This is a genomic window from Shewanella sp. 10N.286.54.B9, from assembly GCF_041468565.1.
GTDB lineage: Bacteria > Pseudomonadota > Gammaproteobacteria > Enterobacterales > Shewanellaceae > Shewanella.
Window position 1 is genome coordinate 1 of sequence record NZ_JBFRIY010000025.1, and the last position, 49,376, is coordinate 49,376.

The window sequence follows — 49,376 nt, forward strand, 5'->3', positions numbered from 1 at the left end:
TAGGTGCTAGGTGCTAGGTAGGATGAATAGCGCCACATAATTTTAATTCAAATTATGAATGCCGTTTTGATGTTTTATATTTTTCTTTTATCAGTTGTTACCCGTCTTAACTCTATACCTGCTTTATTTTTAGCTTTCCTAGGATCTTTGTTAGCTTTTGCTAGAACCTGCTTTTGCCTTCTTAGCTCGTATCATCTCAGCCTTATCTGCTTTTTCCGCTTTAACGGTATCCCTAAACGTCAGCCACAAAAAAGCCCCAAGTTCACAATGAACTTGGGGCTTTAAGTTAGCTACGAGCGTCTCATCCCGCTCGCAGCTAGAAGACGCTGCTTATTACTTACCTTTTGGGTAAACGTGAGCAACACCTTTATGACAGTCGACACAAGTCTTACGCTTGTCTTCGTCTTTCTTGAAGTTGTTAGCGTGCATTCTCTTCGCCATCTTCTTCATTGTGTCAGGTTGGTTCTCGTAAATACGAGTGTGACAGTGCTGACAGTTAGCTGAGTCGTTAGCTTTGAAGTACTTAAGTGCTAGGTCAGCTTGTTCTTTACGGTTCTCATCCAACCACTCTTGAGTGTTGAAACCGTCGATAGTTAAGTAACCGTATAGATCTTTAGATACGATGATCTTCTTAACTAGGTATTTAACTGGGTTGTGCGGTAAGTGACAGTCTTGACACTGAACCGTTACACCTGCGCGGCCTCCGCCATGAGCAGAAGCAAGTACTTCATCTTTCAATGAATGGTTGCTATGACAGCTCATACAGAACTCATCTGTACTTGTTGCATGTAAAGTTTGTTGTGTAGCAAAGTAACCTACTACACCGACTACGATACCGACGACTAATAATGCCAGAATCGAAATTTTTGCGCTGGGTTTAAAAAGTGCTCGCCAGTTCATCACACATCTCCAAAGTTTAATTTTTATATCGATGTAAGTTTTACTTCATCGCTATTTATGCGGTCATTATAAACCAATTATTACTCATTGATCTGGAACTAAAAGCGTAAAATGAGACATGGCTCCAACTCTATTATCAGAATCAAAATTCGCTCAATATATATGCGCTTTTACTAAAGCTAGCTTAAAGCCTTGTTTATCGCAAGGATTACCATGTATCAGATTGATAGTTCGATATTTAAGACTAAATTAATGATTTTTTTTGATATGTTAAATTGTGTCGCTGTTATGACGAATATCTAAAAAAATATTAATTACTTGAAACTAATTGCTTAAAACTTAGGTCTATCTGATCACAACACTTTAATTTGGACGCGTTGAACATGTACAAGCGGTTTGCATATTTAGCATTACTCATCTCACTGGTAGGGCAATTTTTGCTTGCTCCAGCGATGGCGATGCCTAAATTTTTGCATGCCAGTTCTCATGCTCAACACCATGTTCAGCAGCAACCAATAAATCAGTCTGTAGACTCGATACCTTTTCACTCTTCGGAGTATGCAGATCAAGATTCAAGTAGCTGCGCTAGTAGCACAGTTAATATCAACGCCAGCGTGGTTGATTGTGATGCTCTGTGTGAAATCTTAGGTGCTGGAGATTGCGTATCACAGTGCGTTTCTACACCTGCAATTATCGAACAAATGCAAATAAACATTACATCTCCCGCGGTAGCACAGAGCGTGCAAAGCATATTTTGGTCTCCGCAAACGGCAGAGCACTCTTTAGTCAATCCCCCACCAATAGCACTTCAAGCGTAGCCTCAAATACTCGCGTTTTAACAAAATATCACTTTAGTATTTTTTCCATAGGTCCCTATGGTTATTGGATTTGTTTGGAGTTTATTATGAAAAAATTAATCAGCGTTATTGCACTATCTATTGCAAGCTTTAGCAGCGTCGCTGCTTCGGTTTCATTTCCAGAATCACTTGAAGTCATCGGTGTCAACGGCCTAAACAATGTAGACGGTCGCTATCTGCAGCTAGATAACGGTCAGAACTTAATTGAACTGCAGTATCGCGACCTGTTTGAATCCAACGCAGATGACTCTAGTTGGGTGCGTTCTGAGCCCTTATATCTTTACATCGACTTAGAAATGGCGGCGAACTATAAAGCAATCACACCTAAGATCCTTTCAGAAGAGGATGCTTATCAGTTTATCAACTCACCTTTTATCAAACTAACGGATGAAGGCGGCAGCGAAAAGCAAGTGGCGCTAATGACCCACAGCCAATTGATGACAAAGCTATTACTGTCAAAGTAGCAATTAACCTGTAAGGCTATTCACACATTGATAAAGTCATTTTGTGAACTTTATCAATGTGTAACTTCAATGCTGTGTTAGACTTAACGGGTTCATCAATTGGAATAATCATGCTTAGCATACTACGCCGTCATACATTATTAGCCTTTACGCTGCTCGCATTGTTGAGCCAGCTAATGCTGACTAATGGCTCTTTGATGGTACCCAGTGCTATGGCAGACGAAATGCCAATGATGAGCATGCAAGATGGGGCTGAATGCCACCAGATGCAAATGGATAGCGATACTCATTGCTGCGATTCTGACGAGACTATGCAAATGCTTCCCGGCAACTCTAAGAATTGCTGCAACGGCAAAGGATCATGCCAGAGCGATTGTAACCACTGCTTGGTTATTTCAGTAACAGGTACTCTGTTTAGTGTGTTGTCATGGCCTGGCAGCAACACCTCCGATATTGCAATGGCCACTCCAATGCCTCATTTCCACTCTATTTCATTGCCGCAAGATTTAAGACCTCCAATAGCGTAACCCGAGACTAGCAGTCTCTAAATCTAACAACGTTATTTATTCTTATTAAGCAATTATTTACGCCGTTAATTGTTCTGTGCGCTAGCACTTACAGCATTCGGCCATCTCTTTGATGGAGTTGAGTTATGAAAACCTTTATTAGTATGGTATTAACTACCTTTTTATTTTTATCCTGGGCACCGACGGTATCCGCTCATGCGCATCATCATGGCACTGAGCAGAACCAAAGTTATGCCTGCCCAATGCATCCTGAAGTGACTGGCAATCAAAGCGAATCATGCCCCAAATGTGGTATGGATTTACAAGCAGTGAAGTCAGCAGAGCATCAATGTGATTCGTGCCCAAATAAAGGCAAGCATGCTCATCATAAGATGAACGCCGATACCCATGCGTGTCCAATGAATCCAGCCATTACCGGCAAAGCGGGTGATAGCTGCCCAAAATGCGGAATGGAACTTCAAGCGATGGAAGCTAACGGAAAGAGCTGTGATTCATGCCCCCACAAAGGTAAAGGTGAGCATCATAAGATGAGCGCCGATACCCATGCGTGCCCAATGAATCCAGCGATAACAGGGAAAGAGGGTGATAGCTGCCCTAAGTGCGGTATGGACTTAATGCCTATTGCCAATAGCGATAGTGCAGATAAAAAGAGTCACATGCATCACTAAATAAGGGTGGAGATAAGGCATTATGAGTTTATTCAACGTAACAAAGTTTCGCAGCAATGCAGTCGTCTGTGCCCTGAGCTTATTGCTTGTAACTGCGCCTATTGCTGGCTACAGCCAAGAGCATCAATCAGCTGCAACTACAGAAAGCCAGCTACAGGATTCACACTACTATTGTCCGATGCATCCCGAAGAAACCAGCCATGAGCCGGGACGCTGTGCAAAATGTAATATGTTCCTTGTTAAAGATGAGCAGCTAGACACATCTTCACCAGATGGTCAGGCAAAACGAGTGGCAGATAAAGATTACTACTGCCCTATGCACCCAGAAGTGACCAGTCACGAACCGGATCGTTGCCCAAAATGTAACATGTTCCTCGTTAAGGAAGAGGAGGAAGAGAACCAAATAGACGAGCATGCAGGTCACAACCATTCAGCAACAGAGCTCACAAACCAATCAGAGCCTCAGAGCAAAGCTGAACAGCTATTAAGTCAGCCAAAACCAACATTAATCCCAGCGGCTCAAAGCAGTGGCGATGGCAATGTAAAATATGTCTGCCCAATGCATCCACATGTGGTCTCAGACGTTCCAGGCACCTGCCCTATTTGCGGCATGAACTTAGAGAAAGTCAATGTTGGTGCTGCAACTGAGGAGGTCGTTGTTGGCGTCTCTGGTGGTATGCAGCAAGCCTTAGGTATGCGCAGCGAACAAGTCACTAAAGGCACTCTATGGAAGCTAGTCAAAACCATCGGCACGGTTGAATACAATGAAAATGCCATAGGACATGCTCACACTCGTGTTAGCGGCTGGTTAGAAACGCTAATGGTGCATACCGTTGGTCAGCGAGTAAAGAAAGGGCAATTGTTATATGAACTGTATTCACCAGAACTCATCAATGCTCAAGACGATTACATGCAGGCGGTCGATTATCTCAAACAAGACAAAAATCGCGGCGCTGGATTGTTACGTAAAGCACGGTTACGTTTAGAGCTGCTAGGTGTTAGCTCATCAACCATTAAGCAACTAGAACGCACTGGCGAGACTATCTATCGTGTCCCTTACTATGCCGAGCAAGATGGTTTTGTCAGTCAGTTATCGGTTCGTCATGGCATGTATGTCGAGCCCGGAAATACACTATTTGAAATTGTGGATCTAAGCAGTGTTTGGGTGATTGCCGATGTATTTGAAAACGAACAAAGCTGGCTCGAACAAGGTCGACCAGTAGAAGTTACCTCTGCTGCACAAGGACTGTTCGATTTAGAGTCGACCATTGATTATATCTACCCAGAACTCGACCCCGTCTCACGTGCTATGCGAGTACGGGTGAAGCTAGACAACCCAGGAAAGCTACTCAAACCCGGTACCTTAGTTGATGTGAAGCTGTTTGGCGGCCCCCAACGAGATGTATTATCGATCCCAACTGAAGCACTCATTTTAACAGGTCGAGAAAACCGCGTGGTGGTGCAGCGTGACGATAATAAGTTTGCCTCGGTATCGGTCAAGGTCGGTATGATAGCGCAAGGAAAAGCTGAAATAACTGAAGGTCTTAACGCAGGTGATAAGGTGATTGTTTCGGGTCAGTTCCTACTTGATTCAGAAGCGAGTATCCAAGGTAGCTTACAGCGCTTAAGTGGTAGCAATAGCAGTGAAAATACTGCTAGTGACCCACACGCAAACCACTAATCGGAGGCGATAATGTTAGAAAAAATTATTAGCGCTTCCATTAGACAGCGCGTCATGGTGTTAGTACTCACTGCCGTCATCGCCTTAATCGGCTATCAAGCCATGCGCATGACACCGCTGGATGCCCTGCCAGACTTGTCTGACGTACAAGTGATTGTAAAAACCTCATACCCAGGCCAAGCACCACAGCTGGTAGAAGACCAGATCACCTACCCGCTATCGACTGCAATGCTCGCAGTACCCGGCGCTAAAACGGTTCGCGGCTTCTCCATGTTTGGTGACTCGTATGTGTACATCATTTTTGAAGATGGCACCGATATCTATTGGGCTCGTTCTCGAGTATTAGAGTATTTATCACAAACTCAAGGGCAACTGCCAGCCAGTGTCACCCCGACGCTTGGGCCTGATGCCTCGGGCGTTGGTTGGGTATTTCAATATGCGTTGGTTGACCGTAAAGGTCAGCATGATCTAGCCCAACTGCGCTCGCTGCAGGATTGGTTCTTAAAGCTGGAGCTGCAAAGTGTCGAGGGTGTGTCTGAAATTGCCACTATTGGCGGCATGGAGCAGTCGTATCAGATCATTGTCGACCCGCATAAATTAGCCCTATATCAAATCGATTTGATGACGGTTAAAAATGCCTTAGATAACTCCAATAGTTCAACTGGTGGCTCTGTTATTGAGATGGCAGAAGCTGAATATATGATCACCTCTGCGGGTTATCGTCAAACCTTGGCCGACTTTGAAGAGATCCCGCTGGGCATAGTGTCTGAATCTGGTATTCCGGTGCTAATGAAAGACGTAGCGCAACTGCGAACAGGCCCTGCGGCACGCCGTGGTATCGCCGAATTAGACGGTGAAGGCGAAGTTGTCGGCGGCATTGTGGTGATGCGTTATGGCGAAAACGCCCTTGCCACCATCAATAACGTTAAAGAGAAGCTTAAAGAGATTGAAAATGGCTTGCCTGATGGAGTTGAGTTAGTGATCACTTACGATCGCTCAGAGCTTATCCTTAACTCAGTCGATAACCTCAAGCATAAAGTCCTAGAGGAGATGCTAGTGGTCGGCATTATCTGCCTTATCTTCCTACTGCATGCTCGCTCAACGTTAGTGGCTATTATCTCATTGCCAATCTCCATCTTGATCAGCTTTATCGTGATGAACATTATTGGTGTTAACGCCAATATTATGAGCCTAGGGGGGATAGCGATTGCGATTGGCGCTGTGGTTGATGCCGCCATTGTAATGGTAGAAAACACCCATAAACACTTAGAGCATTATCGCGAAAAACATAACGGCGCCGCCCCCACTGGCGACGCCCATTGGGAGTTGGTACGTAAAGCATCCGTTGAGGTAGGCCCAGCACTGTTTTTCAGCCTGCTCATCATCACACTCAGTTTTGTACCGGTATTTGCGCTTGAAGCGCAAGAGGGACGTTTATTTCATCCGCTGGCCTTTACCAAGACCTTTGCCATGGCAGCCAGTGCGATCTTAGCGATCACTTTAATCCCCGTATTAATGGGTTATTTTGTGCGCGGTAAGATCCCCGATGAGAGAAAAAATCCAATCAGTCGGGTGTTAATCGCCATCTATGAGCCACTGCTGCGTTTGGTACTGCGCTTTCCTAAAATCACCATTCTATTGGCGCTAATTACCCTTGGTAGTGCCATTTACCCGATGACAAAGATGGGCAGTGAGTTTATGCCTGAGCTTGAAGAGGGCGACTTGCTATATATGCCGACGACCTTACCCAGTGTTAGTGCAGGTAAGGCCGCTGAGATCTTGCAGCAAACTGACCGACTCATTAAAACAGTACCAGAAGTTAAGCGGGTATTTGGTAAAGTTGGCCGCGCGATGACCGCAACGGATCCTGCACCACTGACCATGCTTGAAACCACGATCATGCTTAACCCACGCGATACTTGGCGTGAAGGCATGACCCTTGAAGGGATTATTGGCGAACTGCAGCAAACGGTGAAAGTTCCCGGTATGACTAATGCGTGGGTGCAACCGATCAAAACCCGTATCGACATGCTCTCAACAGGGGTAAGAACGCCGGTTGGCATCAAGATATCCGGTGCAGATATCGATGAACTGCAACGAATTGGCACTGAGATTGAAGCGGTTGTCAGTAAACTGCCTGGAACAGCATCGGCATTTGCCCAACGCACCAGCGGCGGGCGTTATATTGATATTGAGCCAAACCTTAAAAACGCGGCTCGCTATGGCATGACACTCAAAGATATCCAAGACGTGGTGCAAATGGCGATTGGCGGTATGCAAGTTGGTCAGTCTATTCAAGGGCAAGAGCGCTACCCAATCAACATCCGCTACCCGCGTGAGTTACGCGATAGCCTAGAGAAACTGCGCGATCTTCCTGTACTGACAAAAACGGGTAAGTATTTACCCTTAGGCAATCTGGCCAGCATTAGCGTAAGTGACGGCGCACCTATGCTTGCTAGTGAGAATGGCCGCTTGATCAGTTGGGTGTTTGTTGACCTAGAAAATACTTCTATTGGTGAGTACATCACCACAGCAAGGGCGGCGCTAGACAGAGAGATCCAGCTGCCCGCTCGTTATAGCTACAGTTTTGCCGGTCAGTATGAATATATGCAACGAGTAGAAGCTAAAATGCAGTTAGTGGTGCCGCTGATGCTAGCCGTTATTTTCATGCTGTTGATGATGACCTTTAGCTCATTTATTCAAGCATCTGTCATTATGCTAAGTCTGCCTTTCTCCCTTGTGGGTAGCGCTTGGTTACTATACTTCTTAGACTTCAACTTTTCGGTAGCGGTATCTGTCGGTATGATCGCGCTCGCAGGCGTAGCAGCTGAGTTTGGTGTGGTGATGCAGGTTTATTTGAACAACAGTATCAAAGACCGTAAACAGGCTGGTAACTACAATAACCGTAACGACTTAAGCGAAGCATTAATCCATGGCGCCGTGATGCGTATTCGTCCTAAAGCGATGACGGTAGCGACGATCTTCTTTGGTCTGTTGCCGATTATGTGGGGCAGCGGGACGGGTAATGAAGTAATGCAGAAAATTGCTGCGCCTATGGTTGGTGGAATGGTCACTGCACCAATATTGTCGTTGTTTGTGATCCCCGCAATCTACTTGCTGATCTATGGACGCAAGCTAGAAAATAGATAAATACAACAGTCAATAAATATAGTATTAGCAATAGGTTGTACGGCGGATGAATTAACACCGTACAATCTATTAGCTAATTTTCTTAACCGCCTGCTTCGCTGGCTACACGACCAGAACTCAGTAATCGCTGTGCCTCTCTTTCATCTCTATCTCTTTGTGCTTGAGTGGTACATTTACGCACAGGCATTCGAGAACCGGTGACAGTGATCTTTTCACAACGATATCCTTTATCTTTGTTGGTATTTGCCGTTGATTCAGCACCATCCACACTATCGTTAGTCGTGCCACAAGCACTCAGTATTACCACTGATAATGACAAACTCATCCACTTTAATTGGCTAACTATTTTGTTTTCCATACAGCACCGCTTCCCTTATTGTTATGACTGCAGCAACAAAAATATCAGAGTAGATAGCGAACAACAATTTGTAAAAAAACTGATAGCACCAATAACCACAACAAGCACCTAACAAGTGTATCTACAAGTTAACCATAGGTAATAGCAACCAGGGTCTAAAATGGAAATAAACGTTTATAAAGCAAGGGATAAGGAATAAATAGCATTTATTATCAATAAAATTTTAGCTTAACAATTAGGGCGGGAAATAGCGCAAAAGCGATACAATATGAAACAACATTCACAAAAACCATCAGCCGATAACGTTCACTTAACTTAACAGTAAAATATATGGCTAAAAACGGCCAATCCTTTACGGACTAACAATGCTTTAATATCTGGTCAAGCGTATTTAGCAGTGAAAGCCATGTCGCAAGTATCTATCTATTTTTCACTAAAATATCAATATATAGAGGAGCACACTGAGATCATCATGGATGTAATGCTTCAACAAAAAACAATTTTTAGCGTTGTTATCCAGACCTTGTGAGACTTAAAGTAAAAAGCACTGCTAAACACAGCGCTTTATAGTTAATGCAATCTCTAATTACAGCGATTTAACCTTGAACCTGTAGACCTTGCTTGCTGGCAAGTTTTTTTAGCTTTTTTAACTGTTTCGGTTCCACTTTCTGAGTCACTAGTCGATGCACATCCCATTAAGCCAACCAGTACAATAGGCAACAACAAGCTAATCCATTTCCTTACCATTGGTAATTTTCCTAATTAATTATATTTACTCACCAAGAGAGAAATTCTCTTAGGCATAACTTAAAGCACAAAGGAAATTAACCAAATAGCACAACAAAAACAACACAAAATAGCAAATACTTACAACTAAACAGCATATACATCATTAAATAAGCTTCAATTCAATAATCGAAAAAACGGCACCTGCGGGGTCGTTCACCACAGCAAAGCGACCGACATTGGCAATATCTGTTGGCGGTACGCACACTGAGCCCCCAAGCTCTGCCACTTTTGCCACTTTGGCATCGCAATCATCAACTGTAAAATAACTCATCCAGTGAGCTGGCATGTCACCCCACTCTGCATTCATTTTCATCATGCCACCAATATCTTGGTTACCCACTTGCCACTCAGTGTACTCGACGCTATCCATGTCAGCTTTGCGTGCGCCCCAGCCTAATACATGGCAGTAAAATGACTTAGCCGCCTGCGTTTTTCTACAAGCGAGTTCAACCCAACATAAACTCCCCGCCTCTGTAGCTCGCCTTGCTCCAATGTGGTTTTTAGCCTGCCACAGTGCAAACTTGGCTCCCTCTAAATCTTTAATGACTGCCATTCTACCGGCCTCACCAACATCGTGTGGGCCTAGTACAATTGTGCCGCCAGCTCCTGTAACATCAACTAAGCTATTTTCAAGGCTTTCTACAGCAAAATAGATTAGCCAATGACTTTTATCACCCGCTGTTACCATCTCTTCAGGCAGTTGATACATGGCACCTAAATCATCACCGTCTAGATTAAACATGCTATAGGTACCTTGTGGGATAGGCATATCAACAATATCCCAAGTAAACAGAGCATGATAAAAGTGCTTACTTGCTTCAACATCTAGCGATGCCAACTCAACCCAGCAAGGCTGCCCTTGAAAATACTGTTCTACCTTCATAATCAATCCTATTACCTGTGTATTGGCAACTCCAAACGAATCAATTGAGTTAAGACCCATATAGTGCTTCTGTCCAACCTTTTAGCTTAAAGCCCATAAAAATAGCCACCATCAACTATAATATTGTTCATCTATCTATCAGGGAAGAGAGCAGTGTCAGCATTAACACGTAGTTTTCGCTATATTTTTATCCCTGTATTACTGACATTTATCGGTATCGCAGCCGCTCAACACTTTAAAGAAGTGTGGCATGTTTGGCTGCCCAGCATTATTGAGCTGCCCTACTACCTTTTCCCAGTAGCGATCATTCTTTCGCTGCAGTTCAATCATACTAGAATCAGTATTTTAGCTGCACTCCTACTTACTTATTACGCCTACGAACAAGGCTTAATCCTTGATGGTTTGGCCGTCAATATCCGCAACCAAATCTTTCTATCAGGTTCATTGATTATCGGCTTGTTCTCCATCAGTAGAGATAGAGCCCTATTTTCGTTCCATACGATTAAAACTGTCGGCGGGATTGTGTTGTGTGTAGCCATAGGTGCTACATGGCAAATGCTCACTTTAACAATTGGCTCACCGACTAGTTTAGATGTCCCTCCAGCAATCAATTTACTTACACCTTTGTATATTCCCATCGGAATATCTAGCATTATTGTATGTATATATGCGGTTTGGAGAGCGAGCCTTATCGACTCGGTGCTGGTAGTAACCCTGTTTACTTGGCTGTTTATTTACTATGTACCTAATGGACTACCACTGCCGTTACTGCTCTGTCTTTTAGCAACGGCTTACATCTGTGTGGTCATAGCAGAGTCTTACCATTTGGCCTATCGCGATGACTTAACCGGCCTTTCTTCTCGCCGTGCACTCAATACGATGGCTCTTTCACTCAATAGCCATTACAGCGTAGCAATGGTGGATATTGATCATTTCAAAAACTTTAATGATACCTATGGTCATGATGTTGGCGATCAAGTACTACAGCTAATCGCGAGTAAACTGACTAAGGTAAAAGGAAATGGCAAAGTCTATCGCTATGGGGGGGAGGAGTTTACAATTGTTTTCCCCAATAAAGATGTCGAAATGATCCTGCCTTATCTTGATGATCTCAGATGCAAAATTCGTGATTATGATATTGTACTTAGAAATGAACTGCGTAAAAACAGCAATAAATCAGACCGAAAAATTAACGAAGAAAACCGCAGTACCACCGTTAATGTCACCATCTCTATTGGCGTGGCAGAACACCATGGACAGCTAACATTCGCTCAAACGCTGAAATTAGCTGATAAAGCGTTATACATAGCCAAAAAGAACGGCCGAAATCGAGTTTTTGTTTAATAACGAGCATTAAAGTCCATTAAACTCTCACTGAATCCTGCATCTTCAGCTAGAACGGGGACATAACATGCTAGCAGTGGCTAACCGCTAGCATGGACAGTAGTACTAGATTGAATAGAAATAGTAAATCTGCGATTTCATTCTGATAACGATGCCACGAATGACATCCAAAAAAGCTAAAAATTCTACGGGTTTGCTACCAGATATCCAAGCCAGTCCAACCGAACCCACTGGAATGTCATAACTATCGGCTTCAGTCAGTTTAAGCCTGACAAAGTGATGTTTATTATTAAGATTCTGGCCAGTCGTCTGCCTAACATTATCGTCCACCGCTAATAAGCGCCCTTGTGCTTCACCAGTCGCTTCAATAATTCCTTCAACTTCAGCGCTAAAGACTTTTCCAGGATAGACAGCTGAAGCAAACTCTGCCATTTGCCCAACTTGCACATTGCGAATGGCTTGATGGTTAACCCGCATTAACACGTACTTTTCATTGGTGTACATCTGTATACGCGGTAATACACCCACATACTGACCTTCACGCATTATAAAGTTTGTCACGTAACCATCAGTGGGAGCATAAACCTTAGTATTATCTAAATTCCACTGTGCCTGTGCGACATTCTCATGCTCACTGTTTAAATCTGACTGGCGACTTTTAACTGCAAGGCGTGATTTAGTAATATTGAGCACTGCTGTATTTTCAGCCATCTGCGCTTTTTCAATTTGAGTTGAATAAGTACTCACTTGCGCCAAAGCAAGATCGACCAAGGTTTGCTGCTCATCAAGCAAGCTCTTAGTAATGGTATCGGGAACAACTCTATTCTGCTCAATATAACGGGCGAGTGTTTTCTGCTTCCACGCCAGATCTTTACTGGCTGCGTGAAGTTGGTTTTTACTTATACTGACATCAGCAATCGATACATCATGCTGCTTGAGTGCCAGCTTTACATCTTCAGTCGCCAGAGAGAGATTAACTTTAGCGGTAGCTTGCGCCACAAGCGCCTTGTTCAAAGCTATCTGGTAAGGTTCGGCATCTAAATCGTAAATGAGCTGCCCAGCCTCTACCTGTTGATTTGGCTTAATATAGATATTTTCAACTTTGCCTCGTATCTGACTATTCGCAGGTCGCAATTGAATATGTGGAGATTGCACTAATGAGCCGCCAGAAAGATCCATCGGTGTGTAGTTAAGTAATCCAACCCAAACAAACATCAGCCAACCCGTGCCACCTAAATAGGCAAAACTTTTACTGTAGGTATTCCAAGGCATACCGACTAAACGGAGGAGATAGATAAACAATGCCCATACCGCTAATCCTTCCAGCATTTATAGCTCCTCTTTCATAACGTTTGGCTCAGTTACTGTCTCTTTCTCGCGCCAGATATCTCTGACTCGACGCAGAGCTTTTTCGCTATCGACAAAAGCGACAATGACCGCCAACACCCACACCCAATGCCAAACAAATCCAATCCAGGTAAGCGCAGTAATTAGTCCTATCTGTTGATGCTGTTTCTTATGCGCTTTATTAATCGGTAGCTCATGAATTTTCCAAAAACCGAAAACAGCGGCCGCAACAGTTGTGACCATGACCACAGCAGCAATGCCATGTAAGGCGGTATCAACACCAGTATCGACAAATGGCATACTGAATAAACTCATAATGTCTTAAACTCACTCAAATTTAGGGGGAATACATTTTGCCTAGTCTGAACTCAACAACAAGTATAATTACCTTGATATATCCTTAAGGTCGATTATATGATTCGATTAGGTAATAAAATTGAAAGAGAGGTCATTCCAATGCTAGAAACAGCCTTTATCCGTTGCTGTTACATTGCCCCAGTGTTGAGCGGTGTAAAAGCTTGCTATGGAATCACAGCCGATCAACTTTTGATCCCTGAAACACTTTTGCAAGAACCTATGTCGCTCATCCCTTTTACCGAGGTTTCTAAGTGGTTTACCCAAATTGAGGAGCTGACAGGTGAGGCTGACTACATGGTCAAAATTCATAGCTACCTTAGTTTGTCAGCCTTAAAAATGCCTGGAGATTGGTTTCTATCCGCTCCCGATCTAATCATCAGTTTTCGACGCATCAATCACGGTATCTGTAGCTTCCAATCAGGCGCTAGCTACTATCCAATCCAATCAGGAAAAATTTTTAAGTGGTGTTATAACAATCCGTTTGTCAAAGGCAGAGCTCGGTCTCATGACTCACTGCGAGTCGCGATTACACTTTTAAATGCCATCAAGCATTTCTCTGGTTCACAATATTCACCGCGAAAGCTCAGCCTCAGTGGCCCCCCAATACAGCAGAAGGACACCGAAGCCCTCTTCAACTGCCCTGTATCATGGAATGCACCGCAAACCGAGTTATGGTTAGATAATAACGATCTCATCTTTTCAACACCCAGCGACGGATTTGTATACGACAACCTAGCCACTTCACTTTCTTTGGCTCAGTTAGAGAATTATCTCAATATGCCGCAGCCCAATGACACTCCAAAAGTGCTTTATGAGATGATCAATTACTCACGCTATTACAACCTACCTAGCGTAGTCTCTGTAGCGGCATTGTTTGGTGTATCACGGCAGCAACTGCAGCGACATTTGCAAAAGGTAGGTTTTAGCTTTACTGATCTATCTAGCTTTATACTGTGTAATTTGGCGATAAAATATATGCTTGAAGGAAGGGATATAACCGATATTGCCGCAAGGCTAAGCTATGCCAATGCTCATAGTTTTAGTCGCTCTTTTAGGCGGTTCAGACAGCAAACTCCAACACAGTACTTAAAGTCACTTAACCTAAATAGCAAAAAGCCTCTTTAGAAAGAGGCTTAAATTCAATTGGTTTACTTAGAGCATTTAACCGTAAACAGGCAAAATACCAGCCATAGCGAGCAAATGACAAGCGCCGGTAACAATACCAAATACAATAACCACTGCGATCAATGGCGTGCCACCAGGCACTCTAAAACCTTCGCTATCAGCAAAGATCTTACGCGACTTATAAGCCATCATAGCTGGCACGATAGCCGCCCAAATGGTTGCCGCTAACGCTGCAAAACCAATCGCAATAAGGAAGCCATTCGGGAATAAAATACCTAAAATAGTCGGAGGGATAAATGTCACTGCAGCTGTTTTTAAGCGACCTTGGCGAGATTCATCAAAACCAAATAGATCAGCAAGGTAATCAAATAAACCTAAGGTCACGCCTAGGAAAGATGAAGCCACAGCCAAGTTAGCAAAGAGAGTTAACATGGTGTTTAACCAGTTACTAGCGATCACCTCAGACAATGCGCCGACCAATACGCCCATATTACCGCCTTGAGCAATGATATCGACAAATTGACTACGAGGAATGTTACCCATAGTTGCCACTAACCAGCAGCTATAAATGACCAAAGCAATAAAGGTACCGATGAACAAAGCCTTAATAATGGTCTTTGGCTGATTGCCGTAGTACTTAACTAAGCTAGGAACGTTGCCGTGGTAACCAAAACTGGCTAAACCAAAAGGCAGTGCCGCCAATAGGTATGGCGCATAACTTGTTTCACCATCAGGCACAAACAGCTTAGTAGTATCGACATCTATCAATAAATTACCGACGGCCAAGAAAAAGGTAATGATCATGCCGCCAAGCATAATAGTGGTGATTCTATCTACGGCTTTAGTGCTGATGATAACGATGGTGGCCAATACCGCAGCAAACACCAGTCCGGCAACACTTTGCGGTAAGCTAATACCGATACCTTCTAGACTATGGTTAACGATTGAACTGCCACCACTTATATAAGCATAAGTCAGAATATATAAAACAAAGGCAATGGAAAGCCCATTAACGATGCGCCAAAATTGACCAAGGGTGGTTTTAGTTAATGTGTCGAAACTAGAGCCTGGTTCAAAATGCAGGTTAGTCTCTAGCAACATTAAACCAGACACCAACATACAAAACCATATGCCTACCAACATTAACATTGAGTAACCAAACCACATGCCTGCGCCCACTACAGGTAAGGAGAACATGCCCGCGCCAACGGTCGTGCCCGCAATAATCATTGCGCCGCCTAATAGTGATTTTCCTTCGGCCTTGTTTTTGGCCGCATTCATATGATTTGCCATTTAATCTTTTTGCTCCGCATTAACGCTATCAACAATCGTCTGTCTAACTGATGAACGCAGTAGCAAATTAGCTCTATCTTTTATACGTTTGATATCACTACAGCCTTCGCTATCGGTTAGATGACCTAACTCTTTTAATTTAACGCTTAGCGTAGCGTATAGCTTCTTGTCGTAGAACTCCGGGGCGGTAATACCGTGAAGTGCTCCCAGCCTTTGTGCAAGGCGATGACTATCGCGCTCTAACTCAGAGCGTTCCATGTTAGGTTTTACCGCTAACAAGTTAAATAAGATAGCGTAACGTTGCATCGTTTCGTCGATGGTGCCGGACAGTAATAGCAACTGATTCACTTTGTCATCAGCAACTTCAAAATGACCATTTTCAACCACCAATCCCTGCGCAACAAAGATATCTAAGATGCTATTCGCGTAGACCTTAGGATCTTCAATACCCATAAATAATTCGGCTTGAAGCAGTGGATAGAAGTCATTAATCACACAAACAACATCATTTCGAGTGCAAGCCTCTTTACGCAACAAACAAGCAGCGATCAGCGAAGGAACCACCAACAGATGAATGATGTTATTACGATAATAAGTCATGGTGATCGCGATGCTGTCATCAATAGAGATAATGTCACCAAGCGCGTCACTTTCAATCTGAATCTTCTTCAGCTCAAGACCTTGAGAAACTAGATCTTTACCATTCCCCTCAGGGACAGAGGTGTACTGGGTATAAGGCAGCTCTTTTAGCAATGTAAGATAAAGATCTAACTGCTTTTCAAGCTGACTACGCTCAAGCGCATTTTGCTCTGACGCTAATAATACTAAACTGGTTAACGTCACCGAACTCACGGCTGCAGCATCATTAATATTGGTCATCACTTGACTAGCTAAAGTATTCACCGCTGGCGTTAACCAAGTTGGTTTTTGCTCAGGATCTTGGGCTATATCTTCGCGCCAATTAGGCACTTCATCAGTTAAGAAGTTATGTAGCGTTATAGGCTTACCAAAGTTCACATACCCTTGGCCAAAGTTGCCTAACTTACGAATCGCACCAAATACCTGCCAGACAGATTCTTTCTTTTTCTTCTTACCACTAAGCTCTTTATGATAAGTCGCCACTTCCATCACATGATCGTAACCCAAATACACAGGCACTAGCGTTACAGGTCGCTCTACACCGCGAAGAACACTATTAAGCGTCATCGCAATCATGCCTGTTTTAGGCGCCAATAAGCGACCGGTACGCGAACGTCCGCCTTCAGTGAAGTACTCCACCGAGTAACCTTTAGTGAACAATTGATCTAAATATTCTCGGAATACCGCTGTATAAAGCTTATTACCACGGAAACTACGACGAATAAAGAATGCACCGCCACGACGGAACATCGGCCCAGCAGGCCAGAAGTTAAGGTTAATACCGGCAGCAATATGCGGTGGTACCATACCTTGATAGTAAAGAATGTAAGACAGCAACAAGTAGTCCATATGGCTACGGTGACACGGTACATAAACTATTTCGTGACCATCATGGTGTAGCTGACGGATCTGCTCCGCGCCTTTAATGTTGATCCCTTTATAAAGCTTATTCCACAACCAAGTTAGAAAACGCTCGGCTATGCGTACCAAACTGTCGGAGTAATCAGCTGCTACTTCATCAAGATATTCCATTGCTTTAGCACGCGCTTCAGCTTCTGAGATCTTTTTGCTCGCAGCTTCCTCTTTTATCGCCTTGGTAATCGAATCTGATTTCAGCAAAGCATGGAAAAGCGCTTGTCGCTTAGGCAGTTGAGGCCCTGTCATCACTTTGCGCTGACGCTGAAAATGCACTCGGGCAACGCGCGCGAGCTTTTGAGCGATACGCTTATCAGTGCCATGTTCATCTGCCATGTAGCGCAGTGACACCGCGTTAGAAAACTGCACAAAGTTATGCCGACCTAGGAATAGGATCATCAAACATTTACGTAACCAAGTTGGATTCTGACGCTCCAAAACAGCCGCGCGCATGGTGTCATCTTCTTTACCTGGAGTACGCCCCCAGTAGAGGCTAACAGGCACTAGCTGAATATCGAGCTCAGCATTCTGCTTATGTACACTTAGCAAACGCTTGAAACAATGTAGGTACTGTTCAGCACTTTCTCGTTCACCAAATAACGGTTTGCTGCCTTCAAGACAAACAACCCGTGGCGCACTGACGCCATTGACCTCTATGTCATCATAAGGGCTAGGTAGGCCTAGCGTGCCGGTCATTTCACTTAAAGCAGCAATATCACTCACTGATTCTGTTTTCATGACATAAACGAGCGGTTTGCTTGGATCGAGATTGAGATCATCAAAAGGATCGTGAGGTACCACAATAGTGTGTACCAACTTTTTCTGGATCCAGCGTAAAGATTTAAACCAAAGAGAGTCTTTTTTCGACATGATTCGCTTGCAGTGTTAGTCGCTTCTAATAACCCCGTAGAATACCAGAATTCCTAACGCTTTGCGCAATTGCTTTACAATCGGCACTGGAAGCTATTGTGCATTTATAGAACAATGACTTAGCTACAACTTAGTACATACACTCTAGATTAATATTGATTAACGCCCCCTCCAGCAGGCATTAGCCACCACATTAAAGGCGACACGAGATAAATGTAAATTTAACTTATGCTTACATTAATATGGTTAATACTTGCACTGACTGAATTACTGTATATACTGACAGGTACTGTATAGAAAAACAGGTTCAACCATGAGACCACTTACACCGCGCCAAGCAGAAATTTTAGAACTGATTAAACGAAATATTTCTGACACAGGCATGCCACCTACCCGTGCAGAGATTGCTAGACGTTTAGGCTTTAAGTCTGCTAATGCCGCTGAAGAGCATTTAAAAGCACTGGCCAAAAAAGGGTGTATTGAGATCATTCCTGGCACTTCTAGAGGAATTAGACTTACCCAGGAAGATACAGAAGAGACAGAGTCTGGTTTACCACTGATTGGCCAAGTGGCTGCAGGTGAGCCAATACTTGCTCAAGAACATGTCGAGCAACACTATAAAGTTGACCCAACGATGTTCCGTCCTTCTGCTGATTTTCTTCTGCGTGTACGCGGTGACAGCATGAAAGATATCGGCATACTTGAAGGTGATCTGTTAGCTGTACATAAAAGTCAGCAAGCACGTAACGGCCAAGTAGTGGTAGCTCGTGTTGAAGATGATGTAACCGTTAAGCGCTTTGAAAAGAAAGGTAATAAAGTCTTTTTACATGCTGAAAATGAAGATTACTCACCCATAGAAGTGGATCTAGCAAACCAAAGCCTTAGCATTGAAGGTTTAGCCGTTGGCGTGATCCGCAATGGAGATTGGCAATGAACAAATTATTAGGTGTAAGCCCCCGTCATCCAGGTCTGTGGCAAGATATGCCAACTTCCTCTATGACTAAAAAGAGCACTGATATTGAAACTATGGTATCGGCAACTCAAGGGCGTAATGAGCTAAAAAAGCTAAGTGGTCAATTGGCTCAACTGAGCCAACAAGGTCGCTGGATTGTCTTAATTAGCCCACCTAATATTGGTTACAAGCAAATGCTTGCAACAGCAGGTGTGCGCATGGATAGAATTTTACTGGTGCATGCCAAAGATGAAGTCGAAACCTTATGGGCAATGGAAAAAGCACTCACAAGCGGCACATCAAGTGCAGTAATTACTTGGGCAAATAGCCTAGATGCACGTGATAATAGACGCCTACAATTAGTCGCTAAAAGTGCCCAAGCACTCGGTATCGTGATTGAAAATGCGAATGCTCACTTACCTGACAGCGCAATAAACACACAGGATAAGATGCATAATCAAGGTTCATTATTCACCTCAATTCATTAAGCCATTATTTCTATTACTCTTCTAAGCTTCCTTTCGGGAAGCTTTTTTATTTCCCTAACACGTGAAATTAGTCAAAAAGTGATCTTGATCAATATTTCAACACCAAGTAGGGTAGGAACTGATAACAACGATATTTTTGTTATATCCGAGCGATTTAGTCGTCGGTCTTTATGTACGGACTGTAGATCCTTTTAGAGTATATGAAGACTGTGATCGGCCTGATATATTTCAGCCGTAGGTGCCAAAGTGGTTACACTAACCAGTAGATAGATACTGGAAATTACAAAAGTCATATCGATAGTCGACACATAATATAACGACACGATTGACACGCCACTCGTGCACTTTGAAGTCATCGTTGCTTTTTTGGGAACTGAAGAGTTTACATAGAGCAGAGACTTACTGTGTGACTCTTCTTTGTCTTGTTGACAGAGGAGAAGTCTAGTGAAGCAATTGTTGTATTGTGTGTTGGCGCTAATATTTACGCCTGCACTTTTTGCATCAGAAATGCCACTTAATATGACAGAGGGCGTGACGGCGATCAGTGAACAGGTTTATAGCCTGCACATGATCATCCTTTACATCTGTTGTGCTATTGGCTTAGTTGTTTTTGGCGTAATGATTTATGCCATGATCAACCACCGCAAATCAAAAGGCGCAGTCGCCGCCAATTTTCATGAAAGTACTAAAGTCGAAATATTATGGACTGTAGTGCCTTTTATCATTCTTATAGGCATGGCAATTCCTGCAACCAAAACATTGATTGCCATGGAAGATCCAAGCGATGCTGACTTAACCATCAAAATCACTGGCTCACAGTGGAAGTGGCATTACAGTTACTTTAACCAAGACGTTGAGTTTTTCAGCTTAATGTCGACTCCCCGCGAACAAATTGAAGGAACAGAAAAGAAAGGCGAACACTACTTACTTGAAGTAGATAAGCCACTTGTGCTGCCTATCAATCGCAAAGTGCGTTTTTTAATGACCTCAGAAGATGTGATCCACTCTTGGTGGGTGCCTGCTTTTGCGGTTAAAAAAGATGCTAACCCAGGCTTTATCAACGAAGCATGGACCAAAATAGATAAGCCCGGTGTTTATCGAGGTCAATGTGCCGAGCTATGCGGCAAGGACCATGGTTTTATGCCAATTGTTGTCGAAGCATTATCAGAGGCCGACTTTGATAAATGGCTCATCGCTCAAAAGCAGGCCGCCAACAATGCTGAAGCTGAAGCAAAAGCAGCCCTATCCCAAACCTTGAGTATGGATGAGTTGATGGCGCAAGGTGAGCAGGTTTATTTGGCTCGCTGCGCCGCATGCCACCAGCCCAATGGAGCAGGCTTACCGGGTGTATTCCCGTCACTTATCGGCAGCCCTATTATCAAGGGTTCTGTCGCAGGCCATATCGATATCGTGGTAAATGGTAAGCCAGGTACAGCAATGCAAGCCTTTGCTAAACAACTTACTGCGACAGAAATTGCGGCAGTTGTGACCTTTGAGCGTAATGCTTGGGGCAATGACTCTGGCGATAGTGTGCAAGCAGCAGATGTTAGTGCAGGGCAAAGTGCAAACCCCGCTGCCGCAGATGCAACCCCGACTACCTTACCCGCGACTCTACCAGCAACCGAAGCCGTTGAAGCTAAGGTAACTGCAGCTGTAGAAGAGGTGAAAGCAGTTGTATTGGATGATTTATCCATGGACGAGTTAATGGCCATGGGCGAGAAAGTCTACATGACCAGTTGCGTTGCATGCCACCAGCCAACAGGTGCGGGTATGCCACCGGTATTCCCTTCATTAGTCGGTAGTCCGGTAATCACAGGTCCAGTGTCAGATCATCTTGATATTGTTATCAACGGTAAGCCCGGCACGGCAATGCAGGCATTTTACTCGCAGTTAACGCCACAACAACTAGCTGCAGTGGTGACTTACGAGCGCAATGCATGGGGTAATAACTCAGGTGATGCGGTTCAGGCTTCTGACGTTGTTGGTCACGGAAAGTAGGGGATTAAAATGAGCACGATTACTCAAGATTCACCCGCCGCTCACGACGATCACCATGATGACCACCATCATGGGGCGCCGAAAGGCATAATGCGTTGGGTTTTAACCACCAACCATAAAGATATTGGTTCGCTGTACTTATGGTTTAGCTTCATCATGTTCCTAACTGGTGGCGCAATGGCTATGGTCATTCGCGCTGAGTTATTCCAGCCGGGTCTACAGTTAGTCGAACCTAACTTTTTCAACCAGATGACCACAGTACATGGCCTTGTCATGGTGTTTGGTGCTGTTATGCCCGCCTTTACCGGCTTAGCAAACTGGCTAATCCCGATGATGATTGGCGCGCCAGATATGGCACTGCCTCGCATGAATAACTGGAGCTTCTGGATCCTACCTTTTGCTTTTGCGATTCTATTGAGCTCACTGTTTATGGAAGGTGGTGGGCCAAACTTTGGTTGGACCTTCTACGCACCTCTGTCGACAACATATAGCCCTGATAGCACGGCACTTTTTGTTTTTTCAGTGCACATAATGGGGATAAGCTCGATCATGGGGGCGATTAACGTGGTGGTAACCATAGTCAATATGCGAGCCCCCGGCATGACGTGGATGAAGTTGCCTTTATTTGTTTGGACCTGGTTAATTACCGCCTTCTTACTGATAGCGGTGATGCCGGTGCTTGCCGGCACCGTGACCATGGTATTAACCGATAAGTATTTCGGTACTGCGTTTTTTGACGCAGCAGGCGGTGGCGATCCGGTGATGTTCCAGCATATATTTTGGTTCTTCGGACATCCTGAAGTCTACATCATGATCTTGCCCTCCTTCGGTATTATCTCAGCGATTGTGCCTGCCTTTAGCCGTAAACCCTTGTTTGGCTATGCTTCGATGGTATACGCCACCGCGAGTATCGCGGTGCTATCGTTTTTGGTTTGGGCACATCATATGTTTACTACGGGGATGCCGGTGTTTGCCGAACTCTTCTTTATGTATTGCACCATGCTGATTGCAGTGCCAACAGGGGTGAAAGTGTTTAACTGGGTTGCGACCATGTGGCGCGGCTCTATCAGCTTTGAAACGCCAATGTTGTTTGCCGTCGCGTTTATCATACTCTTCACCATCGGCGGCTTTTCAGGGCTGATGTTGGCGATTACTCCTGCTGATTTCCAGTATCACGACACCTACTTTGTGGTGGCCCACTTCCACTATGTACTGGTGACAGGTGCAATATTCTCCATTATGGCAGCGGCGTATTATTGGCTGCCAAAATGGACCGGTAATATGTATAGCGAAACGCTTGGCCGTTGGCACTTTTGGTGCTCTGTTATCTCGGTAAATGTATTGTTTTTCCCGATGCATTTCCTCGGTTTAGCAGGTATGCCACGGCGTATTCCTGATTATGCGATTCAGTTTGCCGACGTAAACCAAATTGTATCTATCGGCGGCTTTGCCTTTGGCCTATCACAATTTATCTTTTTAGCGGTGGTACTCAAGTGTATTCGCGGCGGTGAAAAAGCCCCGGCTAAACCTTGGGAAGGCTCAGAAGGACTAGAATGGACCATTCCAAGTCCAGCGCCTTACCACTCGTTTACAACACCACCAGAGGTGAAATAAAGATGAAACAGGTACAGGGTAAATCGAATCAAAAACTTATCGGCATGCTCATTCTTGGCGCTGTTGGTATGTTTGGCTTTGGGTTTGCTCTGGTGCCTTTATATGATGTGCTTTGCGATACCTTAGGCATTAATGGCAAGACTCAAAGTACTGCCAGTGTTTATAAGCCCATCACGGTAGATAAAAGTAGAACGGTAACCGTTGAGTTTATGTCCCAAATACAAAGCGATATGCCTTGGGAATTCAAACCGGAAATGAATACCATGCAGGTGCACCCAGGCGAGTTAATACGGACTCACTTTGTTGCTAAGAATTTGTCGACAGAACATATTGTCGGCCAAGCAATACCGTCCGTCTCTCCAGGGCTAGGCGCTGCCTACTTTAATAAAACTGAGTGTTTTTGTTTTAATCAGCAAGTACTCAAGCCTACTGCCAGTGCAGATCTACCACTCATCTTTTATGTGGACCCAGAATTACCGGACTCCATTTCGACCTTGACCCTCTCTTACACCCTCTACAACATCACCGACAAAGGCTATGTCGAAATGGTTGCAGAGTAAGGAGCCGCGAGATGAACACCTTATACCACCCTTTTAAAGGGCTAGCACAGCGTGCGAGCCGATTATTGGCGCAGTCGATAATGAAGAGCAAGGAGCCACAAGATGACAATTAAGCACGAACCTTATTACGTGCCAGCCCAAAGTGCTTGGCCGATCATAGGTGCCATTGGTCTATTCCTGATCGCCTATGGCGCAGGTAGCTATGTCTCTGAGTTAAAAACGGAAGGCGGCAGTGGCGGTTATATTTTACTAGCAGGTATCGCCATCATCATTTTTATGATTTTTGGTTGGTTTAGAACCGTTATTGCTGAATCGATGGCTGGGCTTTACTCCAAGCAAATGGATCGCTCATTTAGACAAGGTATGAGTTGGTTTATCTTTTCGGAAGTGATGTTCTTTGCGGCCTTTTTTGGCGCACTATTTTACGCCCGCATGATCGCGATACCTTGGTTAGGTGGTGCATCAAATAATGCCATGACTCATGAAGTCCTTTGGCCAACGTTTGAAGCGGTTTGGCCGTTAGTTACTACGCCAGATGGCACCACCACTGAAGCCATGGGCTGGACCGGATTACCTCTGTACAACACACTGATCCTACTTACCTCTTCAGTGACATTGCACTTTGCACATGTCGGCTTAGAAAAGGACAAGCGCAAAGCGTTGACCCTATGGCTAGGGCTTACAATTTTATTGGGTATTGGCTTCCTGTTTCTGCAGGTAGAGGAATATGTACACGCCTACACTGAAATGGGGCTAACGCTAGATTCCGGGATTTACGGCAACACCTTCTTCTTGCTCACCGGCTTTCACGGTATGCACGTTACCTTAGGTACCGTGTTCCTTATCGTATTGTTCATGCGAGTGCTTAAGGGGCATTTTACCCCTAAACAGCATTTTGCTTTTCAAGCAGGTAGTTGGTATTGGCACTTTGTTGACGTGGTCTGGCTATGTCTGTTTATCTTCGTCTACGTACTATAGATAAATAACGCATTAATAGGGTCTGGGGTTAGGCGTAATAATCCCAGTCCCTAATGCGAGTAGCAGCAATACAACCACCAGTACTGAAAAGAGTACTCGGCGGCCTAAAAACTGGCTCATCGGTACTTTATTTTCGCCCTTAACCATCACAAATAAGGCTCGCGCTAAGTTAACAAGTATGAATAGTAGTAGCAGTACTAAAACCACTTTAAAAACAAATAGTGCATTCATTAAGATTCCTCGAGTCAGGGTGACGGCCGCATGGTTTTTTATTGTGCTTTCTACTGTGATAGTGTTTTCGATTTTGGTCAAGTTAGGTTTTTGGCAGCTCGAACGGGGTCAGCAAAAGCAGCAATGGCAAGCAGCCCTAAATGAACGTCAAGCAAGTACTGAACTCGATTACTCACAACTCCTAGCACTGCCGACGACTGAAAACCCTACAGGTTTTAAACTCACCACCCAAGCTAGACCAGCCACAGAGTACATTTATTTACTTGATAACCAAGTGCTTGATAGACGAGTCGGTTATTTAGCTTATCAAGCTTTTGAAATAAGCCCGACGCAACCATGGTTGCTAGTAGAGCTTGGGTTTGTTGCCGGCGGGCATAACCGCGCTGCGCTGCCAGAAATCGAACCCGTTGAACAGCCTTTGCAGCTCAAAGGTCGGGTATACCAAAAAGAAAGTAATCCAATGAGCTCGCAATTAATGGCAGAACCCGGCTGGCCCAAACGTATTCAAAACCTCAACCTTGGGCAGCTGTCCGAGCTAATCGATCACCCTCTCGCCAATAGCGTATTGCAACCTAGTAATCTACCTAACGACACCCGGCCGCACCCGTGGCAGCCCATACCTTTGTCAGCCCAAAAGCATCAAGGCTATGCGGTTCAATGGTTTAGCATGGCAGGCGTGTTTGGATTCATTATGCTTTACTTGCTTTTTCGCAAACTAAAACAAAGAGATAAGTAATTTAACTTTATAACAACATCACTATTGCTAAGCCAGAATAGACCATGTAGGTTAGAAAATATGCGTCCTAGCCGTTTCGGGGTGCACTGATATTAAGATGTTCACGATTACCGTCGTTTTGCTTATTACCTTAGCTGTATTGGTAATGCATGCTGACACTCCCCAACGAGGCGGTGCAGCCACAAAGGTAAGGTGATACCCAAATAATACAGAGGAGATGGAATGAACTCCCCCAAAAAGAACGGTAAGAAAACACTGCTATTACTATTACTGGCCTTTGCTGTACCTGTTATCGCGGCCAAGCTGATTTTGAGCTTTGGACTGTATAATGGTGGCGCAACTAACAAGGGTGAACTGCTAGATGTTGGCATAAGCTATCAAAGCCTAGATATGACCAACCCTCAGCCTAAAGAGTGGCAATTGCTATATCTGTTACCGGCGGTTTGCGATAGTACCTGCCTAGATAGACTGTATATTTTGCAACAAAGTCATGTTGCATTAGGTCGAAACCAAGACCGAGTGCATACCATCATCATGCTCGGTGAAAACAGTGATAGCTCCGCACTAAAATCATTCGACTTTATTACCGCTACACCTAACCCAGCAATCACTCAGTTACTCAAAGATCAACAGTTTGTCGTCGTCGATCCCCTTGGCAGTATGGTCATGAGTTACCCGATCACCACCAGTCATCAAGCGCAAATAATGCAGGGTAAAGCGATTGTGGCTGACTTAAGAAAGATGCTTAAGCTATCGAGGATCGGCTAATGAATATTAAGCCACTGCTAAAGCTAACTTTGGTTTTTACTCTTTGCGTGATTATGCATCGATTAGCTTATACCCACCTCGTCGCACCTAAAGTAACCGGAGGTGCTTAATGGATATTAAGCCTCTTCTTAAAGTGACTTTGGTTTTTACTCTTTGCGTGATTATGCATCGATTTGCTTATACCAGCTTCTTTATGACAGATAACCAAAACATAGGGGTACTTAATGGATATTAAACCTCTACTAAAAGTCACTTTAGTTTTTACTTTGTGCGTGATTATGATGGGCGCCTATACTCGCCTGTCCGATGCTGGTCTTGGTTGCCCTGATTGGCCAGGGTGCTATGGCATGGTTAAAGTCCCAAGCGCTAGCCATGAGCTTGCCGCTGCAAAAAATGCCTTTCCAGAACACACGGTAGAATCGGAAAAAGCTTGGCTTGAGATGATCCACCGCTATATTGCCGGCACCTTAGGGTTAATGGTGTTAGTTATTTTGATCATGAGCTTACGCAAAGCTGATGCGCCCAAAAAGCTACCTATGTTTATAGCTGCACTTATCGTTTTTCAAGCCGCTTTGGGGATGTGGACCGTCACTATGAAGCTGATGCCTATCGTGGTGATGTCACACCTCATTGGTGGATTTGCATTGTTCTCATTACTCTTACTGCTCTACCTTCGCAGTAAACCGTTACGCATTCCTGGTGGCGATGCTCCCGCTAGAAAGCTGTCTGTTTTTGCCTTGACGTGTATTTGTGTGCTGTTACTGCAGATTATCTTAGGCGGCTGGACCTCTTCAAATTACGCCGCACTAGCCTGTACTTCACTGCCAATATGCGAAGGCAATTGGGTTGACAACCTCAACTTCAGTGCCGCATTTTCGCCATTTCAAGGGGATCATCCCAGTTATGAGTTTGGCGTATTAGATTACTCTGCTCGAATGACCATCCACGTTGCCCACCGTATTGGGGCGATTATTACTGCTGTGATGCTACTTGGGTTAGCGTTCAAACTGATCACTAAGGCGCATTCAAGCACTATACGTAATGCAGCTTGGTTATTAGCTGGATTAGTGGTGTTACAGGTCATTTTGGGCATAAGCAATGTCGTGCTACACCTACCTTTAGGGATAGCGGTATCGCATAACGCAGGTGCTGCGCTACTGCTACTGACATTGGTATTTATTAATTACGCCTTATGGCGGAAAACATAATAATACCAACAATAAACAAGTAGATATCAGCGTATTTAAGCGTGTTCAGTGAAAAATAACGAGGTGTAAGCCATGGAAAAACAAATATCACTATCCAGAAGCACAGCAACACCACTGTTGCAGTGGCGCGCCTATTATGAGATGACCAAGCCCAAAGTCGTCGCGCTAATGCTATTAACAGTGCTGGTAGGTATGTGTCTCGCAGTGCCAGGCACTGTGCCACTACAGCCTCTAGTCGCGGGTATGGCAGGCATTGGCATGATGGCAGGCGCCGCGGCGGCATTTAACCACCTTATCGATCGCCGTATTGATGGCTTGATGGCAAGAACCTATAACCGTCCACTGCCCAAAGGCAAGGTCTCTATCACCAAAGCACTGGTCTTCTCTTTTGGTATCGGGATATTAGGTTTTGTCATTCTCTATGCCTTGGTCAACCCATTAACCGCATGGCTCACTTTTGCCAGCCTCATCGGCTATGCAGTGGTTTACACCGCTTACTTAAAACGTGCAACGCCGCAAAACATTGTGGTTGGCGGGCTTGCTGGAGCGATGCCGCCACTACTGGGTTGGACTTCAGTTACAGGGGAGTTTCATGGCAATGCGCTACTATTGGTAATAATCATTTTTGCTTGGACCCCACCACATTTTTGGGCATTAGCAATTCACCGAAAAGCCGAGTATGCCAAGGTAGATATTCCCATGCTACCAGTGACTCATGGTGTTGAATTTACTAAAACCTGTATTTTTCTCTACACCATTTTGCTAGCCATTGCTTGTTTGCTGCCGGTCCTAGTTGGCATGTGTGGCCCAGTCTATTTAGTCAGCTCGACGCTATTAAGCGCAGGCTTTATCTATAAAGCATGGCAGCTTAAGTTTCATGAAACGCCTGGTCTCGCGATGAACGTATTTAAGTTCTCCATCTATCACCTGATGCTGCTGTTTATTGCACTTTTGGTTGACCACTATTTATGGGGCTAATACCAGTTTAAGGAGAGGAAACTACAATGAAGTTGTCATGGATAATAGCGGCGATTGTTCTGGCCTCAGCCGGTGCTTGGGTTGCAATACAGTTTAGCCAACCAAAAGAGCTACAATTGCAGACGAGCTTTGAGTTTCCAGCTCCCCAAGCCATTGCCCCTTTTGTTTTAACAGATCAGCATGGACAAGCATTCACCAATGACAATCTTGTTGGAAAGTGGAGCCTGTTTTTTATTGGCTACACTTCCTGCCCTGATGTTTGTCCAACGACCATGGGGAAACTCACTGCAGCTTATCCCGAATTACAAGATCATGCTGATTTACAAATTATTTTTCTGTCGGTTGATCCACAGCGAGATTCAACTGATACCTTACTTAATTACGCCAACTTCTTTAACCCTGAGTTTATTGCCGTCACCGCTGAACATAAACAGTTATACCCGATAACTCGCAGCCTTGGTTTTGTTTATGCCATGGTCGGTAATGGAGAGGATTATCAGGTCGATCACAGCGCTTCATTTGCGCTAGTTTCACCACACGGTGAGAAAGTCGCCATTATCAAGCCTAAATCCGATACACCAGGCAAGCTGCCACAGATTAAAAATAGCGCGCTTATCCACGATGTAAATGCATTGATTGCAAAGTATGGCAATGGCTAACTATCACAGACCGCAAGTCATCGGAGCGACCTAAGTCAGGGATTAACTCATTTCTACAGTAAAGTGAGTTAGCTGGCTCATGCTTAGCCCATATCATTAGGTTGTATCTGCGCAGATAAGGCTCATTGGAACCACTGATGCTAGATGGAAACTCACATTCCTCCAAAACCACGTTACCAAGGGGCCTTCATCTAAATAAAAGTACACCCTTGGTTGATTCGCATCGTTAGCGTTATTCTGCTATCCACTCACCATTATCTTTGGCTCTTACCCAAGGCTGAGAAAACCAATAGTAACCACCTTGGTGCTTACTCGGTGCCGTGCAGTTATAGCGCGAACGTCCTGCAGGCAAATCAAGTTCTGCACGGATAGTAAATTCATCTGCACTGATCCAATTGGGCTTTTTGGCACCCTGCCCTTGAATAAAGCACATCAACTGTGAGGCGTTGATGTCAGACATGTCTAGCTTCACTTTGATCTCTGGTCGCCACTGACCAAACTGCAACTGTGGATCACTATTGGTCTGCTCAATCACTGGCATATTAAGGCTATGTAGCTTGACCTTTAAACTATCAAGATCGGCGTAAGCCCCTGCAACAGGAAACCGTGGTAATGCCGTTAAAGGTGAATGCGGCCCAGCGGCACCGGACTGCTGACCAAAAGCGATAAAACCATGCTTAGTCAGCATATCTTCGATCTGTTGATTGTATTCACCATATGGATAAGCCAGCATTTTATGGTTTTGGCCAGTCGCTTTGGCAATCTCCGATTCGGTGCGCAAAATGTTATTCTCAATACGAGTTAACCACTGCTGTTCACTCTCACCTTTTTCCACTCGGATCAGGTGCTCATGCCCCCAAGTGTGGTTGGCAATTTCAGCGCCCTCTTCAGACAGCGTGATAAGTTGCTGCCAGCTCATCATCTCACCATATTTCTGCTGTATTGGCTCCACGGAGACAAAAAGCGTGTAGGGAAATTTGTATTGCTTTAAGATAGGATGCGCGGTGTTAGCAATACTGCGATAGCCATCGTCAAAGGTGATCGCAATCGTTTTAGCAGGTAAATGCTGCTGCGCCTTTATTGACTCCACCACTTCAGACAGTGGCACAACATTAAAATTATTTTCAGCCAAGTACTGCATCTGCTCTTTAAATTGGGCTGGCGTTACACTGGTAATAGCTGGAGTGGTATCAGATACATGGTGATATTGCAGAATCACCGCCGCTTGCACTGAAAAACCCGTCAGCGCCAATAGCGCAAGTAACACGTTTTTAACCATAAATATTAGACCTCTATAATGATTGCCATACTGTTAAACCAACAAAAGAATCGACAGCTTCTCGCATTGGCATTGCCAATGATCTTGTCGAATATTACTGTGCCGCTACTTGGTCTCGTCGACACAGCGGTCGTCGGCCATCTCAGTAATGCCTATTATTTAGGCGGTGTGGCTGTTGGGTCAACGATTATAACCTTAATTATATGGTTACTTGGATTTTTACGCATGGCAACCACAGGATTAGTTGCTCAAGCCTATGGTGCAAATGACATTCAACAACAATACAAACTACTCGTGCAAGCAGGCAGTCTAGCGTTAATCTTCGGGCTTGCCGCTGTATTATTGCAATTACCAATCGTCAATCTAGCCATGGCAATGTCCGACGCCAGTATCGAGGTCGAACGCTATTGCCGTGAGTATTTCCAAGTACGGATCTGGTCAACTCCATTCGCACTGTTAAACCTGGTCATGCTTGGCTGGTTACTCGGTAGACAACAACCAAAAGCTGCCATGTGGCAGCTAATTATAGCCAATCTGGTCAATATTATTTTAGATGTACTGTTTGTCATTGGCTTAGATTGGGGCGTTCGTGGTGCAGCGTTGGCATCTGTATTTGCTGATATGGCTGGTTTTGCGGTTGCACTAACACTGGTTAAACGTCAACTTAATCGTTTAGCTGGTTTTCAACTACTGACGATTTGCAAGCAACTGACACTGCACAGTTACCGCAAGCTGATTAGCCTCAATACCGATATTTTTGTCCGTAGTTTATGCTTACAACTCTCCTTTACCTTCATGACTTTTTACGGTGCTAGCCTAGGTGATAATACGGTGGCGGCCAATGCAGTGCTGTTAAACTTACTATTACTCATCTCCTATGCGCTTGACGGTATTGCCTATTACGCAGAAGCCGAAGTTGGTAGAGCTTATGGTCAAAAAAATGCTAAATTAATGAGAGAGTCCGTCACTCTCGCTTGGGCATGGTCAGCCATTGCAGCCATTGGTTTCACCCTCTTTTTTGCTGGCGCTGGCAGTCATATTATTAGCACGCTTACCAGTATTTCACAGGTGCAACAGGTCGCTAATGACTACCTTATTTGGCTGATATTTTTGCCACTGCTAGCGTTTGGCTCCTATCTTTTTGATGGTGTCTATATCGGTGCAGCACAAGGTAAAATAATGCGTAACAGCATGATTATTGCGACATTTGGAGTGTTTTTCCCCACCTGGTATTTACTGCAAGATCAGGGAAATCATGCCCTATGGGCAGCGATGAGTGCATTCATGCTGGCTCGCAGCCTAACATTATCTGCACATTACTGGTTTAAACTAAAAAAAGTACTCGACGAATAGCAATAAGTATAAAAAACGCGACCAATGGTCGCGTTTTCAATTCAATCATAACGTTACTGATTGCTATTACTGGTAAGAGTGATCACCGTGCTGGTGCTCGGTAACGTCTTTAACGCCAGTCAGCTCGCCAGGGAACATATCAAGTAGCTGCTTTTCAATGCCATCTTTAAGCGTTACATCAACCATAGAACAACCATTACAACCACCACCAAACTGTAGCACGGCAATGCCATCTTCAGTGATTTCTACTAGCATGATGTTACCACCATGGCTTGCTAGCTGTGGGTTGATCTCAGACTGGATCACATACTCAATACGCTCAACCAATGGTGCATCACCAGAGACTTTACGCATCTTAGCATTTGGTGCTTTCAGCGTTAGTTGTGAACCTAACTGGTCAGTGACAAAATCAATGGTGGCTTCTTCAAGAAAAGGAGCGCTTTTCTCATCAACCATGGCATTAAAGCCATTAAACTCTAGTTCTGTGTCATCTGCTTCAACAGCATCTGGTGGACAGTAAGAAACACCACACTCAGCCTGCGCTGTGCCAGGGCTGATAACAAAGACTCGAATGTGAGTTCCTTCAGGCTGATCTGATAACAAATTAACAAAATGCGCCTGAGCTGTTTCGGAAATGGTAATCATGAAAACATAGCTCCGTCAGGAATAAACCTGAGTGTTTTAGTAAGAATTAGCCCTATAATACTCCTACTGAGTCGCGCTTTATAGCCCTTAATGGTCACACAAAGCGAATTATTGCTATTTTGATCACAATTTTTTATCTCGGTTGCTTATGGTTTTGTCGCCGTGGAGCTGCTAATTTAAGCGTAATATTATAAATATAATGAACATTTCGATGCTGAAAACTGCTGTTACCTTTGTATTGGTTTTTTTGATGTTGCTCTCTGTTTCCGCAGAGGCAAAAAAGACCCGACTGACTGATAATCCACTCTATGGAGTCACCACTACCAGTCCTGAAGAGTTTCTTGGCTACCCACTTGGGCAACACCTACTCCGTCATGATCAAGTCAACTACTACCTAAAAGAGATAGCACAGCAGAACCCAAGAGTATCGCTAGAAAATACTGGCAGCAGCCATGAGGGACGCCAGCAACTTACGGCTGTCATTACCTCAGTCAATAATCAACAACAACTAGATAAAATACTCCAACAACGGCAACAAGTTAAGTATCTTGGCGACCAGTCTGGCCCAATAGTTATTTGGCTGGCCTATTCAATACATGGCGATGAGGCAAGTGGTGCCCATGCTGCACTAAAACTAAGCCACATGCTGGCAACCAGTGAAGACAAATGGGTCACCAATCTACTCGAGAATGCCGTGGTGCTGATCACCCCAAGCCAGAACCCCGATGGCATGGATAGGTTTTCAACTTGGGCCAATGGTTATGCAGGCAAAGTAGCTGTTAGCGATCCAAACCATAAGGAACATAAACAAGGCTGGCCAAGCGGCAGAAGTAACCATTATCTGGCAGACTTAAATCGAGACTGGTTGTTTCTCAGACACCCTGAATCTCAAGGAAGAGTTGCACTGTTTCACCGTTGGCAGCCCCACTATGTTGGTGATTTTCACGAAATGGGCCACAACCAAACTTACTTTTTTCAACCCGGTGTACCTGAGCGCACTCACCCACTAACACCGGCAGCAAATCAAAAATTGACCATAAAGCTAGCCGCCTATTACCAAGCAGTATTAGATGATAAAAAACAAAGCTATTTTAGCCGCCAATTATTTGATGACTTTTTTTATGGCAAAGGCTCAACCTACCCCGATATCAATGGCGCTATCGGCGTATTGTTTGAACAGGCTAGTGCTCGCGGCCAACAGCAGGATTCAAGCAATGGTATTGTTCGTTTTAATGAAGCGATAGATAATCAGTACGCAACCTCTATTTCAAGCTTAAAAGGTGCATTAGCCCTCAAGTCGGAGCTGCAAGATTACCAAACTGAGTTCTTCAGCAATAAGCACCAAAAACCCAAGAAAAAGAAACCTCGTCAGTCTGGACGTTTGATCTCTACAGCCAATGATAATCAACGTATTAAGCAGCTAACGGCTCTGTTATCGCAGCACCATATAGAATATTACTACCTGACCAACCCATTGACTCAAGGCGGAGGGTCATTTGAGGTAGACAGCAGTATCTTCGTACCCGATCATCAAGCCCAGAGCTCATTATTAACAGCCCTATTTGATAATAGAACTGAATTCAATGATCCGACTTTTTACGATGTCTCGACCTGGAATTTGCAACACGCTTTAAACCTAACCGTACGGCAAAATGTCAAACTCGAACTCAGTGTATTGAGTCAAACAGCACCGCAGTTTAAGCAGCCTAAATGGTCACCTAAAGCTGTTGCTTTATTGATTGATTGGCGTCAACAGCAAGCCGCTGCGGCATTACAGCGACTGCTTAGCCATGGTGTTCAGGTCAAATTTGCCGCTAAACCATTTGCAATAAAAAGCAATAATAGCCAACTAGACTTCCCTGCAGGCACGTTACAGATCCCCTTGAAGCAAGATGGGCACTCAGCCAATGATCTAAATAAAATGCTGCTTAAGCTCAGCCAAGAGATGCAACTAGAAATTACCGCCACTAATTCGAGCAGTTCGGTGAGCGGGATCGATTTAGGCAGCCCAGACTTTAAAGTTGTTCGCCCAATCAAGCCGCTAATTATTAGCGGTAAAGGCACCTCAATACCCGAAGTAGGTCAGATTTGGTATTACATGGACTCACAACTTAAAGTACCGACAACCTTAGTCGATATTAATAACCTCAGCACCATCAAACTCAGTAACTACAGTCATATTATTCTGGCTGGCGGCAGTTACAGTGGCCTAGATGAGAAGTTCGCTCGTAAGTTAGCTCCTTTTACCGCTGATGGTGGCATAGTCATCGCTCAAAAAGGTGCACTCGCTTGGCTCAATAAAGCTAACTTTCTCAAAACTAGCCTTAGGGGGGAGCGCTTTTATAAACAGCTCTTTAATGGTGCAGGCCTTACTTTCGATAAAAAATCCTCCTTTAGTGCCAGACAAGAGATTGGTGGTGCAATTGTGGAGTTGAAACTAGACAAGAGCCACCCTATGAACTTTGGTATTAGCGGCAATCGTTTAGCGGTTATGAAAAACAAAGCGCTTGGGTTTGCACAAGCAACTAACGACTTTAGCGTCGCAGCAAGCTATTCCTCACAGCCACTATTAAGTGGCTATATGGCGCAAGAATATCAGAGCAGTTTTGCTAATTCACCAGCGGTTATCGTTGAGTCCAGAGGTAAAGGGGCGGTCGTTGCATTGACTGATAACCTATTGTTTAGGAATATCTGGCTCGGCTCAGAAAAACTTTACGCCAATGCGCTCTATTTTATACCTGCGCTTCATTAACCGTTGCCACTCTTTTAATTGAGCCCTGGCGCCTCAGCTCTTGCGAGGCACCAGACTTGCGCATCGATATACTGCTTAGATAACAAACTAGAGATTTCTGAAACAGTGGTGCCAGTGGTGACCACATCATCGACGATGGCGACCCGCTGCTGACCAATATCAGCAGTTAAGCTAAAGGCATCGAGCAGATTTTTTCGACGCATAGCACCCGATAACCCAGCCTGAGGCAAAGTGTTTGCTTGCCTAATGATCACACCATCAAGCAGCGGCAGTTGTAACTTAGTCGACAGTGTTTTTGCAATCAACCAAGCTTGGTTAAAGCCTCGTTTTCTTAGGCGCTGCGGGTGTAATGGCACAGCAATAATTGCTTGTGGCATTTTAACAAAACCTTGCTCATCTAAAAAATGTAATCGCCTAATGAGTGCATCAACCATCACCTCTATTATCGCAAATTGAGCCTGATACTTTATCTGTCCAACCCAATGCCCAAGACCATCATGATAACGGCAAGCCGCAATGACCTTTAAACTGTTTTTTCGCTGACATCCTCCACAATATTCAGCCAGTAAAGGCATCTCTTTACCGCAGCCTAGGCAAACGGGAGTGTTATAAATAGAGGCCTCTAAACAAACAGCACAGATACCAGTTTGATTCGATAAAATCTGTTGATGGCACATTAAGCAGCGATTGGGTAACATAGCCGCGAGCCTTCGCAGCAAGGCAGATTGAGTAATAATGAAATTCCTTTTTCATACACGTTATGATCAAAACAACAGGATAAGTCTGTGAGTCAAACTAAGTTACATGTCAAATCAGCTGGTCAAGGTATCGATGTTGTGGTGCTACATGGCTGGGGCGTCAATAGCGCTGTATTTAACGCTTTGCCTGACATGTTACCTGAGTATAGGTTTCACTTTGTCGATCTGCCCGGTTTTGGTGATAGCCCAATCGTTAACGGTGAAATAGACGACTGGCTTGCGACTATCATTGCAAACGTACCGCAACCCGCTATCTGGATCGGTTGGTCACTAGGAGGGTTAATTGCCTCATTAGCGGCAGTTAAGTATCCACAACATGTCAGCGGATTGTGCACCATTGCCTCATCTCCCTGCTTTATGGCGCGTGAAGAGGAGGCTTGGCCAGGGATCCCTGCAAGCGTGTTGGAGCAGTTTGCTCGCCAGTTACAGCAAGATCTCAATAAGACCATTGAGCGTTTTCTTGCCATTCAAGCTATGGGCAGCCAAACCGCTAAAGGGGATATTAAACAGTTACGAGAGTGGGTGTTAGCTAAACCGCAGGCGCAATTTGTTGCACTTGAACAGGGACTAGCGATGCTAGCTAATGTTGATTTAAGAGAGCAAGTCTCTACGATAAAGCAACCTTGGTTGAGAATATGGGGCAAGCTTGATGGGCTGGTTCCCCGCAGGGTAATAAAGCTGATGCCAGTGATGGAAAATACTCAAGACACTATACTGGTAAAAGCTTCTCATGCGCCTTTTATCAGCCATACAGATGAGTTTGTTACCTGCGTGCAAGAGTGGCTTAAAAGTACAACAAATCAACACTCTTAATAGCAAAACAGCTTTATTATTAAGTCAATATTGGTTAACATTTAACCATGACTTGAAATGGAATTGTCTATGCTGGTTGTTACCAATTATCCTAATGTGCCCATCTCTACCTCTAATGTAGCGACTGACTCTGCGCGCACGGATAACCAACAGCGTCCACCGGTATTGCCGCCACCACAAGCCAGTAAAGGTCATGAGGAACGCGCCTTTAACCCGCAAAATGAACGTACAGCCGAACAAGCTCAAGCACAGGCAAAGTTACGTGGTTCAGTACAGGACAAGCAGCAAGGCGGGTCACAACAGGAGCAATCTCAGCAGGAGCAACAAAAGCGCCCCCCAGCACTGGATTTAAAACAGCTATTGAGTTACCGCTCACCATTAAAGCGCAGTGACATCAAGCTACCAAATCAGCCCGCAGAGAAACAAGCAACGGCAGAGAGTAAACATTTACCGAATGAAACGTTACAGTTCTACCGCGCCTTTGGTGCACATATAGAGGCATTTTATCAAACTCGGACTCAGCCAAAATCTGAGCCCGACATGCTTACCACAGTATAAAGCTACAACTTCTTATCGCTATACAACCCATGTTGGTAAGCCATACTTCCCCATAGTGCCCAACCTAAAGCCGTTTCTTTCATCTCATCGGACTGAGTTTTAGGATGAAGCTTTTCTGCATCCACATCGTAAACAAAGCCTGCCGCCGGCTTCTCTGGGCGCAAAATAACCACATCGTCACCACGAAGATAAGCCATGTTTTTGTTGTACTGCATTAACGCACGTCCCGGCCAGTCATCTGGAGTTTTGGTCAAGTCACGACCCAACATCGGATAGTTATCACTCACGCCCATTAAAGAGAGTAGCGTCGGCCCTAAATCTATTTGGCTAGTAACACGGGGATCAAGTTTTGGTTCTATACCTTCACCTAAGATCAGGCCTGGAATACGGAATCTGGAAATAGGTACCAATTCAGCACCACCGACTCGGCTATCGTGGTCTGCCACGACCACAAAAATAGTATCTTTCCAGTAGTCAGACTGTTTGGCTTTTTTAAAGAATTCACCCACGGCATAATCGGCATATTTAACCGCATTGTTCACCGTTTGCTTAGGTTGCTCATACAATTCAATACGCCCATCAGGAAACTCAAATGGATCATGATTACTTGAACTAAAGACCAAGCTGAAGAAAGGCTGCCCCTCGCTATGCATGCGCTCAAATTCATCATTTGCCCGATTCATTAGGTCTTCATCAGAAGCGCCCCAAGAACCGACAAAATTTGGATTGGTGTAATCTGACTCATCAACAATATCAGTAAAACCATTACCCAAGAAAAAGCTTCGCATATTATCGAAGTGGCTTTCACCGCCATAAATAAACTGATTGCGGTAGCCATGTTCCTTTAATAGCGACGCTAAGGTAAAGAAGCCAGTTTGGCTACGACCTAGCTTTACCACTGAACGCGCTGGAGTCGGAGTAAAGCCTGTCACTACGGCCTCAATTCCACGCACAGAGCGAGTACCAGTGGCGTACATGCGTTCAAACGCCCACGCCTCTTTCGACAATTCATCAATATTCGGCGTTAACGGTAAGCCACCTAAACTGCCTACAAACCTTGCGCCAAGGCTCTCTTGTAAAATAATCACCAAGTTCTTTGGCTTGCCTTGATAACTGGCAGTGTTCTTAGAAATGCTCGGGTACTCATCTGACAAAAAGTCAGTGAGTGGTCTGCCGCTTTCACGACGAATAATATTAACCACGTCCTCTTTAGGCAGTTTGCCGTATATCTTTGCAGCATCGGCTTCATTGCCCATTTGTTTTATAGCAAACACTAAAGAGTAAGCAGAGTTAGTCACTAATGAGTTGACTAGCGGATCGCTCGAAAAGGCGACCAGAGAAGGGTTAAGTGGACGATGTCCCAGGCTTGAACGCGCACCTAAAAGCGCGATAACTATCACTAGCACGCCTAATACTGGACGCCAATACCAACGAGGATAGGTTTGCTTTTGGCTTATTAGGTAACCACTTAGCTTCCAACCACCAAAAATCACAGCACCACTAATAAGTGCAGATAAAATCAATTCAAACTTTCTACCCGCCCACAGCATTGAAAACACTTCTTTAGGGTAAATTAAGTATTCGACATATAACCTGTTAGGTCTAACACCATATTCAGCAATAAATGAAGGTGTTGATATCTCAAGGAAGACTAAAGTGAGGAGGCCAAGCGTCAGCCAAACACGTAATATTTTGTTCCAGATTTGACCAATCAAGTGCTCGCCAGAAAAAATAGCGGTACCGAGCGCTGCGGCGCCCCAAAGCCAACACATAGTCGCAAAATCAACACGTAAGCCCTGTAGCAATAAATGTGACCAACCAGCAGCTACATCAACACGATCAAACTGCCAAATCGCCAACCCTAATCGACTGAGCATAATGATCACTAACGAGATAGCGGCAAAGATTATAATGGGGCGAAACGGCCCTAAAGTATGTGAACGAGTCAAAATGGTAATCCTAATTTGTTCTGTGAACGCTTTCTATGAAGCGTTTTCCAATTAGTTCAGACCTCCATGTCGCCAATAAGTTTCAAATTTTAAACGTGATATAACATATCCTTTACCAGGTTATATTCAAGCTATTTAAACGTTATCGCTCAGTTACCGTCGTTTTAACTAACATAGCGCACATTTTTTCCCTCATTAACCTATAGATCGCTCAGTGAGAGTATAGTGGTTATTAGGTAAGTTAATGAGTGAAGAGCGTAGTGAAGTTAGAAGAGCTGATATAAATTGAGCACAAAAAAGCCCCAACAGATATCACATCTGTTGGGGCTTATGGCTGATAATTTGTGGGTTACTTTTTCAGTTTGGCAAACGCATCAGCAAAAGCATTACCCATCGCTGCATTGGCAGGCTGCTTTGGCTTAGCTTTATTGTGCGACTGAGACTGCGCTTTAGCCCCTTTATGCTTTGCGGCATTATTCGAAGGGCGTGGCGCTGGTTTCACAACCTCGCCTGCTTTATCAGTCAAGCGCATGCTAAGGCCAATACGACGCCTTTCAGCATCTACTTCCATCACTTTAACTTTGACAATATCACCGGCTTTAACCACTTTATGTGGATCATCAATAAACTTCTCAGTCATCGAAGAGATATGCACTAATCCATCTTGGTGTACGCCTACATCAACAAAGGCACCAAAATTAGTCACATTGGTGACCACACCTTCTAAGATCATGTCAGGCTTAAGGTCGCCTATCTGCTCAACACCCTCTTTAAAGGTCGCCGTTTTAAATTCACCACGAGGATCGCGTCCAGGCTTATCAAGCTCCGCCAAAATATCGGTCACCGTTGGCAGGCCAAAATCACTGGTGATAAAGTCTTTAGCGTCGATACTGGTTAACAGTTCGCTATTACCGACTAAGCTGGCAACTGATTGTTGCTTTGCACTAGCAATAGCCTCAACCAGAGAATAGGCCTCAGGGTGAACAGATGATGCATCTAATGGGTTTTCCGCATCGCTGATCCGCAAGAATCCAGCAGCTTGCTCATAGGCTTTAGGCCCTAAACGCGCAACCTTAAGCAGTGACTTCCTGTTGGTAAAACGTCCCTGTTCATCGCGGTGAGTCACAATATTTCGCGCTAAGGTTTTATTAAGCCCAGCCACCTGTGCCAGCAGTGCAGCTGATGCCATATTCACATCAACACCCACACCATTCACACAATCTTCAACCACAGCTTCAAGCGAGGTAGATAGCATGCTTTGGCTAACATCATGCTGGTATTGGCCCACACCAATCGCCTTAGGTTCAATTTTTACTAATTCAGCCAACGGATCTTGTAAACGACGGGCAATCGATACCGCGCCGCGAATGGACACGTCAATATCAGGGAACTCTTCTGAGGCCAACTCAGAAGCAGAATACACAGATGCGCCGGCTTCACTCACCATCACTTTGGTCAGGCTTGGCAGTTCTGCTTTGACCATGGTGATAAGTTCAGCGGCTAATTTATCTGTTTCACGAGAAGCTGTGCCATTACCAACCGCGATAAGCTCAACTTTATGCATTTTAGCCAAATTAGCCAAGGTTCTAACTGACTTATCCCACTGCTTTTGTGGAGCATGGGGGAAGATAGTGGTGTGTGCCACTAGCTTACCAGTGTTATTTACAATCGCTACTTTAACGCCGCTTCGCAGACCAGGATCTAAACCCAATGTCGCTTTAGCACCCGCAGGAGCCGCCATTAGCAGGTCGCCTAAGTTACGCGCAAATACATTAATCGCTTCGCTTTCTGCGTCATCTCGCATGCGGCCAAAGAACTCAGTTTCCATCTGCAGTGCAATTTTGACTCGCCAAGTGGCACTCACGACAGTCTTTAACCATAGGTCAACTGCGCTATCGTTTAGTGCCAACTTAAAGTGCTCAGCAATGATCACTTCACAATAGCTAGCTTGCTTCGCTTCTTTGGCTGGATCGGCATTGATACTTAAACTCAGCATGCCTTCATTGCGGCCACGCAACATCGCTAGGGCACGATGTGATGGCACCTTAGTTAACTTTTCAGAATGCTCAAAGTAATCTCTAAATTTAGCACCCTCTTTCTCTTTACCCTTCGCCATACGGCTTTCAAGCACCGCATTTTGCTTAACGTGGCTACGGATTTTCTGCAGTAATTCTGCGTCCTCAGCAAAACGCTCCATCAAGATAAAGCGCGCACCATCTAATACAGATTTGCTATCGGCAAAGCCTGCTGCAGCATTGATAAACTCCGCCGCTTTTGCTTCGCAATCAGCACCGCGATTAGCAAGCAGAAAGTCGGCCAATGGTTCAATACCCGCTTCAATGGCGATTAAACCTTTGGTACGACGCTTAGGTTTATAAGGCAGGTAGAGATCTTCTAAACGAGTTTTACTATCAGCGGCATTTATCGCAGCTTTGAGCTCAGGGGTTAATTTACTCTGGGCTTCGATGCTCGATAATATCACGTTACGACGCTCATTAAGATCACGTAAGTAACTAAGACGACTGTTTAAAGTACGCAGCTGCGCATCATCAAGTCCACCCGTCGCTTCTTTACGGTAGCGAGCAATAAACGGTACTGTCGCACCGTCATCCAGTAATGAAATCGTATCGTTAACTTGCTGAAGACGGACGTTTAATTCTTCAGCAATAAGCTGTGCAATGTTTTGCATAAAGTGAAGTGATGCCAAATAGATAATATTGCGCTCAAGATACCACAGCTAAGCTGTAATTTTAATGTCGTCACGCGCGCTTTTAACGCTGAAAAATGGAATTTGCTAATTTAATTGATTGAAAATAGTCCGCCAGCTACAGCACACTGTCATTGATACTTAAAAGAAATCAGCAATAAACACTGACTTAATGGTTAAACTTGACCATTACTCTTGCTGCTTAGTTTCTATTAGTACCCTTGATGTAACTCCCTTATACTGCTGATAAAACCAACAAAAAAATCAATCTAATGACCGATAACCTGCCCGATTACTTTTCGATTAACGCTTGGTAAATTGATTGCCAACGTAATCTTGCGTGGCTAGGCGATAATAAAGTGTAAGTAGCATCCTGGTGTATATCTATATTGCAGCAGGCAACGATTACAGGGGATACTTGGAGATCAGCGGTTCAACTGGTGGCAGCACGGTTATTCTCGAGTTTGACACTGAGGGGTGTCGTTAGTAAAACAGTATAAATTTCAACAAAAAAGCCCGAACATTGATATTCGGGCTTTCATAAAACCGCAATAACTAGTTCAAGCTAAGATGGCTCAAACCCTTGGTAGGAAATACGGTTGATATACCAGACTTGCTCACCCGCCGGAGTATGAATAACCGCTTCGTCATCAACCTCTTTTTTCAAAAGCCCCCGCGCCATGGGAGAATCGATGGAGATGTAATCATTGCGACCAAAAATCTCGTCATAACCAACAATTTTAAAGCAGCGCTTTTCACCATCATCATTCTCGATTTCAACCCAAGCACCAAAAAATACTTTGCCCTCTTGTGCGGGTGAGTAATCGACTATTTGTACATTTTCGATGGTTTTTCGTAAATAACGGACTCTACGGTCTATTTCACGTAGTTTCTTTTTATTAAAGGTATAATCCGCATTCTCACTTCTATCGCCCAAACTCGCAGCCCAGCTGACAATTTTGGTTATTTCAGGCCGATGTTCGCGCCAAAGGTAGTTCAACTCTTTTTGCAATTTGTTGAAGCCTTCACGGGTAACGATATTGGTTCTCATAGGGACAACTTTTTAGAAGGAAATGATAATCTGTGGCCAAAAATCATAGCATATTTTAGTGCTATCACTGTATTTTCGCGCTAGGGGAAAATCAGCTTTTTAGCTGACAGTGCAGCAAACAATACTTTGTTCAATTTAGTTACAATTTACAAACAGCGTTAAAATGATGATTATTGCACTATTTTTCAATAACCTAATCATAAAATAAATACTTATTTATGACCTTAAAGCTAGCTTTTACTCATTACCTGCTAGTCATCAACATGTTAAAGCGGCTATATTAAGCTAATTCATATTCAATATCAGCCAGTTGCCTAATACCTACTTGGCCTCCTAGCAAAAAAGGATCCTACGCATGGGACAAGAAACCTCAAAAATTCTCGTGGTCGACGATGATATGAGGCTGCGCGCCTTATTGGAGCGTTACTTGATGGAGCAAGGTTATCAAGTCCGCAGTGCAGCTAATGCCGAACAGATGGATCGCTTATTGGAGCGTGAAAACTTCCACCTGTTAGTATTAGACTTAATGCTACCTGGCGAAGATGGTCTTTCAATATGCCGCCGCCTGCGCCAAGTCGGTAACCCAATCCCGATTGTCATGCTGACCGCTAAAGGTGATGAAGTCGATAGAATTATCGGCCTTGAACTCGGCGCCGATGACTACCTGCCAAAACCGTTTAACCCACGGGAACTGCTGGCGCGAATTAAAGCGGTTATGCGCCGTCAAACTCCTGATGTGCCTGGTGCACCAACACAGCAGGAGGAGGAGATCACTTTTGGTGAGTTCTCACTAAACTTAGCGACTCGCGAAATGCACCATGGCGAAGAAGCTATTGCGCTCACAAGCGGCGAGTTTGCAGTGTTGAAAGTGCTTGTTAGTCACCCGAGAGAACCTTTATCACGCGATAAGTTAATGAACCTTGCCCGTGGTCGCGACTACTCAGCACTTGAGCGTTCTATCGATGTGCAGGTTTCACGCTTACGTCGCTTGATTGAAGTCGATGCCGCGAACCCGCGCTATATTCAAACCGTTTGGGGCCTAGGTTATGTATTTGTGCCAGATGGCGCATCGCGTAAATAAGCTATGAAAAAGAGATGGTGGCACCGCGTAACACCACGCAGTTCTTTCAGTCAGACAGTAATGTTAATTGGCTGTTTACTGCTTACCAATCAGCTAGTGTCCTATCTCTCAGTAGCGGTTTATTTTATTAAACCCAGCTACCAGCAAATTAACCAACTTATTGCTCGCCAAGTTAAACTGTTATTCGTCGACGGTGTGGATGTTGGCCGTGAACACCTGACCATGGTGGATGCGCTCAACGCTAAAGTACGTGACGATGCGATGCAGTTTTACAATCAAAAAGATGCACGCCAAGCAGGTATCGAACGAGCAACTTATTACGGCTTCCTGTCGTCACAAATGTCGGAATATTTAGACGGTGAAGCCGAAGTGCGCATTGCACAAGGCGAAGAGTTTGAAATTTGGATCCGTCCACCGCAAGCCCCTTCAATATGGATTAAAGTGCCACTCGCTGGATTAAACGAGAAAAATCTCTCGCCATTAACCCTTTATTTAATGGTGATAGGTGCGCTAAGTGTTGCCGGCGGTTGGTGGTTTGCGCGTCAGCAAAACCGGCCTCTAAGGCGTTTACAAAAAGCGGCGACTGCGGTGTCTCGCGGCGACTACCCTGAACCTCTGCCCTTGAGTGGATCAACCGAGATTGTTGAAGTGACCAATACTTTCAACCAGATGTCTCACGGTATGAAACAGTTAGAGCAAGATAGAGCCTTACTAATGGCAGGGATCTCCCACGACCTGAGAACGCCGTTGACGCGAATTCGATTAGCATCAGAGATGATGGTCGAAGAAGATCAATATCTTAAAGATGGCATAGTGCATGACATTGAAGATATGGACGCCATTATTAATCAGTTCATCTCTTACATCCGTCAAGATCAAGAGGGAACCCGTGAACCAGAGCAGATCAATGAGCTGATCAATGATGTGATCCAAGCAGAGTCCAACCGTGAAGGCATAATTGAGTCCGATCTCAGTGAGTGCCCAGCAGTTCCCATGCAGGGGATCGCCATTAAACGGATTTTGAGCAATTTGGTTGAAAATGCCTACCGCTATGGCAATGGTTGGGTAAGAATAAGCTCCCAATATAATGGTAAAGTACTTGGCTTTAGTGTTGAAGATAACGGCCCAGGCATTGAAGAGGCGCAAATTCCTAAACTGTTCGAACCTTTCACTCAAGGTGACACAGCCCGTGGCAGTGTCGGTTCAGGCTTAGGGCTGGCGATTATCAAACGTATTGTTGACCGCCACCAAGGCAAAGTCATATTAACAAATCGCAGTGAAGGCGGGCTCCACGCCCAGGTTTGGTTACCGCTAGAATAGTTAACTCCCCACAGCCTATCACCTCAAATTAGTTTCACTTTCGATATCATTTTTTCTGAGCTAGTATCAATCGCCTTAGATTAATTGAACGCAATCTAACGCTAGTTCAGCGATTCGGAATGACATGGAACAGTTATTTAGACAAGAAGTCTTACAGCATAAAGTAAACCGCTTAGATGGCACAGTAAGCCTCGTTCAGCCAGCAGCTTTTAAATGGTTAACCCTTTTGCTGGTCATTATAATTGTTGTTAGCGTGATCTTTCTCGCCAGTGGTCAATACAGCAAAAAAGAGCGCGTTGTAGGGGTTGTGCAACCCGATAGTGGCCTACTAAAACTCACTTCGCCACAAGCTGGTGTCATAAAAACGCTACTGGTTGCAGAAGGCCAGCATGTGGAGCAAGGCGAACCGATTTTACGGGTAGAGTCGCTAAAACACGGTGCCAATGGATTTGAATTAAATCACTCCCGCATCAGCCAGTATCAGTTTCAAATCAATATGCTCAATCTGCAAATAAACAAGCAACACTCACAAAATACCCTACAGATCCAAGAGTTAACCCATAGCAGAACAAGTATCACAGCCAAGCTGAAAGAGCTTGAACGCCAAAATGAGATTATCAATCAAAGAATTGAAATCAATAATAATGTCTCAGATCAGATGGCTACACTTGCCAAGCAAGGTTACACCTCAAAGCTAGATCTCAATCGACAGATAGATACGTCGTTAACCATTGAGCAGCAGAGTTCAAGCACTCAGTCACAAAAACTGACGCTGACTAACGAGTTAAATCAAATCAGCAATCAATTATCGCAGCTGCCGATAGAGCACACCAAAATTCTCGATCAACTGCAAAACCAACTCACTGAAGTACAGCTTAATCTAGCGATTGTGAAGCAAGAGTCATTAGCTGAACTTCGCGCTCCAATGAGTGGTAGTGTCACCGGCATCCTAACTAAAGTTGGCAAATCAGTTAATGCCCAACAGTTTTTGCTCAGTGTGTTACCTGAAAACAGTAAGATGCAAGCGGTGCTATTTATCCCCACCTCAGCGTTTGGTTTCATCGAAATTGGCCAACGTGTTCGATTGCGCTATCACGCATTTCCCTACGAAAAGTTTGGCATTTTTGATGGGGAAATCATTGAAGTGAGCGCTAATGTAATCTTACCTGAAGAGACTGAATTACCAGGCGTCATTCAAGCGCCTTCTTATCGAGTTGTGGTCAGCCTCGCCGATCAAACCATACTCGCATACGGCAAAGAAACTCCATTGCGGGCCGATATGATGCTAGATGCGGATATCATCGTGGAGCAACGCTCACTGTTAGCATGGCTATTTGACCCGATTTTTAGCCTTCACGGCAAACTTTAAAGACTTGATGAATAGGAAAAATAGCATGGATGATGCAGTAGAAAATTCAGCGAGCAAATTAAGTTTTTGGAACCATAAAAAGTTACCGATGATCCGTCAGTCTGAAGCTACCGAATGCGGCCTAGCATGTTTAACCATGATTGCGGGTTATTACGGCCATGTCTCGCAGCTGAATGAGATGCGGCAACGATTTCAACTCTCTTTAGAAGGCGCAACGCTGCTCGACATTATGCAGTTTGCCGAGCAAATGGCATTGACGACTCGGCCACTAAAAATAGAGCTTGAAGATCTCCCCTCTCTAGACACCCCATGTATACTGCACTGGGATCTCAACCATTTTGTGGTATTAAAATCAGTCAGTAAGAGTCATATCGTTATCCATGACCCGGCATCAGGCGTCAAAAAAGTCTCTATTGAAGAGGCCTCTAAACGCTTCACAGGTATTGCGCTGGAGCTACGGCCTACTAAAGAGTTTGAACAAAAAAAACCAGCGCCAAGTCTTAAGTTTTCAGATTTTTGGAGCAAAATCATTGGCCTTAAAAGCTCATTGATTTTAATTTTCTCATTATCACTGCTACTGCAATGCTTCGCGCTAATCGCCCCCTATTATATCCAGCTAGTTATCGATGACGTTATTATTAGCAAAGACACCTCTTTACTAATAGTGTTGGCCACTGGGTTTTTCATGGTTTTACTGTTTGAAATAGCGACCAATGCACTGCGGAGCCTTGCCTTGCTGCATTTTGGTAACCTGATGAATATTCAGCTCGGCGCCAACTTATTCCACCACCTGATCCGTTTACCTTTGCAATACTATGAAAAACGCCATATGGGGGACGTTGTATCCCGGTTTGGGTCGTTGCAGCAAGTCAAAGAATTGCTAACCACAGGTGTGGTTGAATCTATCATTGATGGCATTATGGCGATTTTGACGCTATTTATGATTTTCTACTATAGCCCCAAGTTGTCTGCCATTGTGCTGATTGCAGTTGCGCTATATGCGATCATTCGCATCGCTATGTATCAGCCTTACCGTGCAATCTCAGAGCAGGAAATTATCGCCAGAGCTGAAGAAAATAGTAACTTCATGGAGTCAGTGCGAGCAATTCAAACCATCAAACTGTTTGGCTCTGAAGCTAAACGTGAAGGGCAATGGCAAAATCGTTATGCGGCAGCCATTAACCAAAATATTCGCCTAGGTAACTTTAGCATCTCCTTCAGCGCTATAAATCGCTTCCTGTTTGGCTGTGAAAACATACTGGTGGTCTACGTCGCCGCCACTCTGGTTATTCAAGGCGGTTTCAGTACTGGTATGCTGTTTGCGTTTATGGCCTACAAAAGCCAATTTATGAGTAAGACTCAAAACCTAATTGATAAATTGATCCAATTCAAAATGCTCAGCCTGCACTTAGAGCGCATCGCAGATATCGCTTTGGAGCAAAAAGAGGTCTTGAGCGATCAGCAAGTAGCCAGTGATATAAAAGGCGCCATAAGCCTAAAAAACCTCTATTTTAAATACAGCGATGCCACCCCTGATGTACTTACTGATATTAATTTAGACATTAAGGCCGGCGAGTCAGTGGCCATAACCGGGCCATCGGGCTGCGGTAAGTCAACCTTGCTTAAAGTCATGTTGGGCCTAGACTCTCCCTATAAAGGCGAAGTGCTCATCGACGGTGTGCCCTTAGGCCAAATCGGCCATCGACACTATCGTCAGCAAATAGCAGCCGTGATGCAAAACGACGAACTGCTTTCTGGCAGTGTCGCCGATAACATCGCCTTCTTTGATGATAAAGTTGACATGGAACGGTTAGTCTATTGCGCTGATCTCGCAGCAATCCATGATGACATTAGCAATATGCCAATGGGCTACCACAGTTTGATTGGCGATATGGGTTCTAGCTTATCTGGCGGCCAAAAGCAGCGGATCATCTTGGCAAGGGCACTGTATAAACAACCGAAAATTCTCTTTATGGATGAAGCCACCAGTCATCTAGACACCGCTCTAGAAAGCGATATTAACTGTGCCATTAAACAGATGAAAATCACCCGCGTGATTATTGCCCATCGCAAAGAAACCATTGCCTCAGCAGATAGAGAGATAAATTTAAAGCTGTTAGAGAATAAAGCGATAAAGGCAATATAATGATTACCCTAAAAGTTCAAGTACACATTGTAATTGGCTCATAAATCAAATAAAAATTAAGTAGTGAACACAAAAAATAACGTAAGTAAAAAGTGGCGCATAGATGACAAGTGTAATCTGCTCACTATGCAACACTCAAAAATTTTTCTTAACACGTTATCGAAAAGTAATACTTAGATAAGAAATCGCGGTTATTTCTTAGGCCCATCAGCTCCACAGCCAATCTTGGATGCTAGTGTTTGTAGTGGTACGGTGAAT

41 protein-coding genes are annotated in these 49,376 nt (G+C 44.4%); 27 read left to right on the forward strand and 14 right to left on the reverse strand.

The annotated features are described in order from the left end of the window. Nucleotides 1-333: 333 nt before the first annotated feature. Complete coding sequence (locus tag AB4135_RS09755; RefSeq protein WP_020914762.1) at nt 334-900, reverse strand: NapC/NirT family cytochrome c; 567 nt, start codon at nt 898-900, stop codon at nt 334-336. 383 nt (nt 901-1,283) lie between these two features. Between AB4135_RS09755 and AB4135_RS09760 the strand changes: the two genes are divergently transcribed. From AB4135_RS09760 to AB4135_RS09785, 6 genes are all read left to right on the forward strand, one after another. After that, nucleotides 1,284-1,718 (forward strand): hypothetical protein, encoded by a 435-nt coding sequence (locus AB4135_RS09760; protein WP_371992409.1) that lies wholly within the window; start codon nt 1,284-1,286, stop codon nt 1,716-1,718. 86 nt (nt 1,719-1,804) lie between these two features. Continuing rightward, the gene (locus AB4135_RS09765) at nt 1,805-2,221 is read left to right on the forward strand and encodes a DUF2057 family protein (RefSeq protein WP_371992410.1); all 417 of its coding nucleotides are present in this window, start codon (nt 1,805-1,807) and stop codon (nt 2,219-2,221) included. Nucleotides 2,222-2,331: 110 nt separating this feature from the next. After that, entirely contained in the window at nt 2,332-2,748 is a 417-nt protein-coding gene (locus tag AB4135_RS09770) for a hypothetical protein (protein ID WP_371992412.1), read from the forward strand. 125 nt (nt 2,749-2,873) lie between these two features. Then, entirely contained in the window at nt 2,874-3,416 is a 543-nt protein-coding gene (locus AB4135_RS09775; RefSeq protein WP_371992413.1) for a heavy metal-binding domain-containing protein, read from the forward strand. A gap of 22 nt (nt 3,417-3,438) precedes the next feature. Further along, a complete protein-coding gene (locus AB4135_RS09780) occupies nt 3,439-5,097 on the forward strand; it encodes an efflux RND transporter periplasmic adaptor subunit (RefSeq protein WP_371992415.1) in 1,659 nt (552 codons plus the stop codon). 12 nt (nt 5,098-5,109) lie between these two features. Next, the gene (locus AB4135_RS09785) at nt 5,110-8,247 is read left to right on the forward strand and encodes an efflux RND transporter permease subunit (RefSeq protein WP_371992417.1); all 3,138 of its coding nucleotides are present in this window, start codon (nt 5,110-5,112) and stop codon (nt 8,245-8,247) included. Nucleotides 8,248-8,329: 82 nt separating this feature from the next. Here the strand turns inward: AB4135_RS09785 and AB4135_RS09790 are convergent, their stop codons facing one another. Beyond that, on the reverse strand, nt 8,330-8,605 hold the full coding sequence (locus AB4135_RS09790; protein WP_371992419.1) for a hypothetical protein: 276 nt from the start codon (nt 8,603-8,605) through the stop codon (nt 8,330-8,332). 892 nt (nt 8,606-9,497) lie between these two features. Continuing rightward, nucleotides 9,498-10,277: a VOC family protein gene (locus AB4135_RS09795; RefSeq protein WP_371992420.1), complete on the reverse strand. Its 780-nt coding sequence runs from the start codon at nt 10,275-10,277 to the stop codon at nt 9,498-9,500. A 153-nt stretch (nt 10,278-10,430) separates the two neighbouring features. On the opposite strand from AB4135_RS09795, the gene AB4135_RS09800 reads away from it, so the two are divergent. Beyond that, nucleotides 10,431-11,621, forward strand: coding sequence for a diguanylate cyclase (locus AB4135_RS09800; protein WP_371992422.1), 1,191 nt, complete (start codon nt 10,431-10,433; stop codon nt 11,619-11,621). 105 nt (nt 11,622-11,726) lie between these two features. Here AB4135_RS09800 and AB4135_RS09805 read toward each other — a convergent pair whose 3' ends face one another. After that, on the reverse strand, nt 11,727-12,950 hold the full coding sequence (locus AB4135_RS09805) for an HlyD family secretion protein (protein WP_371992424.1): 1,224 nt from the start codon (nt 12,948-12,950) through the stop codon (nt 11,727-11,729). Beyond that, complete coding sequence (locus AB4135_RS09810; RefSeq protein WP_371992425.1) at nt 12,951-13,283, reverse strand: MFS transporter; 333 nt, start codon at nt 13,281-13,283, stop codon at nt 12,951-12,953. A gap of 99 nt (nt 13,284-13,382) precedes the next feature. Here AB4135_RS09810 and AB4135_RS09815 point away from each other — a divergent pair, with 99 nt between their 5' ends. Then, nucleotides 13,383-14,450 carry a helix-turn-helix domain-containing protein gene (locus AB4135_RS09815; RefSeq protein ID WP_371992427.1) on the forward strand — a complete coding sequence of 356 codons (1,068 nt, stop codon included), beginning with the start codon at nt 13,383-13,385 and terminating at the stop codon, nt 14,448-14,450. Nucleotides 14,451-14,486: 36 nt separating this feature from the next. Here AB4135_RS09815 and mtr read toward each other — a convergent pair whose 3' ends face one another. Next, the gene (mtr, locus tag AB4135_RS09820) at nt 14,487-15,743 is read right to left on the reverse strand and encodes a tryptophan permease (RefSeq protein ID WP_371992429.1); all 1,257 of its coding nucleotides are present in this window, start codon (nt 15,741-15,743) and stop codon (nt 14,487-14,489) included. Then, nucleotides 15,744-18,167 (reverse strand): glycerol-3-phosphate 1-O-acyltransferase PlsB, encoded by a 2,424-nt coding sequence (plsB, locus tag AB4135_RS09825; RefSeq protein ID WP_371992431.1) that lies wholly within the window; start codon nt 18,165-18,167, stop codon nt 15,744-15,746. Between the two features lie 313 nt (nt 18,168-18,480). Between plsB and lexA the strand changes: the two genes are divergently transcribed. From lexA to AB4135_RS09855, 6 genes are all read left to right on the forward strand, one after another. After that, nucleotides 18,481-19,101, forward strand: coding sequence for a transcriptional repressor LexA (gene lexA / locus AB4135_RS09830; RefSeq protein WP_371992433.1), 621 nt, complete (start codon nt 18,481-18,483; stop codon nt 19,099-19,101). Then, on the forward strand, nt 19,098-19,607 hold the full coding sequence (locus AB4135_RS09835) for a cell division inhibitor SulA (protein ID WP_371992435.1): 510 nt from the start codon (nt 19,098-19,100) through the stop codon (nt 19,605-19,607). The genes lexA and AB4135_RS09835 overlap by 4 nt, the downstream gene beginning before the upstream one ends. Nucleotides 19,608-20,051: 444 nt before the next feature. After that, entirely contained in the window at nt 20,052-21,605 is a 1,554-nt protein-coding gene (gene coxB / locus AB4135_RS09840) for a cytochrome c oxidase subunit II (protein WP_371992437.1), read from the forward strand. Nucleotides 21,606-21,614: 9 nt separating this feature from the next. Further along, a complete protein-coding gene (ctaD, locus tag AB4135_RS09845) occupies nt 21,615-23,219 on the forward strand; it encodes a cytochrome c oxidase subunit I (RefSeq protein WP_371992439.1) in 1,605 nt (534 codons plus the stop codon). 2 nt (nt 23,220-23,221) lie between these two features. Further along, nucleotides 23,222-23,779 carry a cytochrome c oxidase assembly protein gene (locus AB4135_RS09850; RefSeq protein ID WP_371992441.1) on the forward strand — a complete coding sequence of 186 codons (558 nt, stop codon included), beginning with the start codon at nt 23,222-23,224 and terminating at the stop codon, nt 23,777-23,779. Between the two features lie 102 nt (nt 23,780-23,881). Further along, nucleotides 23,882-24,757, forward strand: a complete 876-nt coding sequence (locus AB4135_RS09855; RefSeq protein WP_371992443.1) for a cytochrome c oxidase subunit 3 — start codon at nt 23,882-23,884, stop codon at nt 24,755-24,757. 12 nt (nt 24,758-24,769) lie between these two features. On the opposite strand, the gene AB4135_RS09860 is transcribed toward AB4135_RS09855, so the two are convergent. Next, nucleotides 24,770-24,988, reverse strand: coding sequence for a DUF2909 family protein (locus AB4135_RS09860; protein WP_371992444.1), 219 nt, complete (start codon nt 24,986-24,988; stop codon nt 24,770-24,772). Nucleotides 24,989-25,031: 43 nt separating this feature from the next. Here AB4135_RS09860 and AB4135_RS09865 point away from each other — a divergent pair, with 43 nt between their 5' ends. The 5 genes from AB4135_RS09865 to AB4135_RS09885 all read left to right on the forward strand — a co-directional run bounded on the left by AB4135_RS09865 (nt 25,032) and on the right by AB4135_RS09885 (nt 29,337). Beyond that, on the forward strand, nt 25,032-25,724 hold the full coding sequence (locus AB4135_RS09865) for an SURF1 family protein (RefSeq protein WP_371992446.1): 693 nt from the start codon (nt 25,032-25,034) through the stop codon (nt 25,722-25,724). Between the two features lie 222 nt (nt 25,725-25,946). Beyond that, nucleotides 25,947-26,492: a hypothetical protein gene (locus tag AB4135_RS09870; RefSeq protein WP_371992448.1), complete on the forward strand. Its 546-nt coding sequence runs from the start codon at nt 25,947-25,949 to the stop codon at nt 26,490-26,492. A 224-nt stretch (nt 26,493-26,716) separates the two neighbouring features. Then, nucleotides 26,717-27,700 carry a heme A synthase gene (locus AB4135_RS09875; protein WP_371992450.1) on the forward strand — a complete coding sequence of 328 codons (984 nt, stop codon included), beginning with the start codon at nt 26,717-26,719 and terminating at the stop codon, nt 27,698-27,700. A gap of 72 nt (nt 27,701-27,772) precedes the next feature. Then, nucleotides 27,773-28,678, forward strand: coding sequence for a heme o synthase (gene cyoE / locus AB4135_RS09880; RefSeq protein WP_371992452.1), 906 nt, complete (start codon nt 27,773-27,775; stop codon nt 28,676-28,678). Between the two features lie 26 nt (nt 28,679-28,704). Next, nucleotides 28,705-29,337 carry an SCO family protein gene (locus tag AB4135_RS09885; protein WP_371992453.1) on the forward strand — a complete coding sequence of 211 codons (633 nt, stop codon included), beginning with the start codon at nt 28,705-28,707 and terminating at the stop codon, nt 29,335-29,337. 232 nt (nt 29,338-29,569) lie between these two features. Here AB4135_RS09885 and AB4135_RS09890 read toward each other — a convergent pair whose 3' ends face one another. Continuing rightward, nucleotides 29,570-30,616, reverse strand: coding sequence for a polysaccharide deacetylase family protein (locus AB4135_RS09890; RefSeq protein WP_371992455.1), 1,047 nt, complete (start codon nt 30,614-30,616; stop codon nt 29,570-29,572). Nucleotides 30,617-30,634: 18 nt separating this feature from the next. On the opposite strand from AB4135_RS09890, the gene AB4135_RS09895 reads away from it, so the two are divergent. Further along, nucleotides 30,635-31,969: an MATE family efflux transporter gene (locus AB4135_RS09895; protein WP_371992457.1), complete on the forward strand. Its 1,335-nt coding sequence runs from the start codon at nt 30,635-30,637 to the stop codon at nt 31,967-31,969. A 66-nt stretch (nt 31,970-32,035) separates the two neighbouring features. Here AB4135_RS09895 and nfuA read toward each other — a convergent pair whose 3' ends face one another. Continuing rightward, nucleotides 32,036-32,614 carry a Fe-S biogenesis protein NfuA gene (nfuA, locus tag AB4135_RS09900; protein ID WP_020914794.1) on the reverse strand — a complete coding sequence of 193 codons (579 nt, stop codon included), beginning with the start codon at nt 32,612-32,614 and terminating at the stop codon, nt 32,036-32,038. Between the two features lie 211 nt (nt 32,615-32,825). Here nfuA and AB4135_RS09905 point away from each other — a divergent pair, with 211 nt between their 5' ends. Further along, the gene (locus AB4135_RS09905; protein WP_371992459.1) at nt 32,826-35,366 is read left to right on the forward strand and encodes a M14 family zinc carboxypeptidase; all 2,541 of its coding nucleotides are present in this window, start codon (nt 32,826-32,828) and stop codon (nt 35,364-35,366) included. Nucleotides 35,367-35,380: 14 nt separating this feature from the next. On the opposite strand, the gene AB4135_RS09910 is transcribed toward AB4135_RS09905, so the two are convergent. After that, nucleotides 35,381-36,064: a ComF family protein gene (locus AB4135_RS09910; protein ID WP_371992461.1), complete on the reverse strand. Its 684-nt coding sequence runs from the start codon at nt 36,062-36,064 to the stop codon at nt 35,381-35,383. Between the two features lie 87 nt (nt 36,065-36,151). Between AB4135_RS09910 and bioH the strand changes: the two genes are divergently transcribed. Both bioH and AB4135_RS09920 read left to right on the forward strand, forming a co-directional pair. Continuing rightward, nucleotides 36,152-36,937, forward strand: coding sequence for a pimeloyl-ACP methyl ester esterase BioH (bioH, locus tag AB4135_RS09915; RefSeq protein ID WP_371992463.1), 786 nt, complete (start codon nt 36,152-36,154; stop codon nt 36,935-36,937). A 69-nt stretch (nt 36,938-37,006) separates the two neighbouring features. Then, on the forward strand, nt 37,007-37,495 hold the full coding sequence (locus AB4135_RS09920; RefSeq protein WP_371992465.1) for a hypothetical protein: 489 nt from the start codon (nt 37,007-37,009) through the stop codon (nt 37,493-37,495). A 2-nt stretch (nt 37,496-37,497) separates the two neighbouring features. On the opposite strand, the gene AB4135_RS09925 is transcribed toward AB4135_RS09920, so the two are convergent. The 3 genes from AB4135_RS09925 to greB all read right to left on the reverse strand — a co-directional run bounded on the left by AB4135_RS09925 (nt 37,498) and on the right by greB (nt 43,202). Beyond that, nucleotides 37,498-39,372 carry an LTA synthase family protein gene (locus AB4135_RS09925; RefSeq protein WP_371992479.1) on the reverse strand — a complete coding sequence of 625 codons (1,875 nt, stop codon included), beginning with the start codon at nt 39,370-39,372 and terminating at the stop codon, nt 37,498-37,500. A 421-nt stretch (nt 39,373-39,793) separates the two neighbouring features. Continuing rightward, the gene (locus AB4135_RS09930) at nt 39,794-42,133 is read right to left on the reverse strand and encodes a Tex family protein (protein ID WP_371992467.1); all 2,340 of its coding nucleotides are present in this window, start codon (nt 42,131-42,133) and stop codon (nt 39,794-39,796) included. Between the two features lie 583 nt (nt 42,134-42,716). Continuing rightward, nucleotides 42,717-43,202 carry a transcription elongation factor GreB gene (gene greB, locus AB4135_RS09935; protein WP_371992469.1) on the reverse strand — a complete coding sequence of 162 codons (486 nt, stop codon included), beginning with the start codon at nt 43,200-43,202 and terminating at the stop codon, nt 42,717-42,719. A 355-nt stretch (nt 43,203-43,557) separates the two neighbouring features. Between greB and ompR the strand changes: the two genes are divergently transcribed. The 4 genes from ompR to AB4135_RS09955 all read left to right on the forward strand — a co-directional run bounded on the left by ompR (nt 43,558) and on the right by AB4135_RS09955 (nt 49,118). Then, nucleotides 43,558-44,283 (forward strand): two-component system response regulator OmpR, encoded by a 726-nt coding sequence (gene ompR, locus AB4135_RS09940; RefSeq protein WP_371992471.1) that lies wholly within the window; start codon nt 43,558-43,560, stop codon nt 44,281-44,283. 3 nt (nt 44,284-44,286) lie between these two features. Then, the gene (gene envZ / locus AB4135_RS09945) at nt 44,287-45,603 is read left to right on the forward strand and encodes a two-component system sensor histidine kinase EnvZ (protein ID WP_371992473.1); all 1,317 of its coding nucleotides are present in this window, start codon (nt 44,287-44,289) and stop codon (nt 45,601-45,603) included. Between the two features lie 124 nt (nt 45,604-45,727). Continuing rightward, the gene (locus tag AB4135_RS09950; protein WP_371992475.1) at nt 45,728-46,972 is read left to right on the forward strand and encodes an HlyD family efflux transporter periplasmic adaptor subunit; all 1,245 of its coding nucleotides are present in this window, start codon (nt 45,728-45,730) and stop codon (nt 46,970-46,972) included. A 25-nt stretch (nt 46,973-46,997) separates the two neighbouring features. Further along, complete coding sequence (locus AB4135_RS09955) at nt 46,998-49,118, forward strand: peptidase domain-containing ABC transporter (protein ID WP_371992477.1); 2,121 nt, start codon at nt 46,998-47,000, stop codon at nt 49,116-49,118. Nucleotides 49,119-49,376: the final 258 nt, after the last annotated feature.

What these genes read in the sequence shown, in the direction of transcription:
- ctaD (WP_371992439.1), top strand. Translation starts at nt 21,615, where the DNA reads ATGAGCACGATTACTCAAGATTCACCCGCCGCTCACGACGATCACCAT.
- AB4135_RS09785 (WP_371992417.1), top strand. Translation starts at nt 5,110, where the DNA reads ATGTTAGAAAAAATTATTAGCGCTTCCATTAGACAGCGCGTCATGGTG.
- AB4135_RS09835 (WP_371992435.1), top strand. Translation starts at nt 19,098, where the DNA reads ATGAACAAATTATTAGGTGTAAGCCCCCGTCATCCAGGTCTGTGGCAA.
- AB4135_RS09760 (WP_371992409.1), top strand. Translation starts at nt 1,284, where the DNA reads ATGTACAAGCGGTTTGCATATTTAGCATTACTCATCTCACTGGTAGGG.
- AB4135_RS09890 (WP_371992455.1), bottom strand. Translation starts at nt 30,616, where the DNA reads ATGGTTAAAAACGTGTTACTTGCGCTATTGGCGCTGACGGGTTTTTCA.
- AB4135_RS09895 (WP_371992457.1), top strand. Translation starts at nt 30,635, where the DNA reads ATGATTGCCATACTGTTAAACCAACAAAAGAATCGACAGCTTCTCGCA.
- AB4135_RS09855 (WP_371992443.1), top strand. Translation starts at nt 23,882, where the DNA reads ATGACAATTAAGCACGAACCTTATTACGTGCCAGCCCAAAGTGCTTGG.
- nfuA (WP_020914794.1), bottom strand. Translation starts at nt 32,614, where the DNA reads ATGATTACCATTTCCGAAACAGCTCAGGCGCATTTTGTTAATTTGTTA.
- AB4135_RS09780 (WP_371992415.1), top strand. Translation starts at nt 3,439, where the DNA reads ATGAGTTTATTCAACGTAACAAAGTTTCGCAGCAATGCAGTCGTCTGT.
- AB4135_RS09755 (WP_020914762.1), bottom strand. Translation starts at nt 900, where the DNA reads ATGAACTGGCGAGCACTTTTTAAACCCAGCGCAAAAATTTCGATTCTG.
- AB4135_RS09955 (WP_371992477.1), top strand. Translation starts at nt 46,998, where the DNA reads ATGGATGATGCAGTAGAAAATTCAGCGAGCAAATTAAGTTTTTGGAAC.
- AB4135_RS09910 (WP_371992461.1), bottom strand. Translation starts at nt 36,064, where the DNA reads ATGTTACCCAATCGCTGCTTAATGTGCCATCAACAGATTTTATCGAAT.
- AB4135_RS09875 (WP_371992450.1), top strand. Translation starts at nt 26,717, where the DNA reads ATGGATATTAAACCTCTACTAAAAGTCACTTTAGTTTTTACTTTGTGC.
- AB4135_RS09870 (WP_371992448.1), top strand. Translation starts at nt 25,947, where the DNA reads ATGAACTCCCCCAAAAAGAACGGTAAGAAAACACTGCTATTACTATTA.
- AB4135_RS09810 (WP_371992425.1), bottom strand. Translation starts at nt 13,283, where the DNA reads ATGAGTTTATTCAGTATGCCATTTGTCGATACTGGTGTTGATACCGCC.
- greB (WP_371992469.1), bottom strand. Translation starts at nt 43,202, where the DNA reads ATGAGAACCAATATCGTTACCCGTGAAGGCTTCAACAAATTGCAAAAA.
- AB4135_RS09795 (WP_371992420.1), bottom strand. Translation starts at nt 10,277, where the DNA reads ATGAAGGTAGAACAGTATTTTCAAGGGCAGCCTTGCTGGGTTGAGTTG.
- cyoE (WP_371992452.1), top strand. Translation starts at nt 27,773, where the DNA reads ATGGAAAAACAAATATCACTATCCAGAAGCACAGCAACACCACTGTTG.
- envZ (WP_371992473.1), top strand. Translation starts at nt 44,287, where the DNA reads ATGAAAAAGAGATGGTGGCACCGCGTAACACCACGCAGTTCTTTCAGT.
- mtr (WP_371992429.1), bottom strand. Translation starts at nt 15,743, where the DNA reads ATGGCAAATCATATGAATGCGGCCAAAAACAAGGCCGAAGGAAAATCA.
- plsB (WP_371992431.1), bottom strand. Translation starts at nt 18,167, where the DNA reads ATGTCGAAAAAAGACTCTCTTTGGTTTAAATCTTTACGCTGGATCCAG.
- AB4135_RS09805 (WP_371992424.1), bottom strand. Translation starts at nt 12,950, where the DNA reads ATGCTGGAAGGATTAGCGGTATGGGCATTGTTTATCTATCTCCTCCGT.
- ompR (WP_371992471.1), top strand. Translation starts at nt 43,558, where the DNA reads ATGGGACAAGAAACCTCAAAAATTCTCGTGGTCGACGATGATATGAGG.
- AB4135_RS09850 (WP_371992441.1), top strand. Translation starts at nt 23,222, where the DNA reads ATGAAACAGGTACAGGGTAAATCGAATCAAAAACTTATCGGCATGCTC.
- AB4135_RS09860 (WP_371992444.1), bottom strand. Translation starts at nt 24,988, where the DNA reads ATGAATGCACTATTTGTTTTTAAAGTGGTTTTAGTACTGCTACTACTA.
- AB4135_RS09930 (WP_371992467.1), bottom strand. Translation starts at nt 42,133, where the DNA reads ATGCAAAACATTGCACAGCTTATTGCTGAAGAATTAAACGTCCGTCTT.
- AB4135_RS09765 (WP_371992410.1), top strand. Translation starts at nt 1,805, where the DNA reads ATGAAAAAATTAATCAGCGTTATTGCACTATCTATTGCAAGCTTTAGC.
- lexA (WP_371992433.1), top strand. Translation starts at nt 18,481, where the DNA reads ATGAGACCACTTACACCGCGCCAAGCAGAAATTTTAGAACTGATTAAA.
- AB4135_RS09790 (WP_371992419.1), bottom strand. Translation starts at nt 8,605, where the DNA reads ATGGAAAACAAAATAGTTAGCCAATTAAAGTGGATGAGTTTGTCATTA.
- AB4135_RS09905 (WP_371992459.1), top strand. Translation starts at nt 32,826, where the DNA reads ATGCTGAAAACTGCTGTTACCTTTGTATTGGTTTTTTTGATGTTGCTC.
- AB4135_RS09950 (WP_371992475.1), top strand. Translation starts at nt 45,728, where the DNA reads ATGGAACAGTTATTTAGACAAGAAGTCTTACAGCATAAAGTAAACCGC.
- AB4135_RS09815 (WP_371992427.1), top strand. Translation starts at nt 13,383, where the DNA reads ATGATTCGATTAGGTAATAAAATTGAAAGAGAGGTCATTCCAATGCTA.
- AB4135_RS09920 (WP_371992465.1), top strand. Translation starts at nt 37,007, where the DNA reads ATGCTGGTTGTTACCAATTATCCTAATGTGCCCATCTCTACCTCTAAT.
- AB4135_RS09770 (WP_371992412.1), top strand. Translation starts at nt 2,332, where the DNA reads ATGCTTAGCATACTACGCCGTCATACATTATTAGCCTTTACGCTGCTC.
- AB4135_RS09885 (WP_371992453.1), top strand. Translation starts at nt 28,705, where the DNA reads ATGAAGTTGTCATGGATAATAGCGGCGATTGTTCTGGCCTCAGCCGGT.
- AB4135_RS09775 (WP_371992413.1), top strand. Translation starts at nt 2,874, where the DNA reads ATGAAAACCTTTATTAGTATGGTATTAACTACCTTTTTATTTTTATCC.
- AB4135_RS09925 (WP_371992479.1), bottom strand. Translation starts at nt 39,372, where the DNA reads ATGCTCAGTCGATTAGGGTTGGCGATTTGGCAGTTTGATCGTGTTGAT.